Raw genomic sequence first — 55015 nt, forward strand, 5'->3', positions numbered from 1 at the left:
GTGCCCGGCGCCGTCGTCGCCGAGGGCGTCGACGCCGGCGTCCCCGGCCACTACGGCGAGCCGATGCGCGAGCAGCGCGCGCTCGAGCGCGGCACGGCGGTCGTCGACCTCGGCGGCCGGGGCATCGTGACGGTCTCCGGGCCCGACCGGCTGAGCTGGCTGCACTCCATGGCGAGCCAGGCGCTCGATCGACTGGCACCCGGCGGCAGCGCCGAGGCGCTCTTCCTCGACGCCAACGGTCACATCGAGCACGTCGCGCACGTCATCGACGACGGCGAGCGCAGCTGGCTCATCGTCGAGGGCGACGAGGCCGCCGCGCTCGCCGCGTTGCTCGACCGCATGCGCTTCATGCTGCGGGTCGAAGTGGCCGACGTCAGCGCCGAGTTCGCCGTGCTCGGCGCCCTCTCGACCGAGGCGCTCGACGCCGCCGTCGCCGCGGCCGCCCCCGCCGGCGTCGCGCTCGACTGGCACGACCCCTGGGCCGCCGGCAGCCCGGGCGGGCACCGCTACGCGCCCGAGGCCGGGCACCCGGCGGCATCCTGGACCTGGGTCGAGCGCATCGTCCCGCGCACCGCGCTCGAGGATGCCGCGGCCGCGGTCGCCGCGGGCCGGGTCGCCGCGGCAGGATCGCTCGCGGCCGAAGCGCTGCGCATCGCCGCCTGGCGCCCGCGCCGCGCGACCGAGGTCGACGAGAAGGCCATCCCGCACGAGCTCGACTGGCTGCGCAGCGCCGTCGATCTCGGCAAGGGCTGCTACAAGGGGCAGGAGACCGTCGCCAAGGTGCTGAACCTGGGCCGCCCGCCGCGCCGTCTCGTGCTCCTGCACCTCGACGGCAGCGACACGGTGCTGCCGGCGGCGGGCGACGAGATCGTCGCCCTCAAGGTGCGGCCCGAGCCGGCCGAGGGCGAGCAGCCCGAGCGTCGGGTCGTCGGCCGCATCACCTCGAGCGCCATGCACTACGAGCTCGGACCGATCGCCCTCGCCGTCGTGAAGCGGGCCGTGCCGGCCGAACTCGAGCTCATCGTCGAGAGCCACGGCATCGACGTCGCGGCGGCGCAGGTCGAGATCGTGCCCGCCGACGCCCGCTCCGCGGTCGACGTGCCCCGCCTGCCGCGCCTCGGCGTCCGCCCCTAGCCGGCCCGAGCCTGCCCGAGCCGAGCCGGGCTGCCTGCCGGCTGCTGCGCTCGCACCCGCTCAGGACGGCGGCGCGACCGCGGCCCAGTCGAGGGTGAGTTCGCCGAGGCGCCAGCGGCGCACGCCGTCCCGCACGGGCCAGCCCTCGGCCCGCAGCCGGCCGACGACGTCGATCCAGCGCTGCGACGGGCCGTAGACCGAGAGCGGCGCCGCCTGGGCCCAGGCCCGATCGAGGTCCACGAGCAGGCCGTGCACGCGTTCGCCGGGGACGTTCCGGTGGATCAGCGCCTTCGGCAGCCGTTCGGCGACGACGGAGGGGCGCTCGAGGTCCCGCAGGCGCAGGCTGATCGTGAAGCTGCGCGGTCCCTCGGCGGTGATCCCGACCCAGCTGGCGATACGGCCGAGCTCGTCGCACGTGCCCTCGACGAGCAGGCCGCCCGGCGCGAGCCGGTCGGTCATCCGCGCCCAGGCCGACGCGACCTCGCGCTCCTCGTACTGGCGCAGCACGTTGAAGGCGCGGATGACGGCGGGCCGGCGCTGCCCGGTCGGCACCTCGAAGCCGCCGCGCGCGAACGCGACCGGCAGCTCGGGGTCGAACGCCGTGCGGCCGGCTCGCACCTCGGCGAGCTGGTCGTCGGCGGTGCGCACCCGGGCGGGGTCGATCTCGAGGCCGAGCACCTCGACGTCCTGGCGGCGGCGCCGGAGTCGGGCGGCGAGCTCGAAGGCGGTGACTCCGCTCGCGCCGTAGCCGAGGTCGACCACGAAGGGGTCGGCCGCGAGGCGGAGCGACGGCTGCTCGGCGATCCAGCGGTCCACCCGGCGCAGCCGGTTCGTGTTGGTGGTGCCGCGCGTGATGGCGCCCTCGGGACCCGCGGAGGCGCGGCGGGCGGACGGGGGCGGCGGCATTCCTCCAGTCTCGCAGGGCGCGACCCGGTTCGTCGCGGCGCCGAGCGCCGCCGCTAGGCTGGGAGCATGCCTCACACCCTCGTGCTGCTTCGCCACGGCAACAGCGAATGGAACCAGCAGAACCTCTTCACCGGTTGGGTCGATGTCCGGCTCTCCGAGCTCGGCCTCGGCGAGGCCGCCCGCGCCGGCGAGCTGCTCGCTGCCGAGGGCGTGCTGCCCGACGTGCTGCACACCTCGGTGCTGAGCCGGGCCATCCAGACCGCGAACATCGCACTCGACGTGGCCGACCGGCTCTGGATCCCCGTGCGCCGCAGCTGGCGGCTGAACGAGCGGCACTACGGCGCCCTGCAGGGCCTCGACAAGGCCGAGACGCTCGAGAAGTACGGTCCCGAGCAGTTCCAGCTCTGGCGCCGCTCCTTCGACGTGCCGCCGCCGGCGCTCGCCGACGACGCCGAGTACTCGCAGGTCGGCGACCCCCGCTACGCGGAGCTCGCCGACGACGAGCTGCCCCGCACCGAGTGCCTGAAGGACGTCATCGCCCGCATGCTGCCGTACTGGGAGCAGGACATCATCCCCGACCTCGCGGCCGGCAAGACGGTGCTCGTGACCGCGCACGGCAACTCGCTCCGCGCGCTCGTGAAGCACCTCGACGGCATCAGCGACGCCGACATCGCCGAGCTCAACATCCCGACCGGCATCCCGCTCGTGTACGAGCTCGACGACGACTTCCGTCCGACCGGCCCCGGCCGCTACCTCGACCCCGAGGCGGCTGCGGCCGGTGCGGCCGCCGTCGCCGCCCAGGGAAAGAAGTAACGCAGGGCAAGAAGTAGCCCGGCGCCGGGCGGGACCGAGCGCACGACGCAGCGAGGGCCGGTGGATCATCCGATCCACCGGCCCTCGCTGTCTGCGCCGGTGCGACGCTACGGCGCCTCGGGCGCCCAATCGCCGGTCGCGAGGTACTGCACCTTCTTCGCGATCGACACCGCGTGGTCCGCGAAGCGCTCGTGGTAGCGGCTGGCGAGCGTCGCGTCGACGGTGTCGACGGCCTCGCCCTTCCAGGTCTCGCCGAGCACCTTGTCGAACACCTGCAGGTGCAGGGCGTCGATCTCGTCGTCCTCGTTGCGGATCTGCTCGGCGAGCTCGACGTCCTCGGTCGTCAGCAGCTCGGTGAGCTTCTTCGCGATCTCGACGTCGAGCCGGCCCATCTCGGCGAAGGTCGGCCGGAGCGTCTTCGGCACGACCTTGTCGGGGAAGCGGTAGCGCGCGAGCTGCGCGATGTGGGTCGACATGTCGCCCATCCGCTCGAGCGAGGCGCTGATGCGCAGCGCGCTGACGACGATGCGCAGGTCGCGGGCGACCGGCTGCTGACGGGCGAGGATCGTGATCGCGAGCTCGTCGAGGGCGAGCGCCGCCTGGTCGATGCCGTGGTCGTCGGCGATGACCTCCTCCGCGAGCGCCACATCGGACTCGTTGAACGCACGGGTGGCCTTGTCGATCGACTCCGCGACGAGACCGGCGATCTCGACGAGCCGGTCCTGGACCTCGCGCAGCTCCTGCTGGAACACCTCACGCATGACTGTGAATCCTCACACCTCTCTTGCATCGGCACGGACGCGCTGATGCACCGGTTCCGACCGGCGCGGCAATCCTCCCGATCGAAGGTGAACAGCAGGTGCCGTTCTCCTGAACACTGACCAACGTACCGTCGTATTCGGCCCGATCGGCGACGGACGCCCTTCACGCATCGTTAGTGTGGGAGCCATGGACTCCACCTGGGTGGTGGTCGCAGCGCTCGCCCTCGGCCTCTTCCTCGGCGCCGCCTTCATGGTCGTGCTGCACATGGCCGAACGACGCGGGCAGAGCGCGGCGAACGTCGCGACCCCGAGCGTGCCCGAGGGCGTCGATCAGGTGCTCGAGGTGCTCGACTCGGCCGGCGTCGTCGTCGACCCCTCGAACAACGTGCTGCGGGCGTCGCCCGGCGCGCTGGCCATGGGGCTCGTGCGCGGGCAGACGCTCGCCCACCAGGAGCTGCTCGACTTCGCCGGGCGGGTGCGCCGCACGGGGGAGCCGATCGCGGAGGAGCTCGAGCTCGCCCGCGGCCCCTTCGGCGAGCAGACGATGCTCGTGAGCGTCAGGGTGGCCCGGCTCGGCGCGCGCTTCGTGCTCATCGTCGTCGAGGACCGCACCGAGGCGCACCGCCTCGACGAGGTGCGCCGCGACTTCATCGCGAACATCAGCCACGAGCTCAAGACGCCGATCGCCTCGGTCGGCCTCCTCGCGGAGGCGCTCGGCGAGGCCGCCGACGAGCCCGCGCAGGTGCAGCGCTTCGCCGGCCGGCTCGAGGTCGAGGCGCAGCGGCTCGCGCGCATCACCGGCGAGATCATCGAGCTCTCGAAGCTCCAGGCGAAGGATGCCCTGCGGCCCGACACGATCGTCCGGATCGACGAGGTCGTGGCCGCCGCCGTCGACCAGAACCGGGTGGTCGCGCAGGCCAAGGACATCGACGTCGCGGTGCGCGGCGCGAAGCGGGCCGAGGTCTACGGCGACCGCGCCCTCCTCGCGGTGGCCGTGCACAACCTCATCGCGAACGCGATCGCGTACTCCAACGAGGGCGGCCGGGTCGGCGTCGGCGTCTCCACGAAGAAGGGCGCGGTCGAGATCTCCGTGACGGATCAGGGCGTCGGCATGGCCGCCGACGAGCTCGACCGCGTCTTCGAGCGGTTCTACCGCGTCGACCAGGCCCGCAGCCGAAACACCGGCGGGACGGGCCTCGGCCTCAGCATCGTGAAGCACACCGTGCAGAACCACGGCGGCGACGTCCGCGTCTGGTCGCAGCCGGGTCGCGGCTCGACCTTCACGATCCGACTGCCGCTCGCCGCGGCCGTCGAGCCCCAGGACCAGGAGGGCCAGCCGCCCGCCTCCATCGATCCCACCCCCGCATCCCGAGGAGCCGTCACGTGACTCGAATCCTGCTCGTCGAAGACGAGATCGCCCTGTCCGACCCGCTCAGCTTCCTGCTCGAGCGCGAGGGCTACGAGGTGGAGGTCGCCGCCGACGGCCGCGACGCCCTCGAGGCCTTCGACCGCGACGGCGCCGACCTCGTCCTCCTCGACCTCATGCTCCCCGGCCTGCCGGGCACCGAGGTCTGCCGGGAGCTCCGCAACCGTTCGAGCGTGCCGATCATCATGCTCACGGCGAAGGACTCGGAGATCGACATCGTCGTGGGCCTCGAGCTCGGCGCCGACGACTACGTGACGAAGCCCTACTCGACCAGGGAGCTGCTCGCCCGCGTGCGGGCCGTGCTCCGCCGACGGGTGGATGCGGCGGACTTCGACGACGCGGTGCTCGAGGCGGGCCGGGTCCGGATGGACGTCGACCGGCACACCGTCGAGGTCGACGGCGCCGCCGTGCCGATGCCGCTGAAGGAGTTCGAGCTGCTCGAGCTGCTGATGCGCAACGCCGGCCGGGTGCTCACCCGCGGCCAGCTCATCGACCGGGTCTGGGGGTCGGACTACTTCGGCGACACGAAGACGCTCGACGTGCACATCAAGCGCATCCGCTCGAAGATCGAGGTCTCCCCGTCGGAGCCGGTGCAGCTCGTGACCGTGCGCGGCCTCGGCTACCGCTTCGAGGCCTGAGCCGCGGCGGCGGCCCGTCCCGAAGGGGCGGGGCCGCGCGAAAGACCCCGGGTCGCCGCTCGTGCGAGCAGCGACCCGGGGTCTCGTGCGCGGGTGCCTTACGGCACGAGCGACTTGTACTCCGCGAGGGCGCCGTCGAGGACGGGGACGTTGATCTCCTGGCCCTCGGCGCCGCTGTACTGGAAGAACATCGGCATGAGCGAGCCGGGGATCGAGTCGATGCCGTCGAGCAGCACGGGCTCCTGGACCTCGAGGCCCTCGACGTCGTCGACGCCGAACGCGACGGTGCTGCCGGCGGCGATCTTGATCGGCTCGGTGACGGTGCTGCCGTCGCCGAACTCGACGTTCAGCGAGGCATCCTTGTCGCCGCGGTTCACGACCGTCATCACGAGATTGCCCTGCTCGCCGTCGTCGCTCACGACGAGGACGTTGCGGAGGTCGAGCTGGCCGACGTTGACGGAGACGCCGTCGCTCGCGTCGTAGTGCTCGGTGGTCGCCTGGTAGGTGATCATCGAGCAGCCGCTGGCGCCGATGACGATACCGAGAGCGAGAGCGGCGGATGCCGCGAGACGCGCCTTCACAGAACCTCCAAGTCCGAAGCCGTGCGCGCGGATCGGCCGTCGCGCACGCGTGGGAATCGTGTCGAGCATAGCCTACGGAGGTGCATGCCCGTGGAGGGCCGCATACCTTAGCACGATCCCTGATGTGATATCCTGAAAGTTGCCGAAAGGACTATCATTCATGCTTTTTGAGGTTGGCGAGACCGTCGTTTACCCGCACCACGGCGCTGCAACGATCACCGAGGTGAAGAAACGGATCATCAAGGGCGAAGAGAAGCTCTACCTCAAGCTGAACGTCACGCAGGGCGACCTCGTCATCGAGGTCCCCGCCGAGAACGTCGATCTCGTCGGTGTCCGCGACGTCATCGGCAAGGAGGGCCTCGATCGCGTGTTCGAGGTGCTGCGCGCGCCGTTCACCGAGGAGCCGACCAACTGGTCGCGCCGCTACAAGGCGAACCTCGAGAAGCTCGCGTCCGGTGACGTGATCAAGGTGTCCGAGGTCGTGCGCGACCTGTGGCGCCGCGACCAGGACCGCGGCCTCTCGGCCGGCGAGAAGCGCATGCTCGCGAAGGCCCGGCAGATCCTCATCTCGGAGCTCGCGCTCGCCGAGAAGACCGACGAGGAGCAGGCCTCGGTCGTGCTCGACGAGGTCCTCGCCTCCTGAGCCGCGATCGCGCCAGGCGCCGCACGCCCGCCGTCGCGGTGCCCGGTCCTGGCGGTACGCTCGGAGGGTGAGCACCCCCTCCGTCGCCGTCATCGTCGTCGCCGCGGGCAGCGGCACCCGACTCGGCCGGCCCGAGCCGAAGGCCTTCGTGCCCCTCGGCGACGGCACGCTGCTCTCGCACGCCGTGCGCGGCGTGCTCGGCATGCGTGAGCCCGTGCAGCTCGTCGTCGTGGTCCCGGCCGAGCGCGTCGACCAGACGCGCGCCGAGCTGCTGGCGAGCGCGGATGCCTCGGCCGAGCTCGTCGTCGTCGTCGCCGGCGGCGAACTCCGGCAGGACTCCGTCGCCGCGGGGCTCGCCCAGCTCGCCCCCGAGATCGGCGTCGTGCTCGTGCACGACGCGGCGCGGGCGCTCACCCCCTCCCTGCTCTTCGACGAGGTCGCCGCCGCGGTCCGCACCCGGGGCCACGGCGTCGTGCCGGGGCTCCCCGTCGTCGACACCGTGAAGCGCGTCGCCGACGGCCGGGTCGTCGAGACCGTCGACCGCGCCGAGCTCGCGGCGGTGCAGACCCCCCAGGGCTTCCCGCGGGGTGCGCTCGAGCGCGCCTACCGCCTCGCCGGCGGCGAGTTCACCGACGACGCCGCGCTCGCCGCAGCGGCGGGTGTGCAGGTCGACGTCGTGCCCGGCGATGTGCGGGCGTTCAAGATCACGGTGCCCGCCGATCTGCGCCGGGCCGAGCAGCTCGTCGCCGAGGCCGGCGCCGGAGCCGAGGCATCCGTTCGTGAGGGGGGCTCCGCCGCCCAGCCGCACGCCGACGACGCCGAACCGTCGATCCTCCCGCCCGAGCCCGTCGCGGAGCCGCGCGTGCTCGTGCCCCGCGTCGGCACGGGCGTCGACGTGCACGCCTTCGCCGACGACGACACGCCCCTCTGGCTCGCCGGGCTCGAGTGGCCGGGGGAGCGCGGCCTGGCCGGCCACAGCGACGGCGACGCCGCGAGCCACGCGATCTGCGACGCGCTGCTCGCCGCGGCCGGACTCGGCGACGTCGGCCGCATCTTCGGCACCGCCGACCCCGAGCTCGACGGTGCGCACGGCGAGGTGTTCCTCCGCGAGACGGTGCGGCGGGTCCGTGAAGCGGGCTTCGTCGTCGGCAATGTGAGCGTGCAGCTCGTCGGCAACCGGCCGAAGCTCGCGCCCCGCCGCGAGGAGGCCGAGGCGCTCCTCAGCCGCTTCGTGGGGGCCCCGGTCAGCGTCTCCGCGACGACGAGCGACGGCCTCGGCTTCACCGGCCGCGGCGAGGGCGTCGCCGCGATCGCGACCGCGCTGCTGCTGCCCGCCTGAAGTCCCGGGCGGCCCGCCCAGGTTCACGCGCCCGCCCGCCGGTAGGCTGGAGCGGTGACGCTCAGACTCTACGACACGAAGGCCCAGGCGCTGCGCGACTTCGTCCCCCTCCACGAGGGACGCGTCGGCATGTACGTGTGCGGCCCCACCGTGCAGTCGAGCCCGCACATCGGCCACCTGCGCAGCGCGCTCGTCTACGACCAGCTGCGCCGCTGGTTCGCCTACCGCGGCTTCGACGTGACCTTCGTGCGCAACGTCACCGACATCGACGACAAGATCCTCGACGCCGCCCACCGCGAGGGCCAGGGCGGGGCCGGCGAGCAGTGGTGGGCGCTCGCGTACCGCATCGAGCTCGAGTTCACCGCGGGCTACACCGCGCTCGGCATCCTGCCGCCGAGCTACGAGCCGCGCGCCACCGCGAGCGTGCAGCAGATGCAGCAGCTCATCGCCCGCCTGATCGAGCGCGGCCACGCCTACCCGGCCGCCGACGGCTCGGGCGACGTCTACTTCGACACCGCGAGCTGGGCCGACTACGGCTCGCTCACCCGGCAGTCGCGCGAGCATATGGAGGCCGCGGCCGACGCCGACCCCCGGGGCAAGCGCGACCCGCGCGACTTCGCCCTCTGGAAGGGGCGCAAGGCCGACGAGCCGGACTCGGCGGCGTGGGCCTCGCCGTGGGGGGAGGGGCGCCCCGGCTGGCACATCGAGTGCTCGGCGATGGCGGCACGCTACCTCGGCCCCGAGTTCGACGTGCACGGCGGCGGGCTCGACCTGCGCTTCCCGCACCACGAGAACGAGCTCGCCCAGTCGACCGCGGCGGGCGAGGGTTTCGCCCGCTACTGGATGCACAACGGCCTCGTGAACATCGGCGGGCAGAAGATGTCGAAGTCGCTCGGCAACTCGGTCTACGCGGCCGAACTGCTCGCGCTCGCCTCCCCGCTCGCGGTCCGGTACCTGCTCGGTCAGGCGCACTACCGCTCGACGCTCGACTACAGCCCGGAGTCGCTCACCGTCGCCGAGGCGGCGGTCGACCGCATCCGCACCTTCCTCAGCCGGGTCGAGCGCCGCCTCGCCGGCACGCGCTTCGCCGGGGTCGGTGCGCCCGTGGTGCCGGAGGCCTTCGCCGAGGCGATGGACGACGACCTCGGCGTCCCCCAGGCGCTCGCCGTGCTGCACGACACCGTCCGCGCGGGCAACAACGCGCTCGACGCCGAAGAGCTGCACGAGGCCGCCGTCGCGCACGGGCAGGTCGCCGCCATGGTGCAGGTGCTCGGCATCGACCCGCGCGACCCGCACTGGGCGAGCGACGACGCCGGGCCGGCGGCGACCGCACTCGGCGTGCTCGTCGAACGCCTGCTCGACGACCGCCGCGCCGCGCGCGACGCGAAGGACTGGGCGGCCGCCGACCGCATCCGCACCGAGCTCGCCGAGGCGGGCATCACCATCGAAGACAGTCAGACCTCGACCCATTGGAGCCTCTCATGAAGGGCAGCAGCGGAAAGCCGCGCGCCGGAGCCGTCCGCAAGGCCGCGCACTCGAAGCAGGTCGGCACCGGCGGACACGGGCGCAAGGCGCTCGAGGGCAAGGGCCCCACGCCGAAGGCCGAAGACCGGAGCTGGCACGTCGCCGGCAAGCGCAAGGCTGCCCAGGAGCGGTACGAGGCCGCCGGCGGCAAGGGCCGTGCCGGCGGGAAGGGCCGCTCGCAGCGGCCGGGCGCTCCGCGCGGCGCCTCGGGCGCCTCGCAGCGCTCCCGCTCGGGCGACGAGTCCGAGATCGTGACCGGCCGCAACGCGGTCGTCGAGGCGCTCCGCACGAAGGTGCCCGCCACGACGCTCTACCTCGCGCAGCGCGTCGAGATGGACGACCGGGTGCGCGAATCGCTCAAGATGGCGACGAACCGCGGCATCCCGGTGCTCGAGGTCACCCGCCCCGAGCTCGACCGTCTCTCCGGCGACGGGGGCGTGCACCAGGGCATCGCGCTGAAGGTGCCGGCGTACGAGTACGCCCATCCCATCGAGCTGCTCGACGAGGTGCTCGCCGGCGAGGAGACGCCGCTCTTCGTCGCCCTCGACGGCATCACCGACCCGCGCAATCTCGGGGCGATCATCCGCTCGACCGCCGCGTTCGGCGGCCAGGGGGTCATCGTCCCGCAGCGCCGCTCGGTCGGCGTCACCGCCGCCGCCTGGAAGACCTCGGCCGGCGCCGCCGCGCGCATCCCCGTCGCGATGGCCCCGAACCTCACCCAGACGCTGAAGGCCCTGAAGGAGCGCGGTGTGTTCGTGCTGGGCCTCGACGGCGACGGCGACGTGTCGCTCCCCGGCCTCGAGCTCGCCGACCGCCCGGTCGTGATCGTCGTCGGTTCCGAGGGCAAGGGGCTCTCGCGGCTCGTCACCGAGACGTGCGACGCGATCGTCTCGATCCCGATCAGCGCGGCCACGGAGTCGCTGAACGCCGGCATCGCCGTCTCGGTCGCGCTCTACGAGGTCGCCCGGCTCCGCGCCGCCGAGTCGGCCTAGGGTCGCGCGCGGCCGAGCGGCTGTCAAGGGGGCGGCGCGGCAGCGTCGTGCTCCGTAGCGTCGAGGGCATGGAACAGGACGCATACGACCGCATCTCCGAACTCGTGCACGCCGCCGACGTGGCGATGCTCACCACCGTCGGCGAGGGCGGGGCGCTGCACGCGCGGCCCCTCGCTGCGCTGCAGGAGCGCTTCGACGGCACGCTCCGCTTCCTCGTCGAGGACCCGAGCCCGAAGCTCGAGGCGCTCCGCGAGCACCCGCGGGTGAACGTCGCGTACTCGTCGAAGCGCGGCTACCTCTCCGTCGCCGGCGTCGCGCGCGTGGTCGAGGGGGAGGAGGGCGCCGTCGACGAGCTCTGGGGGCCGGCGGCCGAGGCCTGGTTCCCCGGCGGCCGGGAGGACCCGGAGCTCGTCGTGCTCGAGGTGCTGCCCGAGAGCGCGGAGTACTGGGCGCTGACGGAGCCGGGCGTCGTCGCGGCCGCGAAGGCCGTCAAGGCCTTCTTCACGAAGGAGCAGCCCGACGTCGGCGAGAACCGCGTCGTCGAGCTGTGAGGCCCGTCGGGCGGGCCGCCCGGATCAGACGTTGAGCCGCCAGTCGCGCTCGTCGTCCGGGTCGACGGCGGCGATGGATGCCGTGTCCGGCACGACCTCGATCGCGGCCGTGAAGGCATCGGTGGGCGGCCCGATCACGGTCGCCTCGTCGCGGCGGTGGCGCAGCACGGTATTGATGTAGCTCGTCACGGCTTCGGCGAGCGGGATGTCGTGGCCCGCCCGCTGCGCCATGAACCAGCGGTGCTCGAGCAGCTGGTGGAAGACCTCGGCCGGCTCGAGCTTGCCGCGCAGCTCGCTCGGGATCGCGCGCACGACGGGCTCGAACACCCGCATCAGCCACTCGTGGGCGACCATCTCCTCGTCGAGCTCGGTCTTGCCGTAGCTCGCGCGGTAGGAGTCGAGGTCGTTCAGGAGCCGGCGCGCCTGGTTCTCGCCCGTGTCGAGGCCGGTGAGGCGCAGCAGCCGGCGCTGGTGGTGGCCCGCGTCGACGACCTTCGGCTGGATCCGCACGGTCGTGCCGGTCTCATCGGTCTTGATCGCGAGCTCCTCGATGTCGAAGCCGAGGGCGTTCAAGCGCTGCACCCGCTCGTTGATGCGCCAGCGCTCGGCCGCCTCGAAGGACTCGGAGCCCGTGAGCTCGGTCCAGAGGGCGCGGTACGCGTCGACGATGCCGTTCGAGATGCGCACGGGGTCGAGCTCGTCGGCGACCCGGCCGCCCGCCTCGAGGTCGAGCAGCTCGCCCGCGATGTTCACCCGGGCGATCTCGAGGTCGTTCTCGCGCTGCCCGTTCGACAGCCCGCCCTCGTAGAGCTTGCCGGTCTCGGCGTCGACGAGGTACGCGGCGAACGCGCCCGCGTCACGCCGGAAGAGCGTGTTGGAGAGCGAGACGTCTCCCCAGAAGAAGCCGACGATGTGCAGCCGCACGAGCAGCACGGCCAGGGCGTCGACGAGCCGTGTCGCGGTGTCCGGGCGGAGCGTCTGCGAGAACAGCGCCCGATAGGGGAGCGAGAAGCGCAGATGCCGGGTGACGAGCACCGGCTTCAGCTCCTCGCCCTCGGCGTCCGTGCGGTTCGTGATGACGGCGACCGGCTCGACGCAGGGGATCTCGAGCCGCTGCAGCGTGCGCAGCATCTCGTACTCGCCCTTCGCCATCTCGGCGGTGGTCTCCTTGATCGCGACGATGTGCTCGCCGAGGTGCGCGAAGCGCACCAGGTGGCGCGAGATGCCCTTCGGGAGCGCCGCGATGGTGTCGCTCGGCCACGACTCGAGCGGGAGGTCCCACGGCAGGTCGAGCAGGGCCGGGTCGGCCATCGCCGAGGTGATCGAGAGGGAGCCGCTCATGAGCCCATCCTTCCAGGTGCGCGCCGTCCCCGGCCGGTGAGGCCTGGAAACGGCGGATGCCGGTCGGGATCGCTCCCGACCGGCATCCGGTGTTCGTGGGTCGGGCTCAGCCGGCCACGACGCGCGCGCCGAGGCGCTCGCCCGACTCGGCGTCGAAGACGTGCACGTGGTGCGGGGTCGGCGTGAGGTAGACGGTGTCGCCGGCGAAGGGGTGGGCGCGGCCGTCGACGCGGGCGACGATGTCGGTGCGCTTGCCCTCGATCTCCGAGTGGCCGTACAGGTAGCCGTCGGCGCCGAGCTCCTCGACGAGGTCGACCTTCACCTCGAGGCCCTCGCCGGCGGTGGTGGACACCTGGATGTCCTCGGGGCGCACGCCGATCGTGACCTGCGAGCCGCTCGCGTGGCCGAGCACGTCGCGCTCGACCGGGACGACCGCGGTGCCGAAGCGGATGCCGCCGTCGGCGATGTCGGCCTGGAACAGGTTCATCGCGGGCGAGCCGATGAAGCCGGCGACGAAGACGTTGGCGGGCTTCTCGTAGAGGTCGCGCGGGGTGCCGACCTGCTGGAGCAGGCCGTCCTTCAGCACGGCGATGCGGTCGCCCATGGTGAGCGCCTCGGTCTGGTCGTGGGTGACGTAGACCGTGGTGACGCCGAGGCGGCGCTGCAGCGAGGCGATCTGGGTACGCGTCTGCACGCGGAGCTTGGCGTCGAGGTTCGACAGCGGCTCGTCCATGAGGAAGACCTGCGGCTGGCGCACGATCGCGCGGCCCATGGCGACGCGCTGACGCTGACCGCCCGAGAGCGCCTTCGGCTTGCGGCTGAGGTAGGGCTCGAGGTCGAGGAGCTTGGCGGCCTCGAGGACGCGCGCGGCGCGCTCCTCCTTGCCGACGCCGGCGATCTTCAGGGCGAAGCCCATGTTCTCGGCGACGGTCATGTGCGGGTAGAGCGCGTAGTTCTGGAAGACCATGGCGATGTCGCGGTCCTTCGGCGGCACGTCGGTGACGTTGCGGTCGCCGATGAAGATGTTGCCGTCGTTGACCTCTTCGAGGCCGGCGAGCATGCGCAGCGAGGTGGACTTTCCGCAGCCGGACGGGCCGACGAGGACGAGGAACTCGCCGTCGGCGATCTCGAGGTCGAGCTTGTCGACGGCCGGGCGGGTGCCGCCGGGGTACAGGCGGGTGGCCTGGTCGAACGTGACAGATGCCATGATGGTTCTCCTTCACCGGCAGGTACGTGCCGGACGATCCGTAGTGATGGAAGCGCGTCGACGATGACGCCCGCTCAGTATCGCACACCGTCGAGGGTGCGCCGTCCGCCCCCCGAGCGGGGGCGTCCCGCCGGGCTCCGCGCGCGTCCAGCCGCCGTGTGGGTGATTCCCAGGCACCGTTCCTACTATCGTGGGTGCGTTCGCATGCAGACGTGCGCCCCCCACAGCGACCCGGAGTGACCATCGATGAGCAACGGCGGATCGAATCAGCCACGCCCCAACAAGAATGACCGCCGAGAGGCGGCGCGCGAGAAGGCCCGGGCCCTCCGCGAGGAGCAGAAGAAGCGGGAACGCCGCAACAAGATCCTGCTCCAGGGCGGCATCATCGTCGCCGTCGTCGCCATCGCGGCGCTCATCGGCGGGATGATCTTCAACAGCGTGAAGCCGGCGGGCCCCGGCCCGCGCAACATGGCGAGCGACGGCATCGTCTTCACGGGCAGCGACGGCGCCCTGACCCCGAGCGAGACGCCGGCGACCCCCGCCGGCGGCAAGCCCACGCCGACGAAGCAGGACGACTCGGGCGAGGTCGCGAACATCGTGACCTACATCGACTACCTGTGCCCCTACTGCGGCCAGTTCGAGCAGACGAACCGCGAGGCGATCAAGACGATGGTGGAGCAGGGCGCCGCCACGCTCGAGGTGCACCCGATCGCCATCCTCACGAACCGCTCGGCGGGCACCCAGTACTCGCTCCGCGCCGCGAACGCGGCCGCCTGCGTCGCGGACCTCTCGCCCGAGAACTTCCTCGACTTCAACGACGCGCTCTTCGACAACCAGCCCGCCGAGGGCTCGACCGGCCTGAGCAACGACGACATCAAGAAGCTGGCCGAGCAGGCGGGCGTCGGCTCGCTGTCCAAGGTCGAGAAGTGCATCGACGACGTGCAGTTCAAGAGCTGGGTGCAGGACGCCACGAACCGCGCGCTGAGCGGCCCGCTGCCGAACACCACCGAGGTCGAGTCCGTGAAGGGCACCCCGACGGTGCTCGTGAACGGCAAGCAGTACACGGGCTCGCTCTCGGAGCCGACCGAGTTCCAGGCCTTCGTCACGCAGGCGGCGAGCCAGAGCTTCACGAACTCGACGCCGAGCCCCAGCGAGACGCCCACTCCGACGCCCGCGCAGTAGCGCCCGCGTCGAGGCATCCGCCTTCGAACGGCCCGCCCCCGCACTTCGCGGAGGCGGGCCGTTCGGCGTCCGAGCCAGGCGCGGGCGCCGACGAAGCCCGCCGCTAGGATGGGCGTGGCCACTCGCACGCCGGCTTGGCGCAATTGGTAGCGCACCGTACTTGTAATACGGGGGTTGCAGGTTCAAGTCCTGTAGCCGGCACTGAAAAGGCCCGGAGCAGGCGTCCCGCCGTCTCCGGGCGGTCGCGCGACGCGTTCTGCGTGTCCGCCCTGACGTCTTCCTGCGTGTCCGCCCTGAAGTATTGCGTCACTTACGGCGCCGAAACCTCCGTCGATGGAGACTGGATCGTCCCTGATCCGGTTTCTCCCCCGAGAGAGCGATTCGCCCGATGTCGCAGCACCATCCCTATCTCGTCCATGCCTGGCCGGAACACCGCTGGTGGGTGGTCTCCGTGCCGGACCTCGACGCGTTCGCGCAGGTGCAGCGCCGCGAGGAGATCGGGATCGCGGCGAGCGAGCTGATCGCCGAGTGGGCGCCGCGTTCACGCCAGAACGCCGAGTACACCCTCGAGGTGCTGGACGGTCCGCCCGCCGGGTGAGCAGCTCGTCCAAGTGGATCGGCCGAGGCGCCGCCGGGGGCTAGGCTCGTTCTGGTTTCGGCTTCCTCGTTCCCGTGCGCCGGGAGCAGCGGGAATCCGCGGGTACTCGACGGGCAAGGAAAGGGCGGGCACGTGGCCTCCAGCGACCGTTCCCAGCCCGAGGCCGCCGATCTCCCGGCTCGCCCGGCCGCCCACCCGCACCTCGAGCGCGGCCAGTTGCCCGTGCTTCTCGCGCTCGTCATCGCGGTCGCCGCGGGCGCGCTCACCGCGGTGCAATCGCGCATCAACGGCGAGTTCGCCCGCGTGGTCGGCGACCCGTACACGGCCGCGGCGATCTCGTTCGGCAGCGGCCTGCTGATCCTCTCCCTCGCGATGTGCGTCTGGAAACCGGGTCGGGTCGGCCTCGGCCGGGTCCGCGAGGCGCTCGCCGATCGGCGGCTCGCCTGGTGGATGCTGCTCGGCGGGCTCGCCGGCGCGTGGTTCGTGACGACCCAGGGGCTCTCCGCTGCGACGCTTGGCGTGGCGCTGTTCACCGTGGCGATCGTGGCGGGGCAGACGGTCGGAGGCATCCTCTTCGACCTCATCGGGCTGGGGCCCGGCGGCCGTCGTCGGCTGACGCCCACCCGCGTGCTCGGCGCCGTCCTCGCACTCGGGGCGATCGCCTGGGCGGTCTCGGCCCAGCTGGCGCACGACGTGCCGCTCCTGCTGATGCTGCTGCCGTTCACGGCCGGCGTCGGCGTCGGCTGGCAGCAGGCGGTCAACGGGCGCGTCAAGCAGGCCGCGGGGAGCGCCCTGACGGCCACGTTCGGCAACTTCCTCGGCGGAACGATCGCGCTCGTCGTCGCGGCGCTCGTGCACGGCGCCGTCGCGGGGTTCCCGGCGCTCCCCGGCACGTGGTGGCTCTACCTCGGCGGTGCGCTCGGCTGCGTGTTCATCGCGGCGCAGGCGGCCGTCGTCCGCACGATCGGCGTGCTGCTGCTCGCCCTGTGCGGGGTGGCGGGGCAGCTCGCCGCCGCCCTCGCGCTCGACCTCCTCCTGCCGACCGCGGAGCGGCCCCTGGAGCTCGCCACCGTCGGCGGGACCGTGCTGGCGCTCGTCGCGGTGCTGGTCGCGAGCATCCGCTGGTCGCGGCACGCCCACCCGGCGAAGGACGGCGCCGAATAGCGGTTCAGCCGCGCGATTCGAACCGTTCGGCGACGTCGGGATCGCGCCGCTCCGGCCGGGGCTCCTCGGGGCGGCCGCCGACGTACAGCCAGCCGAGCAGCAGCTCGCCGTCGGCGAGCCCGTGGAACTCGGCCACGGCCGTGTCGCGGGTGTAGGGGCCGGAGCGCCACATGACGCCCCAGCCCGCCTCGTCCAGCAGCAGGCTCAGCACATGGGCGACGCCGGAGGCGACGGCCTCCTGCTCCCAGGCGTGCACCTTGAAGTGCGGGCGCGTCGTCGCGACGACCGCGACGAGCAGCGGCGCGCGCAGCGGCTTCGCCGCGACCTTGCCCGGGTCGGCGCCCCGGGCCGCGGCGGCCTCGCCGAGCGCCCGGCCGAGCCCTGCGCGGGCGTCGCCGCGGAGGGCGATCACCCGCCAGGGCGCCAGGGAGCCGTGATCGGCCACGCGGCCCGCGGCCTCGAGCAGCCCGAGCAGTTCGGCGTCGTCGGGTGCGCGCTCGGTCACCTTGGGGGAGGAGCGGCGCCGGAGGGCCGCCTCCCTCGCGGAGCCCACGCTCAGGATTCCGGCGTGAAGTCGAGCGCGATCGAGTTCATGCAGTAGCGATCACCCGTCGGAGTGCCGAAGCCGTCGGGGAAGACGTGCCCCAGGTGGGACCCGCAGCTCGCGCAGCGCACCTCGGTGCGCACCATGCCGAGGCTCGTGTCCTCGATCAGCTCGACCGCCTCCGGGCGGACGGACTCGTAGAAGCTCGGCCATCCGCAGCCGGAGTCGAACTTCGTGCCGCTCTTGAACAGTTCGGCGCCGCACGCCGCGCACTGGTAGACGCCTGCGCGGTGCTCGTCGAGCAGCTCGCCCGTCCACGGGCGCTCGGTCGCCGCCTCGCGCAGCACGGAGTACTGCTCGGCGTCGAGCTCCTGGCGCCACTGCTCGTCGCTCTTGTCGACCCGATAGCTCATTCTCGGAATCCTCTCGATTCGTTCCGCGCCGGGCGGACCCGCGAGCCGGGGGTAGCTCGCGCGATCGCCGCCAGCTCCATCGTGGCAGGCTCGGCGCGCCGGACAAACCCGGCACGGTCATACAACGTGCGCGAGTCCGGGGCTGTTCCCGGCGTTTCGTCGACGGCGGATGCCGAACACACGCCGCGCGCGCGGCATCCTCCCGGCGGCCCGACCCTAGGATGTGCTTCGAGGCGCGCACCGCGCGGCGAGAGCTGGAGGCGAGACGATGGGCGCAAGCGGCACGACGGGCGCGGACGCCGCGCTCGACGACCGCTCCGTGCGCATCCTCGCCTTCGAGGCGCGGGCCTGGCCGGACGCGGATGCCAAGGGCGAGGCCATCCGCACCGAGCTCGGCCTCAGCGGCGCCAGGTACTACCGGCTCCTCAGCGGCATCATCGAGCAGCCCGCCGCGCTGCGTCACGACCCGCTCCTCGTGAACCGCCTCCTGCGCCTGCGCGACGCCCGCGTCGCAGCCCGGGCGCACCGGACTCCCACGCCCGGCCGGACGCTCGACTGAGCGCGGCCCCGACGAACGAACTGGACCCATGGCGCAGAACTTCCCTCGCGATCGCTTCGACAGCCTGCCGAACGGCATCGACCGCGTCGGCGCGCATCGAGCTCCCTCGCGACGCGGTCGAGCGTGGATCGGCTTCGGGATCGCCGCGCTCGCCACGGTGCTGCTCGTCGCCGGCGGCATCATCTGGCTCATGGTGTTCAACGGGCGGCTGAACTTCGCGGAGCCCTCGACGCCGCCGCAGACCGAGCAGCCCGTGGAGACCGCTCCGCCGACGATCGCCCCCGAGGTGCCGGTGCTCGTGCTGAACGGCACGGACGTGTCCGGGCTCGCGAGCACCGCCTCCGACGTCCTGCAGGGCGCCGGGGTGCCGGTGGCCTCCGCGGCGAACGCGAGCGACAGCAGTTTCCAGACGACGACCGTCTACTACGCGAGCCCCGAGCTCGAGGGCGCCGCGCGGGGCGTGCTCGGCGCGCTCGGGGTGGGCGACGTCGGCCTCGACCCCTCCATCGCGGAGACGGGCGGCACGATCACCGTGGTGCTCGGCGCGGACTACGCGGCCGCGGTCGGCGGGTAGCCGGGATCGGGACCATTCCGGGATGCGACGCGGTCTCGCCGCTCGAAGCGGAGAATCGTTGCCATTCCGCGATCTTTTCTCCGCCCCCGGCTCTTGTGCGCCCCGGCGTGCATCTGTGAGCATGCTGAGCCGACGCGCAACTCCGCCGTCGTTCGAATGCGAATCTGGGAGCAAGCATGGCGAACGGGACCGTCAAGTGGTTCAACGCTGAGAAGGGGTACGGCTTCATCACGGTCGACGGGGGTGGGCAGGACGTGTTCGTCCACTACTCCGCGATCGAGATGAGCGGGTACAAGGTGCTCGAGGAGGGCCAGCAGGTCGCCTTCGAGCTCGGCACCGGATCGAAGGGGCCGCAGGCCGAATCGGTCCGCGCCGTCTGAATCACGACCGTTCCAGAACGCGCTCCCGGTCGGCGGGGGCGCGTTCTGTCGTGCGCGCCGGCTGAGGGCCGGGCGAGCGCGCCGCTCGCCTTGCACTCTCGAACGCAGAGTGCCAGAATCGTCTTAGCACTCGTTCGTTTCGAGTGCTAACCACCATTCTTTTGACGTCCGTGAAGGGACGAGAGGAAACTCATGGCAAAGATCATCGCTTTCGACGAGGAAGCCCGTCGTGGGCTCGAGCGCGGCCTGAACACGCTCGCCGACGCGGTCAAGGTCACCCTCGGCCCGCGCGGCCGCAACGTGGTCCTCGAGAAGAAGTGGGGCGCCCCCACGATCACGAACGACGGTGTCTCGATCGCCAAGGAGATCGAGCTCGACGACCCGTACGAGAAGATCGGTGCGGAGCTCGTCAAGGAGGTCGCCAAGAAGACCGACGACGTCGCCGGTGACGGCACGACCACCTCGGTCGTCCTCGCCCAGGCGCTCGTGCGCGAGGGCCTCCGCAACGTCGCCGCCGGCGCCGACCCCATCTCGCTGAAGCGCGGCATCGAGAAGGCCGTCTCGGCCGTCTCGGAGGAGCTCCTCGCCGCTGCGAAGGAGATCGAGACCAAGGACGAGATCGCCGCCACCGCGTCGATCTCCGCCGCCGACCCCCAGATCGGCGAGATCATCGCCGAGGCGATCGACAAGGTCGGCAAGGAGGGCGTCGTCACCGTCGAGGAGTCGAACACCTTCGGCACCGAGCTCGAGCTCACCGAGGGCATGCGCTTCGACAAGGGCTACCTGTCGGCGTACTTCGTCACCGACCCCGAGCGCCAGGAAGCGGTCTTCGAGGACCCGTACATCCTCATCGCGAACAGCAAGGTCTCGAACATCAAGGACCTGCTGCCCATCGTCGACAAGGTGATCCAGACCGGCAAGCAGCTGCTCATCATCGCCGAGGACGTCGACGGCGAGGCGCTCGCGACCCTGATCGTCAACAAGGTCCGCGGCATCTTCAAGTCGGTCGCCGTCAAGGCCCCCGGCTTCGGCGACCGCCGCAAGGCCCAGCTGCAGGACATCGCCATCCTCACCGGTGGCCAGGTCATCAGCGAGGAGCTCGGCCTCAAGCTCGAGAACGTCACGCTCGACCTGCTCGGTCAGGCGCGCAAGGTCGTCATCACCAAGGACGAGACGACCATCGTCGAGGGTGCCGGCGACGCCGAGCAGATCGCCGGTCGCGTCGCGCAGATCCGCCAGGAGATCGAGAACACCGACTCCGACTACGACCGCGAGAAGCTTCAGGAGCGCCTCGCCAAGCTCGCCGGCGGCGTCGCCGTCATCAAGGCGGGCGCGGCGACCGAGGTCGAGCTCAAGGAGCGCAAGCACCGCATCGAGGACGCCGTCCGCAACGCGAAGGCCGCCGTCGAGGAGGGCATCGTCGCCGGTGGTGGCGTCGCCCTCATCCAGGCCGGCAAGGCTGCGTTCGAGAAGCTCGAGCTCGTCGGCGACGAGGCGACCGGTGCGAACATCGTCAAGGTCGCGATCGAGGCGCCGCTCAAGCAGATCGCCCTCAACGCGGGCCTCGAGCCGGGCGTCGTGGCGAACAAGGTGTCGGAGCTCCCCGCGGGTCACGGCCTCAACGCCGCGACCGGCGAGTACGGCGACCTGCTCGCCCAGGGCATCATCGACCCCGCCAAGGTGACCCGTTCGGCGCTGCAGAACGCCGCGTCGATCGCCGGCCTCTTCCTCACCACCGAGGCCGTCGTCGCCGACAAGCCCGAGAAGTCGGCCGCTCCGGTCGCCGACCCGACGGGTGGCATGGACTTCTAGTCCGTACGCGGGCGCTCGCTGCGAGCGCACCGCACCGGGGTGCCAGCACCCCGCAGCGCGCGAAGGGCGCCTCCGTTCCGGAGGCGCCCTTCGTCGTTCCCGCTCATCGGCTCGGCGGTTCGCTCGCCCGCCCGCTCATCGGCTCGGCGGCTCAGCGTAGGAAGAGCCTCGTGTTGGCCTGTTCGGCCTCGGCGTATGCGGTGCCGGCGAGCGCGAGCGCCTGCCGCAGGGCTCCGAGGTTCGCCTCGACCTGCTGCTGGGTGGCGCGCCAGTCGGCGACCGCACCCTGGAAGGCGGCCGATGCCGCCCCGCTCCAGACCGACTGCAGCCCGGCGAGCTGCCCCATCAGGGCCCCCACCTCGCCCTGCAAGCGATCGATCGTGCCCTGCACCACTTGCGTGGCGCCGAGCACCTGGCCGCTGTCGACGGCGTAACTGGTCATCGTGCTCCCTCCGGTCGGACGTCGTCGGCGAGGGTGCCGACGGCGCGTCTGTCGAAGCTAACGGCGCGATTCCGATGTCCGGGCGCCGCTGAGACGAAGGGTGGACGCCCGCGCTGCGACGGGCGCTGTGGAGGAGGAGGCGCGATCGACGGGCGACCGGCCGGCGAGCGTGGCGGGCCGCCGATGCCGACGGCGTCAGCCGGTGCCGAGGGGATCAGCCGACGTCGACGCGCTGCGGTGCCGCGGCGGAGTCGGCGAGCGGCAGCGAGACGCGGAAGGTGGCCCCGCCACCCGGCGTCTCGACCACATCGACGCTGCCGTTGTGCGCGGCCACGATCGAGGAGACGATCGCGAGGCCGAGGCCCGTGCCGCCCGTCTCGCGTGCACGCGAGGTGTCGGCGCGCCAGAAGCGCTGGAAGATCTTCTCCCGGATCTGCGGCGGAATGCCCTCGCCGTGGTCGACGACCTCGAGCATGGCGCGTTCGGCTGCGGCATCCAGGCTCACGCGGATCTCGATCGGCGAATCGTCGGCCGTGAACCGCATGGCGTTGCCCATCAGGTTCGTGATGACCTGGCGCAGCTTGTTCTCCTCGGCCAGCACGATCGCGCGCTGCACCGGCGCGGGAGTGCCGGAGCCCATGGGCACGGGCACGGTCGGTGCGGGATCGACGACCACCTCGCGCTCGGGCGCGGCGGCGTCGAGCTGGCGGCGGCGCTGCGCTTCGCGCGTCTCGCGGGCGGGCTGCTTGGCGGCCGGACGGCGCGGCGGCTGCGAGAGGCGCCGGCCCCGCAGCCGGGCGAGTGTCGCGCCCGCGAAGGCGATGGGACCGGTGGCCCGCATCGGCGGCGAGTCGAGGTCGACCGCGAGCTCGGTGGGCTCCTCGCCCGGGCCGTCCTCGTTGGCCTCCGGGGCGATGACGGTGACGGTGCGCGCGGGCGCGGCGGCCATGGCGTCGAGCGCGGCGTCGCGGGCGAGCGGGACGAGGTCGACTTCGCTCAGCGTGAGGGGCTTCGCCTCGTCGAGGCGGGCGAGCGCGAGCAGATCCTCGACGAGGAGGCCCATGCGGATGGCCTCCTTCTCGATGCGGTCCATCGCCTGCCCGACGTCCTCGGGCGTCTGCAGTGCGCCCATCCGGTAGAGCTCGGCGTAGCCGCGGACGGAGACGAGCGGGGTGCGCAGCTCATGCGAGGCATCCCCGACGAAGCGGCGCATCTGGTCGATCGTGCGGGCCCGGTCGCGGAAGGCCCGGTCGATGCGGTTCAGCATCGTGTTGAGCGAGCGGTTCAAGCGGCCGACCTCGGTGTTCGGGGTCGCGCCGTCGAGCCGCTGGCTGAAGTCGCCGTCGGCGATCGCCGCGGCGGTGCGCTCGACCTCGCGCAGCGGGGTGAACGTCGAGGTCACGAGCATGCGGGTGAGCAGGGCGCCGACGATGACGACGCCGAGCCCGAAGCCGAGGAAGATCGTGAGGTACGCCGCGAGCAGCCGCTCGGTCTCGGCGGTCGAGATCGCGATGACGATCGGCATGAAGCTGCCGTGCGTGTCGATGAGCGCCGTCACCGCGCGGAAGGTCTGATCACCGTGCTGGTCGGGCAGCGGCACCACGACGTAGCCGTTGGCGTTCATCTCGTTGACCTTGGCGATGCTGAGCTGCGAGGGGAACAGCGGCACCTCGTCGCGCGGCCGGCCCTGCCAGTTGTGCGCCAGGAAGTCCCCGGTCTCGGGGTCGTACTTCGCGACGAACACGTCGTCGGACGGCCGCACGTCGAGGCCGTCGGCGCTCGAGTCGCCGTCCTCGCCATAGAAGTAGCGCGAGACCACGTCGCCGGAGGCGATCGTGCGCAGCCGGCTCTCGAGCTGCTGCTCGGCGTAGCTGCGCAGCATCGCGGCCGTGCCGATGCCGGAGACCAGGAGCCCGAGGGTGAGCATCAGCACCGTCACGCCCGTGATCTTCGTGCGCAGCGAGATGCGGTTCCACCGCTCGAAGATCGTCTGGTTCATGGCACGACGAGCCTACGCCGACGCGCCTGGCCGAGCGCTGATCACGGCTTGGAGCTCTTCAGCATGTAGCCGAAGCCGCGCTTGGTCTGGATCAGCGGTTCGGCCGAGTGCTGGTCGAGCTTGCGGCGCAGGTACGAGATGTAGCTCTCGACGATGCCCGCGTCGCCGTTGAAGTCGTACTCCCAGACGTGGTCGAGGATCTGCGCCTTCGAGAGCACGCGGTTCGGGTTCAGCATGAGGTAGCGCAGCAGCTTGAACTCGGTGGGGGACAGCTCGACCGGGACGTCGCCGACGAGCACCTCGTGCGTGTCCTGGTCCATGGTGAGCTCGCCCGTGCGGATGACCGCGTCCTCCTCGGCGTGCATGGTGCGGCGGAGGATCGCCTTGATGCGGGCCACGATCTCGTCGAGCGAGAACGGCTTGGTCACGTAGTCGTCGCCGCCGACGGTGAGGCCGGTGATCTTGTCCTCCGTGTCGTCCTTCGCGGTGAGGAACAGGATGGGCGCGGTGTAGCCCGCGGAGCGCAGGCGCTTGGTGACGCCGAAGCCGTTCATGTCGGGCAGCATGACGTCGAGGATGATGAGGTCGGGCTCTTCTTCGAGCACGGCGGAGATGGTCTGGGCGCCGTTGCCGACCGCCCGGACGGCGAAGCCGGCGAAGCGCAGGCTCGTGGTCAGCAGGTCGCGGATGTTGGGCTCGTCGTCGACGATGAGAATGCGGGGTCCGTCGCTCATGGCGACATTCTCTTAGCGTTCGCTGGAAGCTGCCTGGGAGTCAGTTGCGCGCCTCGCCGACGCCGGACCGCGACGGCGGCGCTCCGGTCCCGGGCTACGATTCGGGTATGGCTGCCCCCTCGACTCGACCGTTCGGCTGGGTCGAGCCCCAGTACCGCCACCCCGTGCGCCGCATCGCCGGGCGCGACGTCGACTACCGGCGCGAGATCCAGATCATGGCGGTCGTGAACCGCACCCCCGACTCGTTCTACGACCGCGGGGCGACCTTCGGGCTCGACGCGGCGGTCGAGGCCGGCCGCCGAGCGATCGCCGCCGGCGCCGCGTGGATCGACATCGGCGGCGCGAAGTTCGGGCCCGGCCCCGCCATCCCCGTCGCCGAGGAGATCGATCGGGTCGTGCCCGTCGTCGAGGCGTTGCGAGACGATGGCGCCGCGCTCTCCGTCGACACGTTCCACGGCGAGGTCGCGTGGGCGGCCATCGCCGCCGGCGCGCACGTGATCAACGACACCACCGGCATCCACGACCCCGCGCTCGCCGAAGCGGTCGCCGCCTCCGACGCGACCCTCGTCATCACGCACAGCCGGGCGGAGCCCCGGCAGTGGTTCCCGAAGCCGGAGTACGCCGACGTGGTGGACGAGGTCCGCGCCTTCCTCGAGCAGCGCGTCGCGCTCGCCGTCTCGCTCGGGGTGCCGGAGGAGCGGATCGTGCTCGACCCGGGGCACGACCTGAACAAGAACACCCGGCACACGCTCGAGCTCACCCGCCGCTTCGGCGAGTTCACGGAGCTCGGCTTCCCGCTCGTCGCCGCGGTGTCGAACAAGGACTTCATCGGCGAGTCCCTCGACCGCCCGCGCGACGGCCGGCTCGCCGGATCGATCGCCGCCGCCGTGTTCTGCGCGGCGCAGGGCGCGCGCATCCTGCGCATGCACAACGTGGCCGAGTCCGTGGACGCGGCGCGGATGGTCGAGGCGATCCTCGGATGGCGCGAGCCCGCCTACCTGAAGCACAACCTCGTCGACGGCCCGAACGAGGAGGCCTCGTGAGCGAGGACCCGGGCGTGACCCGCGCGCAGCTCTTCGACGCCTACGGCCTGCCCGACCGGGCGACGCCGCGGATCAGGATGAACTTCGTGATGAGCCTCGACGGCGCCGTCACCCTCGACGGCCGCAGCGGCGGGCTCGGCGACCCCGCCGACCGGCTCGCGATGGGCGTGCTCCGCACGCTCGCCGACGTCGTGCTCGTCGGGGCCGGCACGGTGCGGGCCGAAGGCTACGGCGGGCTCCGGCTCCGAGCCGAGAACCGGGCGTGGCGCCGCGAGCACGGGCTGCCCGAAGCGCCTCGCATCGCGATCGTGTCCTCGGCGCTCGAGCTCGACCCGGCCGGCGCCGTGTTCGCCGAAGCCGAGGGACGGCCGCTCGTGCTCACCCACGAGGCATCCGACCCCGCTCGTCGTGCAGCGCTCGCCGAGGTCGCCGAGCTCGTGGACTGCGGGGTCGAGCGGGTGGAACCCGCGCTCGTGCGCGACGCGCTCGCCGAGCGAGGGATGCCGCAGGTCCTCTGCGAGGGCGGGCCGCACCTCTTCGGTGCGCTGCTCGACGCCGACCTCGTCGACGAGCTCTGCCTGAGTCTCAGCCCGCTGCTGGTCTCCGGCAGCGCCGGGCGCATCGCGCAGGGCCTCACCCAGCAGACCCGGCGGATGCACCTCGTGCACGCGATCCCAGCGCGGGACCTGCTGCTGCTCAGGTACGCCAGAGCGCGGTAGCCGGGTCAGCCGCGAGCTCGGGCGGCGGCGAGCTCAGGCGGCCGCGTCGAGGGCGTGCGCGTCGAGGATCGTGTACGAGTAGCCCTGTTCGGCGAGGAAGCGCTGCCGGTTCTGCGCGAAGTCCTGGTCGACCGTGTCGCGCGAGACGAGCGTGTAGAAGTTCGCCGAGAGCCCGGACTCCTTCGGGCGGAGCAGACGGCCGAGCCGCTGCGCCTCCTCCTGGCGCGAACCGTAGGAGCCGGAGACCTGGATCGCCACGGTCGCCTCGGGGAGGTCGACGGAGAAGTTCGCGACCTTCGAGACGACGAGCACCGGCGTGCGGCCGTCGCGGAACTCCTGGAACAGGCGCTCGCGCTCGTCGACCGGCGTGGCGCCCGTCAGCTGCGGGGCGCCGAGCGTCTCGGCGAGCTCGTCGATCTGGTCGAGGTACTGCCCGATCACGAGGATGCGCTCGCCCGCGTGCCGCTCGACGAGCTGCTTCACGACGCCGAGCTTCGCCGGCGCGGTCGCGGCGAGCCGGTAGCGCTCGTCGTCGGCGGATGCCGCGTACGCGAGCCGCTCGGACTGCGGCAGGTCGATGCGCACCTCGTAGCAGGCGGCAGGGGAGATGAAGCCCTGCGCCTCGATCTCCTTCCACGGGGCGTCGAAGCGCTTCGGGCCGATGAGGCTGAACACATCGCCCTCGCGGCCGTCCTCGCGCACGAGCGTCGCCGTGAGCCCGAGCCGGCGGCGGGCCTGCAGCTCGGCCGTCAGCTTGAACACGGGCGCCGGAAGCAGGTGCACCTCGTCGTAGACGATGAGGCCCCAGTCGAGGGCGTCGAGCAGCGAGAGATGGGCGTACTCGCCCTTCCGCTTCGCCGTGAGGATCTGATAGGTCGCGATCGTGACCGGCTTGATCTCCTTGGTCTGGCCCGAGTACTCGCCGATCTCCTCGGGGGTGAGGCTCGTGCGGCGCAGCAGCTCGTAGCGCCACTGCCGGGCGGAGACCGTGTTCGTGACGAGGATGAGCGTCGTGGTCTTCGCGGTGGCCATCGCGCCCGCGCCGACGAGCGTCTTGCCCGCGCCGCAGGGGAGCACGACGACGCCGGAGCCGCCGTCGAAGAAGTTGTCGACCGCCTTCTGCTGGTAGTCGCGCAGGTGCCAGCCGTTCTCGGCGAGGTCGATGACGTGCGGGGTGCCCGGCGTGTAGCCGGCGAGATCCTCGGCGGGCCAGCCGAGCTTCACGAGCTCCTGCTTCAGCTGTCCGCGCGCCCACGGTTCGACGAGGAAGCTCGTGTCGTCGATGCGCTCGCCGATGAGCGGCGAGATGCGCTTCGCGCCGACGACCTCGGTGAGCACCGCGAGGTCGTCGCTGCGCAGGCGCAACTCGCCGTCGTCGGTGCGATCGATCACGAGCCGGCCGTAGCGGCCGACGGTCTCGCGCATGTCGACCGACACGGTCTGCGGCACCGGGAACTTCGCGTAGCGCTCGAGCGTGCCGAGCATGTCGTCGGCGGTGTGCCCCGCGGCCCGCGCGTTCCAGAGGCCGAGCCTGGTGATCCGGTAGGTGTGGATGTGCTCGGGGGCGCGCTCGAGCTCCGCGAAGACTGCGAGGTCGTGCCGCGCGTCTTCCGCGAGCGGGTTCGCGACCTCGAGCAGCACGGTGCGGTCGCTCTGCACGATGAGGGGGCCGTCTGACATGACCGTCAAGTCTACGCCCGATCCGGCGACCCGCGGCCGCGTCGCCGGATCCGCCCCCTTCGGCCGCCGCGCAGGCGGGATCGGGCAGTCGGGAACCGGCGCTCAGAACTCGGGCGCCGGGGCGACCGAGGCGATGGCGGAGATCGGCAGGGTGCGCTCGATGTCGGCCTTGCGGTCGCGCGCCCGGAGCCGGCCGTTCGCGACGCTCGCCGGCGCGAGGAGGTAGTCGGCCGTCTGCCCGCCCGGCATCCGCACCGTCACCGTCAGCGTCTCCTTCGCGCGGGCCGCGGCCTCGAGCTGTCGGGCGAGCCACGCCTGCTCGGTCGCGGGGCCGTCGCTCGGGGCGGCGAGCAGCACGTCGAGGAGCTTGCCGATGGGGTCGCCGGCGGGCGCCGGGGGCGGGGTCGGCGCGAGGCGGTGCCGTTGCAGGCGGAGGATGCGCCCGTCCGCATCCTCCGCGGCGACCGGATACCTGGCGTCGGAGAGGGCCCAGAACACGACGTCCGGGGCGAACCTGGAGAGCAGGCGGTGCGGGCCGGTGCGCCGCAGCCCGATCGCGCTGAGCGACTGGTCGACCTCGAGCGTGCCGATCAGCTGCTCGTCCTCGGAGCGCACCGAGCTCTTCGCCGGCGCGTCGCCGTCGTCGGCGACGGAGACCCGCACCGCGCCGAAGCGCGCGGCGGCCTCCGCGACGAGGTACTCGAGGGGCTGCGGGATGCCGGTCAGCGAGAGCGCGCCGAGGAACTCGCGGATCGAGTCCGCCGTCTCGCCGGCCGCGAGGCCGCGATTCACGGACGCGGCCGTGACCCGGTAGCTCGAGGCGAGGTCGCGACCCTCGACGTCGGCGAAGCCGCGCAACCTGGCGTCGAGCGCCGGCTCGAGGGGCCCGGGCGAGACGATCGTGAGGTCGTGCTGCACGTAGACCCGGTCGACCTGCGCCGGGAAGTGCGCGCTGAGCAGCGCGGCGGCCTCGTCGAGTCGCCCGCCGAGCACGAGCCGGCCCGGCTCGACGGGTTCGCCGGCGACCGCGAGGCCGAGCGCCTCCGCTTCGCCCGCGAGCCTGGCGAGGCCCGCATCGAGCCAGTCGCCGCCGACGGGGTAGAGCCAGCGCACATCCTCGCGGAACGCCGCCGCCGACAGCGTCTCGCTGCGCCGCGTCACGAGTTCGCGGAGTGCGGGCGGCACGCGCTCGCGCCAGCACTCGGCGAGGACGGCCCAGCGCTCGGCCGGACCGGAGAGCGACCACGCCGCTCCCGCGTCGGACTCGAGCCAGTACGCGCCGTCGCGCACGACCAGCCCGGCCTCCACCGCGCGGCCGAACAGGCGCGGCACCTCGTCGAGCGCGACGCCCGCGACCTCGGCGAGGCGGCGCGCGTCGGGCAGGGCGAGCCCGCCCTTCGCGAGCTCCCGCGCGGGCTGGGCACCGAGGGCGGCGAGGAGCTCGGCGGTGGCGGCGACCGTCGCGTAGGCCTGCTCGGAGGCGCGCCGGGCGAGCAGCGAGCGGTCGACCTGGTCCACGGCCTGCAGGACCGGAGGCGCGGGGGCGAGCAGCTCCTCGAGACTCGGCAGCTCGTCGCCGAGGCGGGGGACGAGCCGGGTCGCGATCGCGGCGGGGACGTGCAGCGCGCCCGCTGGGCCGCCCTCCGCGTCCACGACGAGCAGGCGCGCCCGCAGACCGCCGAGGAGCGCGGGCAGCCCGCGCCGGAACTCCGCGGAAGCGCCGAGCCCGGCGACGCGTTCGGCGAGCGCCCCCTCGTCGAGCTGGTGATCGGCGCTCGCGAGCGCGGCGAGCACCGCGAGGTGCGGCCGGTCGAGGCGGCCGATGACGTGGTCGAGGGAGTCCTGGTGCAGCAGCGCCTCGGCCAGGTCGAAGAGGTCGGCGATGCCGTCGGTCGAGAACTCGCGGAGGGTGAGCGCGTCGCGCAGCTCGTCGCGGCCCATGCCCCGGAGCTGTGCGGCGAGCTGCAGCATAGGCCCGCTCAGCTCCCGGTTCGCGCCTCGCGCGAGCGGCGCACGGCGTTGACGATGAGCAGGACGACGAGGAGGAGGAAGCCGAGCGGCAGTCCGACGACGGGGACGAAGAAGACGACCGGCCAGATGCCGCGGCTGAAGCCGTCGCCGGCGCCCGCTCCGGAGGCGGTGGCGATCAGCACGGCGAAGATGCACAGCACCGACAGCCCGACCGAGCCGGCGACCATGAAGGCGAGGACGCGCTCGAGGCGGTTCTCGGAGGTGGGACGATCGGTGCTCACCCTCCCAGGATAGCCAGGGCGAGCCGAGTGCGTCGGCCGCAACTAGACTGGGCACCCGAGGGCGACGAGTTCCGGTGCGCCCGCATGGACACGAGCGAGGTCACGCGATGCCCAGCGGCAAGGTCAAGTTCTACGACGAGGAGAAGGGGTTCGGCTTCATCAGTGGTGATGACGGCCAGGAGGTCTTCCTGCACGCCTCCGCCCTCCCCGCCGGGGCCGTGGTCCGGGCTGGTTCGAAGGTCGAGTACGGCATCGCCGACGGCAAGCGCGGCCCGCAGGCCCTCTCGGTGCGCGTCCTCGAGACGCCGCCGAGCCTCGCCCGCATCAACCGCCGTTCGGCCGACGACATGGCGGTCGTGGTGGAAGACCTGGTGAAGTGGCTCGACGCCGCGGGCAGCGACCTGCGCCGCGGACGCTACCCCGACAAGGCGCGCGGCCGGCAGATCGCGACGCTGCTGCGGAAGGTGGCTGACGAGCTGGATGCCTGAGCCCACCGAAGCCGAAACCACGCCGACCGAGACCGACGCCGCCACGGCGCAGGCGGAGCCCGAAGCCGAGCGGACGGAGGCCGACGCCGCGCCCGCCGAGGAGCGGTCGTTCGTCGCCGACGAAGTGCTGCTCGCCTCGGCCGCACTCGCGCAGCGTGCGCTGCTCGAGGTCACTCCTCCCGAGACCGTCGGCTCGGTCGTCGGCCACATCGTCGAGGGCGAGCACGTGCTGTCGCTGCTCTTCGCCGCCGACCTGGCGGGCTACCCCGGGTGGCACTGGAGCGTCACGATCGCCCGCGTCGAGGACGCCGAGCCGACCGTGCTCGAGACCGAGCTCATGCCGGGGGAGCGGGCCCTGCTCGCCCCCGAGTGGGTGCCGTGGTCCGATCGGCTCGCGGAGTACCGGGCCGCGCAGGCCGCCGCGGCCGAAGCCGCCGCGCTGGCCGGCGACGACGCGGAGGCCGAGCTCGACGAGGAATTCGACGACGAGCAGCTCGACGAGGACTCGGACGACGAGGACGACGACGAGGACTCGGACGACGACGGCTTCGATGATCACGACGACGATCACGACGACGCGTTCGACGGCATCGAGATCGATGCGCTCGACGACGAGGCGGATGACGAGGAGTCCGACGACGACGACGAGTCCGACGACGAGGAGTCCGACGACGACGAGTCGTCAGCCGAGGATCACGACGAGCGCGACTGACGCCGCCTGAGCAGCTGCACGGCGACGATGCCGGCGACGCCCAGGCCGGCGCCGATCAGCGTCGTCGGCACCAGCAGCGCGCTCGCGCGCTCGTCGATCGTGCCCCCGAGGGCGAGCACCACCCCGAGCGCGACGAGCCAGCCGATCGTGCCGACGAGCAGCGCCTTCCGCGCATCGGCGCGGGCGGGCTCCGGGTCGGGGCGCCGCTCGTGCTCGGCGAGCCAGAGCCGCATGGTCAGCCCAGCTCCCCGAGCACGTAGTCGATCGCCGAGGTGAGGGCGCGCACGTCGTCGGGCTCGATGGCGGTGAACGTGGCGATGCGCAGCTGGTTCCGGCCGAGCTTGCGGTACGGCTCGGTGTCGACGACGCCGTTCGCCCGCAGCGCCTTCGAGATCGCCGAGGCATCCGTCGACTCGTCGAAGTCGATCGTGACGACCACCTGCGAGCGGTCGGCGGGGTCGGCGACGAAGGGCGTCGCGACCGTCGAAGCGGTGGCCCAGTCGTAGAGCACCGACGACGACTCGCGGGTGCGCGCGTCGGCCCAGGCGAGGCCGCCCGACGCGTTCATCCAGTCGATCTGGTTCTCCATGAGCAGGAGCGTCGCGAGGGCGGGGGTGTTCAGCGTCTGGTTGAGCCGCGAGTTGTCGACCGCGTTCTTGAGGGAGAGGAACTCGGGGATGTACCGGCCCGAAGCGGCGATGCGCTCGACCCGCTCGATCGCGGCGGGGGAGAGGATGGCGAACCACAGTCCGCCGTCGGCCGCGAAGTTCTTCTGCGGGGCGAAGTAGTACACGTCGAACTCGTTCGGGTCGACGGCGATGCCGCCCGCGGCGCTCGTGGCGTCGACGACGGTGAGCGCGCCCGCGTCGCCGGCGACGCGCCGGACCGGGGCCTGCACGCCGGTCGAGGTCTCGTTCTGCGGCCAGGCGTACACGTCGACGCCCGCGATCGCCTCGGTGCGGGCGCTCGTGCCCGGCGCCGCGGTGCGGACGTCGGGCGCCTCGAGCCAGGGAGCCCCGGCGGCCTTCGCGAACTTCGCGCCGAACTCGCCGAAGGAGGCGAGCTGCGCGCGGCGCTCGATGAGCGAGGCGGCGGCGGCGTCCCAGAACGCGGTCGAGCCGCCGTTCCCGAGCACGACCTCGTAGCCCTCGGGGAGCGAGAAGAGCTCCGAGAGGCCCGAGCGGACGCGGCCGACGAGGTCCTTCACCGGGGCCTGGCGGTGCGAGGTGCCGAGGATGGCCGGGCCGAACTCGGCGAGGTGGGCGAGCTGTTCGGGCCGCACCTTCGACGGGCCGCAGCCGAATCGTCCGTCGGCGGGCAGGAGTTCAGCGGGGATCACGAGGCTCGGCATGCGGATGAGTCTATCGATGGCGGCGAGCCCACTAGGCTGGAAGGCGGGCTGTGACGACACGGGGAGGAAGCAGCGTGACCGACCTCATCGACACGACGGAGATGTACCTCCGCACGATCCTCGACCTCGAGGAGGAGAACATCGTGCCGCTGCGCGCCCGAATCTCCGAGCGCCTCGGCCACTCCGGCCCGACGGTCTCGCAGACCGTGGCGCGCATGGAGCGCGACGGGCTCGTCGTCGTGTCCGGCGACCGGCACCTCGAGCTCACGCCCGAGGGGCGCAGCAAGGCCGTGCACGTCATGCGCAAGCACCGCCTCGCCGAGCGGCTCCTCTCCGACGTCATCGGGCTCGAGTGGGAGTACGTCCACGACGAGGCGTGCCGCTGGGAGCACGTGATGAGCGAGCAGGTCGAGCGCCGGCTCATCGAGCTCCTCGGCCAGCCGACCGAGTCGCCCTACGGCAACCCCATCCCCGGCCTCGAAGAGCTCGGCGTCCCCGCGGCGGCCCCGTTCATGAGCGGCGTCCGCAATCTCGTGCAGGCGCTCGGCGACACCACTGAGCCCATTCGCGGCGTCGTCCGCCGTCTGGGCGAACCTGTGCAGTTCGACCCGGAACTGCTCGCCCAGCTCAAGCAGGCCGGCATCATGCCGGGCGCGAAGGCGACGTTCAGCGTCAACGGCGGCTATGTACTCGTGCAGGTCGACGACGTCGAGGGCGGGCTGGAGCTCCCGGTCGAGGTCGCCGCGCACCTCTTCATCGGCGACTGACTCTTCGGCGACTGAGCCGCAGCTGCGCCGCCCGCCGGTCAAGCTTGGGATCGGCTGTGAGTCGGCGCCGTTCGTGATCGGAATGTGACATTCCGTAGGGCCTCGCGTATTCTCGTTCGAGTCCGCCGGCGAGAAGCCAGTCGGTGGAACCGAGATCGAGACGCCCCCGACGTCCACCGCTCGATCCTGAAACCCGTGAAGCGCTCCGGCGCAGCCAGGTGGAACGCCGTTCCCGGCCGTGGGCGACGGAGGTAGTGTTTTGGCTCGTTCCCCCAAGCGACGTCTTCCCGGCGGCCGCGTCAGCAAAGCTGCGACCAAGGCCATCGTGCAGGCGAAGACCAGGGCGGATGATTCCGAGACGGCGATCACGCCCGTCTCGACGATCTCCACCCGACGATTCCGCCGCGGCGGCGTCGCGAACCTGGTCGTCATGTCCATCTCGGCCGGCCTCGTCGGCACGCTGGCGATCCCCGCCTACGCGTTCACGCCCGGCAGCGAGGACCCGGAGTTCGCGACGACCGCGGCGGCCGCGCTCACGAAGGCCGACCCGCAGTCGGTCGACGTCGCCGCCGAGGCATCCGCCGCGCCCGTCTCGCAGGACACGCTGGCCGTGACCACCGGCGCCTCCATCCAGGAGGCCGCCGAAGCTGAGGCCGCCCGCCAGGCCGCGCAGACCGCGATGACCTCGTACGCCGCCTCGTACGACGGCCCTTCGGTCGGCGACTTCCTGGCGAACCCGCCGTACCCGAACTTCGACCTCGCGAGCGTCTACAGCGTCGCGACGCAGTACATCGGCGTGCCCTACGTCTACGGCGGCGCGACGCCGGCGGGCTTCGACTGCTCCGGCTTCGTGATGTACGTCTACGCCCAGTTCGGCGTCTCGATGCCGCACTCCTCCGCCGGTCAGGGCGCGATGGGCACGCCCATCTCCGAGTCGGCCGCGGTGCCCGGCGACCTCGTCATCATGCCCGGCCACGACGGCTTCTACGCGGGCGGCGGAATGATCCTGCACGCGCCCTACGAGGGCGCCTCGGTGCGCGTCCAGCCGATCTGGACGAGCGACTACTCGATCGTCCGCATCGGTATCTGAGATGAACTTCGGGTGACCGCCCGAGGGAAACGGCGCGCCGGAGGCATCCTGCGCGCCGTTTCCTGTCGTACCCTGGAGCCCTGACGAACCGAACCGAACGGGGAGGCCGATGGTGCAGCGCGAGCGCGTCCATGCCAGGAACGCGCGCGCGCAATTCCACCAACGGTCGAGTCAACAGCCGAACGACCTGAGCGCCAACGCGCCGCACGGGCACCGTCCTCTGGACGGTGCCCGTTTTTCGTTCCAGCGACCCCCGCAGGCGACGATTCGCCGTCCCGTATCCCGCGGCCGGAAGCCACCCGGCCCCGTACGAAAGGTGACGTCATGAGCGGCACCCTCATCCTGAACGCGAGCTACGAACCGCTCGCCGTGGTCCCGATGCGACGGGCCATGCTCCTCGTGCTGAACGGCAAGGCCTCGGTCGTCGAGGCGGCCGACGGCTGGCTGCACTCGCGCTCCGCGCGGTACGCCGTGCCGAGCGTCGTGCTGCTGCAGCACTACGTGCGCGTCCCGATGCGGCCGGTGCCGCTCACCAGGCGTGCTGCGCTGCAGCGCTACGGCTACCGCTGCGCCTACTGCCGCGGCTACGGGGACACGCTCGACCACGTGGTGCCGCGGTCGAGGGGCGGCGGGCACAGCTGGGCCAATGTGGTCGTCGCGTGCTTGTTTACTGAACCGTTAACTGCCCGCATCCGGGCAGCACAACGAGCCTGGAATCGGGCCCGTGCCGCGGCCGCCGGAACGGCGGTGCCGGCATGAGCCACACCCTCGTCCTCAACGCCAGCTACGAACCGTTGGCGGTCGTCTCCACCCGCCGCGCCATCCTCCTGCTGCTCGGCGGCAAAGCCTCCACCGTCACCGAAACCACCGCGAAGGTGCGAAGCGCGACCCTCTCACTGAACGCCCCCAGCGTGGTGCTGCTGAACCACTTCGTCCGCGTCCCACGACGCACCGTCCCGCTCACCCGCAAATCCGCGCTGGCCAGATACGGGCACGTCTGCGCCTACTGCGGCCGATACGGCGACACCCTCGACCACGTCGTGCCCCGCTCCCGCGGCGGCGCCCACGACTGGCGCAACGTTTTGATCGCGTGCTTCCGTTGCAACAACCGCAAAGCAGACTTCCTGCTCAGCGAACTCGGCTGGACCTTGCCCTTCGAGCTGAAACCCCCCGACCCGGCCGCCGTTGACGTCATTGCCGGGCGATCGCAGCCCGGATGGGACGAGTACACCCGACCCTGGAACACCGAGCGCATCCCCATAGCTGGTTGATAAGCTAACCACCCAGGGTGTGCGCCCAGCACGGGCGCCGGGTGGCAGCACCAGCGGGGAGGGCTCGATCATGACCGAACCACGCGATCTGCGGAACATCCACCTCAGCAGTCACGGCTGCGTGCAGGAGGACCCACGCATCCCAGAAGGCGTCCGCGTCCTCGACGCCGCCGGCGCCCCGATCACCCCGGTCAACGCGTACCTGCGTGAGCTGTACGGCAACGGGAACGCGGCCACCACCTGCCGCGCCTACGCGTACGCGCTGCTGCGCTGGTGGCGCTTCCTCGACGCCATCGAGGTGCCATGGGACCACGCCGGACCGAGCGAACACATCGACTTCGTCGTTTGGCTGCGCTCCACCGCACCCAGACACGGCAGCCAGGCACACCCCACCGGCCGGCCGGGGTACGCCGCCCGCACCATCAACCTCTCCAACGCGGTGGTCGCCGGGTTCTACGACTTCCACGCCCGCCGCGGCACCGGCCCGATGCTCACCCCGATCCGGCCGAACGCGCCACGCGCGCACGCCCACCACAACCCGATGCACAGCTTCGTCGCCCGCGGACGCCGGCTCGGACAGCAGAAGATCCCCAAAGCCAGCCCGAAAGCGATCCCCGAGCAGGTGTTCAACACGCTGTTCGCCCAGCTGCACTGCCACCGCGACCGCGCACTCATCGGGATCTACGTCAGCTCCGGAGCCCGAGCTGCGGAACTGCTCGGCCTCACCGGCGACGGCATCGACTGGGGCCAGCACCGGATCCGGGTGCACCGCAAAGGCGACGGCCGGGAGCAATGGCTCCCCGTCTCCGGGGACGCGATGGTCTGGCTCAGCCTCTACCTCGGCGCCCGAGCCGCGCACCCGGGCCGGCCCGTCTGGCTGACCCGGCGCGGCACGCCACGACCGTTGAGCTACCACGCCAGCCGGAAAGTGTTCGAACGCGCCCAACACACGCTCGGCACCAGCTACACCCTGCACCAGCTGCGTCACACCGCCGCCTACCGGATGGTGCAAGACCCGAACCTGTCCCTCACCGACGTGGCCTGGGTGCTCGGGCACGCCTCGCTGCACACCACCCAGCTGTACACCGTCCCCGGCCAGACCGAACTATTCGAACGCATGGCCGCCCACTACACCCGACCGCCAACCGCGCCACCGACGCTGCCGGCCGGCTACGACCCGGCCGCCCTCGAGGTGCTGTTCGGAGGCCGTCATGCCTGACCGGTACCCCGAGCCCCGCCCGACCGAGCTCAACCCGAACCCCCGCCAACGCGTCGCCCCGCCACCCCCGCAGGCGCCGCCGGCCACCGCGGCCGCAGCCCCCGACCCCACCAGCTGGCCGGCATCCCGCGACTCCGAAGCCCGGCTGACCGAACGGCTGATGCGCACCATCCCGGCGTCCGCGTCGAAATCCGAGATCTCCGGCCGGCGCGGCGCGCTGCGGATGGTCACCGGCTGGCTCGCCGAATTCCCCGGCGCCAGCTGGCAGGAACGCTGGCTGGCCAGCGGCATCGTCGACCGCGACGACTGGGACCAGCAGATCGTCAGCTGGTACAACACCCGCCACCGCACCCAGTACCTCGCCCCGCACGCCCGGCGCGGCATGGCGTGGCTGCTCGCCCTGGACGCCGTGCGACCAAGCTACGAGTGGATGCACCGCCACCACGAACGCATGCAAGGCGTGCGACGAGCCGTGTTCGATACCCGCGACCCCATCGCCGCGGCACGACTGAACGCGGCGCTGGAAGCACACGGCAAACTCAACTCCCGCATCGCCGCGCAGAAAGCCAGCGCCCTCGCCCAGATCGCCAGGATCCTCGTCCGGACCGGGAAGCAGCAGGTCGCCGACATCACCATCGACGAGCTGCTCGAAGTCCGCAGCACCGCGAAAGGCATCCGCAACAACCTTCCCAGCGGGGCCGCGTACAACGCCATGGCCTGGGCCGGATTCCTGCCCGACGACGCCCCGGCGACGTTCACCAAGACCCGCCGCAGCACCCAGCGCACCGTCGACGAGCTCGTGGACCGCACCGGCATCCAAAACCAGCGGATGCGGAACCTGTTCGTCGACTACCTCCGCGCCCGCGCGGCCGCCCTGGACTACGTGAGCCTGCAGGGGCTGGCCGGGACGCTGGTGCGGAACTTCTGGTGCGATCTGGAACGCCTCGAACCCGGCGTGGACACCCTGGACCTGCCCGCTGAGCTGTTCGCCCGATGGAAGGAATCGCAGCGCACCATCCGGTACGGCACCAAACGGGGCCGACCCCGCACCGACCTCGGCCCGATCCTGCTGGTGGTCCGGGCGTTCTACTACGACCTCGCCGACTGGGCCCAGATCGACCCGGACCGGTACGCCGGCTTTGCCGCACCGAACCCGATCACCCAGGCGGACATCGACGGGTTCCGCAAGTCCGTCCGCCACCAGCGTGCGAAAAGCCACGCCCGCACCCGAGAACGCCTGCCGCTGCTGCCGAAGCTGCTGGACACCATCGCCGCGACCAAACGCTGGCACACCGCCGTCCTCGAGCACACCCGGACCCACCAGATCGGGCAACGCTTCACCGTTGAGGGGATCGAGCTGGCACGCGTCGGCGCGGAATCGCGTGCGTTCGGGGGTCGGCTGCTGAACGGCGTGAAACGAGCCGGCGGGCTGCCCGTCCGCCGGTACGACACCGGTGAGCTGTTCGACGCGGTCCACGCGGAAGGCACCCACTTCTGGCGGTGGGCGGCGATCAACGTGCTCGCCGAAACCGGGATCCGCATCGAGGAACTCGAAGAGCTCACCCACACCGCCCTGGTCCAGTACCGCCTCCCCAGCACCGGGGAGCTGCTGCCGCTGCTGCAGATCGCGCCGTCCAAAACCGATGAGGAACGGGTCATCCCCGTCTCCCCGGAACTGGCCAGCGTGCTGGCGGAGATCATCGGTCGGATCCGACGCGAAACCGGCGCCGAACGGCTCCCGCTGCTGCGCCGGTGGGACCAAGCCGAGAAACGCGAATCCGAGCCGATGCCGTTCCTGTTCCAACGCGTGTTCGACGGGGAACGACGCACCATCAACCGGGCCTGGATCCTCCGCCACCTCGCCAAAGCCACCCACGACGCCGGGTTCATCGGCGACGACGGCGAACCGATCGTGTTCCAGAACCACGACCTGCGACGGATGTTCGCCACCGACGCCGTCAAGTCCGGCCTGCCGATCCATATCGCCGCGGCGCTGCTCGGTCACCAGGACCTGAACACCACGCAACGCTACGCCGCCATCTACGAGGAAGACGTCTACGAGCACCACCGCAGCTTCATCGACGCCCGCCGCGCGCTGCGCCCCGCTGAGGAGTACCGACCACCCAGTCCCGAGGAATGGGAGGAATTCCTCGGCCACTACCAGCAACGCCAAACCGAGTTCGGTCTCTGCGGCCGCGCGTATGGCAGCTCCTGCGTGCACGACGGCGCCTGCCTGCGCTGCGCACTGCTGCGCCCCGACCCGAAGCAAGAAGGCCGCCTGCTGGAACGCATCGCGAACACCGAAGCCCGCATCCAGGAAGCGGAAACCCAGGGCTGGCTCACCGACCTCGAATTCCTGAAGCAGACCCTCGCCGGCGCTCACCGCAAACTCGACGGCATGCGCCAACAACTCGCCGACGGGGCCACCTGGCTCGGGCTGCCCACCATCCGGCCACCCGACGTAATGCCCTAAGCCTTGCTGCCGGGCGGCCTGCTAGCTCAGGTCGTCCGGCAGCAGGTAGTCCACATCATGCTCACCATCCGGGTCGCCGTGCACCACCACCCGGCCCGGCCACAACCGGGCGTCCAGCGCCGTCTCCAACCGTGCCATCGTCAAGAAATCCGCCCACGTCCGCCCCGCCAGCAACGACAACAACGTCGCATGATTGATCCCGGCCGTCCGGGCAACCTCACGCACCCCACGGTCCCCCATCGCCGCACGCAGATTCACCGCGAACCGGCGCGCCATCTCACCCATCGGGTCGTCCGACGGCACGTCCGGCCACGAGCTGGTCAGCTCGTTCGGCTTCGTCCGTCCCGTCTTCGCCACCCCCTGAGGCTATCCGTTCGAGCATGCGCGCAGGGGTTCCGGGGCCGGCCGTCCCAGTCCACACCCACCCGCCCTTCCCTTTCACCCGGACCGGCTGCTACGACTGAGAGGTGCGGATCTCGAAAGACCAGGTCATCGCCGGAGTCCCGGCCGAACACGCCCGAGCCCTCGTCCGGCTCTTCCGGCACGGCGGGTACACCGAACGGGCGGAACAGCTCGTCGGGGCCGCGGCATACGACGTGCTGTCGGCGCTGGCCCAGGACGGCTACCTCGAACACAGCACAGACGGCCGCGACCATCTCTGGGAAACCACGATGGCCGGCAGCGCACTCGCCCAAGCCTCGCTCGCGAAACCCATCACCCGGACCACCGCGGACCGGCTCATCGAACAGCTCCTGCACCGCGCCCGCACCTTCAACGCCGACCCCAGCTACCTCGTCTCCGCGGGCCGCCTCACCGTCTTCGGCAGCTACCTCGACCCGACCATCGAACGACTCGGCGACGTCGACATCGAACTCCACATCTACCGGCGGCCAACCCCTCCCGGCACCGACTTCACCACAGCCGCACGAGACTACGCCACCAACTCCGGCCGCACCTTCAACAGCTACCTCGACTTCCTCTTCTGGCCAGACCGCGAACTCCACCTCGCGCTCCGCAACCGATCCACCGCCCTCAGCATCACCCAACAAGACGTCACCCGATTCACACAGAACACGAAGACCATCTACGACATCGCCGACGACCCCGAAGCCCTCCCGGCAGCCAGAGTCGAAACCGAAATCCGGTGAGCGGGGCGCATCCCAACCGAGTTCACCGCACCCACGCCGGCCCCCCCGACGCCAGACGGCGGGGATGGGCTCGCTGCGACCGGCCCGGGCGGCGTGAGCGGCGGCCTCGTCCTCGCTGCCGCACTCCTCATCGCAGGGGCGATGGTCGCGCGTCGACGGTCAGTACACCGTGCGGGAGGCGATCACTGACCAAACCGGGGACTCGCTAGGCCGACAGTGGTCAGGTAGCAGCCGCACGCGTCGCCGGCGCTGAGACCCGGTCTGACTCCGTGGCCGCCGGGCACCCCGATCAATCGCGGGCGTACGCTGCGGCGATTCGCTGCTCGATGTCGACGTAGGCGTCGTCCGCGACGTCGTAGACGACCTTGTGGATCTCACCACCGGTGAACGCGAACCTTGCCCCGTAGAGCGCGCTGACCGGGTCGCCGCCGTCGTACCCAACAGAGAGACCCTCGCCAGAAAGCGCGTACAACCCGGATTCGGTGCGGATCTCCGCCTCTCCGACCTGCTGATCGTCGATGAACAGCTTGAGCGGTCCGTGCGACTCGCGAAGCTCGCCCTGCCGTTCCTTGACGAACTCGACACCGACGACGTGCCGGCCTGACACGGGAGCGGGGGCGGAGATGCGCTGCTCCGGTGGGATGCCGATGAAGTTGTAGACGAAGTAGAGCGTCCCGTCTTTCACGAACAGCGAATAGCCGCCGAACCGTGACCCCTGTGCGACGATCACTCCCTCGGTCTGTGCGGTGAAGTCGACGTCAGCGAGGATCTTGAACGAGACCGCATGCGTGTTCGCCGCGGAATGCTCCGGGACGGCCGTGGTGCCCGGGTAGTACGTGTACGTGCCGCTCGGCGGGACGTGGACGTGATACTCGAGGCCGAGGCGCACCTCGAGGTCGGGGCCGCTTGCAGCGATGTCACTGAGCGGCAGCACCTTGTTCGCTTCCGCTTCCCGGTACCAGAGCTCGACGAGTTCCTTCACCTTGTCGGGGTGCTGATCGGCCAGGTCGTGAGCTTCGGCGCGGTCTTTGTCGGTGTGGAACAACTGCCAGCGGTCGTTCTCGTAGTCGCCCTTGCCGAGGAACGGTCCGTGCTCGGCGACGACCTTCCATCCCTCGTGCCACAGCCCGCGGGTGCCGAGCATCTCGTAGTACTGGGTGCGCTTCGTAGTGGGGGCGTCCGGAGCGTCGAACGAGTAGTTCATCGGCACACCGGAGAGCGGCGACTGCGGCACGTGGTTGACGACGTCGGGGACCGGCACCCCACACGCTTCCAGGATGGTGGGCACGATGTCGGTGGAGTGGTGGTACTGGTCGCGGGTTTCACCGCTCGCCTGAATACCTGCGGGCCAGTGGATCACGAGCGGGTCGCAGACCCCACCCTGATAGCTGTACCGCTTGAACATGCGATACGGGGTCGAGAACGCGGCCGCCCACCCCGTCGGGTAGTGGTTGTACGTGGCGGGCGTGCCGAGCTGCTCGAGCAGCTTCAGGTTCTCTTCCATCTCGTCGGGCCAGCCGTTGAAGAACTTGTTCTCGTTCACGGACCCGTTCGGGCTGCCCTCTCCGGAAGCGCCGTTGTCTGCCGCGTAGATGATCAGGGTGTTCTCCAGCTGGCCGGACTCCTCGAGGTAATCGATGATCCGCCCCACTTGTGCGTCCGTGTATTCGCTGAACCCGGCGTACACCTCGGCCATGCGACGGAACAGGTTCTTCTCATCCTCGTTCAACGACTCCCACGGGCGCACCGTGTCCGCCTTTGAGAACGTGCCCTCGGCCATCGGGTTCAACGGGGTGAGTTCGGTGCCTTCGGGGAGGATGCCGCGTTCGATCATCCTCGGCAGCACCCACTCCCGGTACGCCTCGTACCCGTCGTCGAACATGCCCTTGTACTTGTCGATGTACTCCTGCGGGGCATGGTGCGGCGCATGGTTCGCCCCCGGGCAGAACCACAGATACCAAGGCTTGTCTGGTTCCGACTGCTTCGAGTCGCGGATGAACGACAGCGCCTTGTCGGCGAGGTCCTTCGAGAGGTGGTACCCGTCCTCGGGGCCGTACGGTTGCTCGATGTAGTGATTGTCCTCGGCGAGGTCCGGGTACCACTGGTTCGTCTCACCGCCGATGAACCCGTAGAACCGGTCGAACCCCTGCGCGAGCGGCCAGTCCTGCTTCGACGCACCCATCGTGAAACCATCGACCGGGACGTTGTGATTCTTACCCACCCAGAACGTCGACCAGCCGGCCTCACGCAGCATGTGCGCGATGGTGCCGTTCTCCGGCGGGATATGCCCCGAGTACCCGGGAAACCCGGTAGCCGCTTCCGAGATCGACGCGAACCCGTTCAGGTGGTGATTCCGGCCGGTGAGGAAAGTCGACCGCGTCGGCGAGCACAACGCGGTCGTATGCCACTGGGTGTACGTCAGCCCTCCCGACGCGAGCCGATCCATAGTCGGCATCTGGATGCGGCCCCCATACGGCGACCACGCCGCCTGACCGGTGTCGTCGTACAGCACAACCAGCACGTTCGGAGCCCCCTCCTTCGCACGGGGATAGAGGAACGCATCCCAATCTGGCTTGGACTCACGAACGTCGAGTTTGATCTCACCCTGGAACTCACGCATCCTTGCCCCCGATCTCGGAAGATGACCCGACGATAGCGCGGCACCACAGATGCAGGGAAGAGCCCTCACCCCTCGGACATGGGCCACATCGCCATCAGAACGTCCGGCCCAACCACGAACGCCGTCGCGCCAGCACGACACCGCACCAACGAACCCATGCGCAACAACACCAACCGCTCTTCGAACACGACGACCAGTGCGAAGCAACCCCGACCATCGACGGCCCTCTCGCCCCATCACACACATCGCGGAACCAGACAGCACCGACGCCCTACCCTGCGACCCACCGAGCCTCGACAACTCGCCGACCCGCCCAGGCCACCCACGAAGCACCCGTCGCTAGACCACCGAATCGCGACGCACTAGTTCAGATAATGCCGGCGCTGCAACCACCGGAAGGCCGACAAGATGCTCGCCGAGATCGGGTGGCGGCTGCCGTTCGAACTGACCGACCCGGCCCCGACGCCGCAGGCCCGCGCCGGACTCTGGTCGACCCGCCACCCGGAGTGGGCGCAGTACCTCGGCTCGGTTCCGCAGCCGACGCTGCTCGCCGGATGACCCGTCTCGGATCCGCGCGGCTGAGCTCCGTGATCGGATCGTGACATCCGATCCGACGTGCCCTATGGTGGAACGAGTCCGGTGCGGTGCACGCCCTCCGGTCGCCCGAGACCACCCCGCCTCCCTCTGCGCGGGATCCGGAGGAACTGCACGTGAACGGTGACACCAAGCGCGACGCGATCGAGCGGCCGCGCGAAGGACGGCGCTCGGCGCCCGCGGCATCCGACTCCCATTCCTCGCCCGCCTCCGACGGCCGGGTCCGTCGACGCAGCCCGCTCCGCGTCCTCGGCGCCGTCGTCGCCGTGCCGGCCCTCGTCGGCACCGTCGCCATCCCCGCGTACGCGATGATGCCGGGCGCCGACGAGTTCGCGAGCAGCGCGAACTACAGCCTCACGCAGAGCGAGGCGCAGGACCTCGTCGTCCCGGGCCTCGTGAACAAGGCCGGCGTCGCCGCCGACAGCTACGAGGTCACGACGAAAGAGGAGATCGACCGCAAGTCGCGCGAGGCCGCTGCCGCGGAGCAGGCCGCCTGGTCGGCCGAACTGGCCTCGCGCGCCGGCAACGGGAACTACGCCGTCTACACGGTGAAGGCCGAGGGCGACGACTACCCGTGGTGGGACCAGCTCCCCGACGACTACGGCGGCGGGTTGTCGCCGCTGCGCTACTACTACCGCGAGTGCGTCGACTTCGTCGCCTGGCGGCTCAACCGCGACGCCGGCGTCACGAGCGCCCCGTGGAAGTGGGACTGGTCGAACCTCGCCTCCGGGAGCGCGTACGCCTGGGCGGATGCGTGGTCTGCGAAGGGCTGGCCCACCTCCTCGACGCCCGTCGTCGGCGCGGTCGCCTGGTTCCCGTACAACCACGTGGCCTACGTGCAGTCGATCAACGGCGACGGCAGCGTGAACATCGAGGAGTACAACCAGAACTCCGACCACTCGTACCACCGGCGCACGATCCCGGCGGGCGAGGCGCTGTACCTCTACCCGCCGGCCTGAGCCAGGCCGGCGCGGCCCCGCCTCAGCGGGGCGCCCGGGCGAGGCAGGCGGGAGCCGGCGTCGGCACGGTGTCGACGAGCTCCTGCGGTACGCCCTCGGCGTCGAGCGCGACGATCGCGATCGAGTCGGAGCCCTGATCGGCGACGAGGGCGAATCGCTCGTCGTGCGTGAGCTCCAGGTCGCGGGGATGGATGCCGCCGGTCGTCACGCTGGCGACGTGCTCGAGCGTGCGCGCCGCACGGTCGAGCCGCAGCCCGGCGAGCGCGTCGGCGTCGCGGTCGCCGACGAGCACGACGCCGCCCCGCGTCAGCCGGATCGCGGAGACGCCGAGGCCACGGGGCGTCACTCCCTCGTCGACCGGGGACCAGCCGAGCTCCGCGCGCGCGTCGAGGTCGAGGACCGAGACCGTGCGGTCGAGCTCGTTCGCGACGAGGGCGAGCCGCCCGCTCACCACGAGGTGGCGCGGGCCGGCCCCGGCGTGCACGGCGATCTCGCCGGCCTCGAGCAGTTCGCCGCGCGCCTCGTCGAGCTCGAGCAGTCGGATGCGGTCGGCCCCGAGATCGGGTCCGAGTGCCGTCGTGCCGTCGAAGACGATCTGGTGCAGGTGCGAGGACTCCTGCCGCTGGGCGTCCGGCCCGCTGCCGGTGAACGCGGCGCGGGCGACCGCGGCGGCGGGCACGGATCCGCCGATCGGGTGGGAGGTGACCGAACCGCCGGAGTAGTTCGCGGCGAGCGCCCACGCCCCGTCGGGGCTGATCGCGAGGTGGCAGGGGTCGCCGTCGGCGGGGCCGAGCTCGGCGAGCGGGGCGAGTCCGCGCCCGTCGGCCTGCACCGACCACGCGGAGACGCCGCCGGGCGCGAGTTCGTGGGCGACGGCGAGGCGATCGCCGCGGAGCGTCAGGAACATGGGGTTGGCGCCGACCGCGATCGGCTCGTCGAGCTGCCAGCCGCCCTGCGCGTCGACCTCGAGGCGGCGGACGCCGCTCGCGGGGCTGCCGAGGCCGCCCGTCGTCGACGCGCCCACCCAGAAGACCGTCGGCTCGCCGCTCATGCTGCTCCATTCCGCGGCGGACCGCTGTCGGGGCGCTGCTGGCGCCGACCGCCAGGCTATCGCGAGCCGGTAGACTCGCTAGGCCGCCCCCGTAGCTCAGAGGATAGAGCGTCGGTTTCCTAAACCGTGCGTCGCAGGTTCGAGTCCTGTCGGGGGCACGGTTCGATTTCTCCGATCGGTCATTCCTGGTCCCACGGGAGCGCGACCAGCGGCAGGATGTAGATCCTGCCGAGCACGGCGACCGGGTGCTTCGTCATGTACTCGGCCGCTTCGTCGATCGAATCCGCAGTGATCACGTCGTAGCCGGCGAACCACTCCTTGAACTCCGGGAACGGGCCGTCGGTGATGAGCGTCCGGCCGTCGCGGACGGCGACGGACTTCGCCCGCTCGGGGCCGGCGACCGGGCCGCCCAGACTGAGCCGGTCGGCGTGCTCGCCCTCGGCCACCCAGCGCTCGAGCATCGCCTGGTCCTCGGACTGGGGCAGCTCGGTGCCGGTGGGGTCGGACATGTGGATGACGAGGTACTGGCTGCTCATGAGCGGTGTCCTTTCGGTGCTGCGAGTTGGTTTCGTCGGCGGATGAGGTGTCTGGTCTCGGCGGTGGTCCCGGCCAGCTCGATCGCGCGGTCGTAGGCCGCTCGGGCCTCGGCGGAGCGGCCGGTCGCGCGCAGCAGTTCCGCCCGGGTGGCGTGGAAGGCGTGGTGGCCGTCGAGCTGTTCGGCCAGCCGCTCGACGATCACGAGGGCGAGTTCGGGTGAGTCGTGCTCGGAGACCGCGATGGCCTTGTTGAGCGTGACGAGCGGATTCGGGTCGATCTCCTCGAGCCGGGAGTAGAGGCTCGCGATGCGCGCCCAGTCCGTGTCACGCGGATGCGGAGCGGTGACGTGGGCGGCGTTGATCTCGGCGAGCAGCCGATACCTGCCCGAGGGCTCGTCGGGCTCACTGGAGGCGAGCAATCGCAGGCCCTCGGCGATGAGCGCTCGGTCCCACGATCCGCGATCCTGCTCGTCGAGCCGCACCAGCTCACCGTCGGCCGAGACGCGGGCCGGAGCGCGGGCGTCCGTGAGCAGCATCACCGCGAGCAGCCCGGCGACCTCGGCATCGTCGGGCCGGAGCTCCTGAGCGAGCCGGGCGAGACGGATGGCCTCCGCGGTGAGCTCGCGCCGGATCACCGGCGTGTCCGGGCCGGAGGCGAGGTACCCCTCGTTGAAGACGAGGTACAGCACCGCGAGGACGGCGTCCAGGCGCTCGGGAAGATCCTCCGCCGCGGGAATGGCGAAGGGGATGCCGGCCGCCTTGATCTTCGCCTTCGCCCGGCTGATCCGCTGACCCATGGTCGTGTCCTGCACCAGGAACGCGTGGGCGATCTCGGCGACGGTGAGCCCGCCGACGACGCGCAGGGTCAGTGCGACGCGCGCGTCGAGCGAGAGCACCGGATGGCAGCAGATGAACAGCAGCCGGAGTCGATCGTCCTCGACGGCGCCGGTCGGGGCGGCGGGTTCCGGATCCTGCATGGCCACCGCCTCCCGGTGCTTCTCGTCCCGACGCGCCTCACGTCGCAGCCGGTCGATCGCCCTGCGGTTGGCCGTCGTGGTCACCCAGCCGGCGGGGTTCGGCGGGATGCCGTGCCTCGGCCACTGCTCGACGGCGATCGCGAACGCCTCCGCGGTCATCTCCTCGGCCAGGTCGAGGTCGTCGAACCGCCGCGCGAGTCCGGCGACGATCCGCGCCCACTCCTCGCGATGCGTGCGCGCGAGCACCGTCGCGACGTCCACTGGGGCGTCCCGAGCTTCGGGCATGGTCACCTCTTCTCGTTCCATCTGCTCCACGAACGGGCCGTTCAGTTTTCGACAGTCTTTCGGAAAAGACGTCGGAGCGCGGTGCGGCCGGCGGCCTTCGGCAGCGGGGCCTCGGCCGCCTCGGCGGCCCGGCGTTCGGCGGCGACGCGACGCCGTTCCGCCTCGACCGCGGCCCGCTGCAGCTCGGCCCGCTGGGAGGCGATCATCAACACCGGATCGATGTGCATGGAGGTGGCCCTTCCCGATCACGCCGGAATCGGTGCATCCCGGCTATCAAGACCACGAACGGGTGCGGCGCGGTTCGACATCGTCGGCCCTCGTCGCCAGGTGCTGGTGCCGCCGGCCGCGCCGGAGCATGATGGGTCGCATGGACCTGCCGGTGATGCCGCCCGTCGCGCCGATGCTCGCGAAGTCGGTCAAGGAGATCCCCGACGTCGGCCACGTGGAGCCGAAGTGGGACGGCTTCCGCACCATCGTCTTCCGCGACGGCGACGAGGTCGAGCTCGGCAGCCGCAACGAGAAGCCGATGACCCGGTACTTCCCCGAGCTCGTCGAGGCGCTCCGGCGGGAGCTGCCGGAGCGGTGCGTGCTCGACGGCGAGATCGTGCTGATGCGCGACGGCCGGCTCGACTTCGAGGCCCTGCAGCAGCGCATCCACCCCGCGGCGAGCCGCGTGCAGCTGCTGGCGGGGGAGACGCCCGCGTCGTTCGTCGCGTTCGACCTGCTCGCGATCGGCGACGAGGACCTCACCGGTGTCGCGTTCGGCGAGCGGCGGCGCCGGCTCGAGGAGGTGCTGGCCGGGGCATCCGATCCGGTGTTCCTCACCCCGGCGACGGCCGATCTCGACGAGGCCCGCGACTGGTTCGAGCGCTTCGAGGGGGCCGGCCTCGACGGCGTCGTCGCGAAGCCGCTCGACGGCGTGTACCAGCCCGACAAGCGCGCGATGTTCAAGATCAAGCACGAGCGCACGGCGGACTGCGTGGTGGCGGGCTACCGCTGGCACAAGAGCGGCGACGTCGTCGGCTCGCTGCTCCTCGGCCTGTACGGCGACGACGGGCGACTGCACCACGTCGGGGTCGTGGCGGCGTTCTCGATGGCGAGGCGCGCCGAGCTCGTCGCGGAGCTGGAACCGCTCGTCGAGACCGATCCGTCGCGGCATCCCTGGGGCGAGTGGGCCGACCAGGCCGCGCACGAGCAGACTCGGATGCCCGGCGCGGTGAGCCGATGGAGCGCCGGCAAGAACCTGTCGTTCGTGCCGCTGCGACCCGAGCGCGTCGTCGAGGTCGCGTACGACCACATGGAGGGCGAGCGGTTCCGGCACACGGCGCAGTTCCGCCGCTGGCGACCCGACCGCGACCCCGCGAGCTGCGACTACGGCCAGTTGGAGGCGCCGGGCGCGCTCGAGCTCGGCGAGATCCTGCCGCTCAGGAGCTGACCGCCCGGCTCAGAGCACGACGCCGATGCCGGCCGAGAGCGCGGTGTGGTGCTCGAACACGAGGTTCGTCTCGGTGAGCGCGACGGCGGGGTTCGCCGAGAGGTTCTTCAGCACGAACTGGCGCACGTGCGCGCTGTCGCGGACGCGCACGTGGATCAGGAAGTCCTCGGTGCCGCCGAGGAAGAACAGCTGCGCCACCTCGGGCTCGCGGCGGAGTTCGTCGGAGATCTGCTCCATGAGGTGACGGGCGCCGGGCCGGATGCGGACGCTGACGAGCGCCTGCAGGGTGAAGCCGAGCGCCACCGGGTCGATCTCGGCGGTGTAGCGCGTGATGACCCCCCGTTCGCGCAGCGAGCGCACGCGGGCGAGGCAGGTGGACGGCGAGATGCCGACCGCTCGGGCCAGGTCGACGTTCGGGATGCGGGCGTTCTCGTGCAGGCGGGCGATGATCGCCCGGTCGAGCTCGTCGAGCACGACGGGCCCCTGGTCGCGGATCTGCGGCGCATCGCTCATGATCGGCCTCGCAATCGTATGAATGCTCTTCTGATCGCGAGTCTATCGAATTCTGTGCGGAGGAGCTTTCGTTCCAGCGAATAAGCGGCGACCATTGAGCGTACCCACCCAACAGCATTCGGAGTCTGAAATGCACATCGGCGTGCCCGCTGAGATCAAAAACAACGAATTCCGCGTCGCCATCACCCCGGCCGGCGTCCACGCCTTCGCGCAGCGCGGCCACCGCGTCGATGTGCAGGCGGGGGCCGGTGTCGGTGCCGGCTACACCGACGAGGACTACCGCGAGGCCGGTGCCACGATCGTCGCGACGGCCGACGAGGCCTGGAGCGCCGAGCTCGTGCTCAAGGTCAAGGAGCCCATCGAGCCGGAGTACGGCTACCTCCGCAGCGACCTCACGCTGTTCACCTACCTCCACCTCGCGGCCGACCGCCCGCTCACCGACGCGATCCTCGCCTCGGGCGTCACGGCGATCGCCTACGAGACCGTGCAGCTCGCCGACCGCTCGCTGCCGCTGCTCACCCCCATGAGCGAGGTCGCCGGCCGACTCGCCCCGCAGGTGGGCGCCGCCTCGCTGCACGCCTCGAAGGGCGGCCGCGGCGTGCTGCTCGCGGGCGTCCCCGGCACGAGCCCCGCGAAGGTCGTCGTCATCGGCGGCGGCGTCGCCGGCGAGCAGGCCGCGGCGACCGCGCTCGGCCTCGGCGCCGACGTCACCGTCTTCGACATCTCGCTGCCGAAGCTGCGCGAGATCGACGCGCGCTACCAGGGGCGCATCAAGACCCTCGCCTCCTCGCCGTACGAGATCGCCCGCCAGGTGAAGGACGCCGACCTCGTCGTCGGCGCCGTGCTGATCCCGGGCGCCGCGGCGCCGAAGGTCGTCACCGACGAGATGGTCGCCACGATGAAGCCGGGCGCCGTGCTCGTCGACATCGCGATCGACCAGGGCGGCTGCTTCGAGGGCTCGCGCCCGACGACCCACGCCGACCCCACCTTCAAGGTGCACGACGCGATCTTCTACTGCGTCGCGAACATGCCCGGCGCGGTCCCCGCGACCTCGGCCCCCGCGCTCACGAACGCGACCCTGCCGTACGCGCTGAAGATCGCCGACCTCGGCTGGGAGGCCGCCCTCGACGCCGACCCGGCGCTCGCCAAGGGCCTCAACGCGACCGCGGGCAAGCTCACCAACGAGCCCGTCGCCGTCGCCCTCGGGATCGAGTACCAGGCGCGCTGAGCCGCGCCGCGCGACCTCGCCCCTCGCAGCCGATCGACCGCCTCGCGCGGTCGCGAGGGGTGACGGAACGTCGCGGCGGGCCGACTCCCAGCGCCCGTCGCGACCGGATGCCCCGACTGCACACGATGCGGTCGGGGCATCCGTCCGTTCAGGACTCGGTTCGCTCGCGGCTCAGTCGTCGCCGAGCACGACGGGCAGCCCGTGCTGATACCAGGCGAGGATGCCGCCCTCGACGTTCACCGCGTCGATGCCCTGCTGCTCCAGATACTGTACGGCCTGCGCACTGCGGCCGCCGACGTGGCACATGACGTAGACCGTGCGATCGCGCGGCACCTCGTCGAGGCGGGCGACGAGTTCGCCGAGCGGGATGTGGTGCGCGCCCTCGACCCGCGCCTGCGCGAGCTCTTCGTGCTCGCGCACATCGATCAGATAGGCGTCGGTCGCGGCGTGGACCTCGGCGGGGGAGCTGGACTGCATGGTGGGCCTCTCGACCTCCGTCACGATACCCGAGCCTCGACAAAGCGCGAGGTTCCGGGCGTCGCTGCGCCGAATCGGGGGAGGAGCGACATAAGGTGGCCCTGTGCAACGGCTGGAACGCGATCAAGGAGACGAGCAACTGCTCGCGCGCGAGACGGATGCCGCGGCCGACGAGCTCACCCCCGACCCCGTTCCCCACGAGGCCGGGCGGCCCACGAGCCTCAGCCTCGGTGATCCCGCCCTCGTCGCGGGCAATGTCGCCGAGCCCACCTGGCGGCGCTGGCAGGACGAACTGCGCGCCGCGGGCGGACGCTCGCCGCTCGTGCGCTTCGAGGACACGCCGCGCACCCGGATCGAGCTCTCGACGACGCACCCGGGAGGCCTGCCGCAGTTCATCACGGGCAAATCGACGCTGCTGTCGAGTCTGATCCGAGACGAACTCGCGCTGCGCAACGCGCGCCTCGCCGCCGCCGAGATCACCCAGAAGGGCATCGAACTGCGCTCGGTGCGCGGCATCGAGTCGGTGCACCTCGCCATCGGGCTCGCCTCGTGGCGGCACAACGGCCAGGAGTACACCGCGCCCGTGCTGCTGCGCCCGCTCGCGATCCGTCGGTACGGGCGGGACTTCGAGCTGAAGCTCAAGGGGCAGCCGTTCCTCAACCCCGCGCTCGCGCGCGAGCTGCACGAGCAGTTCAAGATCACGCTCGACGCCGACGCGTTCGTCGCGCTCGCGATCACCAACGGCGTGTTCAAGCCGCAGCCGGTCATCGACCGCCTGCGCGGCCTGACCTCGCACCTGCCGTGGTTCAGCGTCGCCCCGCGGCTCGTCGTCTCCTCCTTCGCCGAGGTCGGCCCGGCGCTCGCCGCCGACGCGGACGGCACCGCGCACCCGGTCGTCGACGCGATCGCCGGCAACAAGGCCGCCCGCGCCTCGCTCGCGGCGCTGCCGGAGCTGCCGCGCCCCGTCCCGCAGGACGAGCGGCCGCCGTCGACCGACGTGCTCCTGCTCGACGCCGACCAGGAGCAGGAGCAGGTCGTCGCGGCGGTCGCCGCCGGCGCCTCGATCGTCGTGAAGACGCTGCCGGGCACGGGCGGCACGCAGACCATCGTGAACGCGATCGGCGCGCTCGTCGCCGCCGACAAGCGCGTGCTCGTCGCCGGTGCGCGGAAGGCGAGCCTCGACGGCATCGCCCACCGCCTCGGCCAGGTCGGCCTCGGCGGCATGGCGGTCACGACCGCGGGCATCCGGCGCGAGCTCATCCAGTCGATCTCGCGGAACGAGCGCGCCGAGCGACCCCGGGTGAGCGATGTCGACGACGCGCTCGTCCGGTTGCGCAAGGTCCTGCTCGACTACCGTGCCGCGCTCACCAGGCGCGACCCGGAGTTCGGCGCCTCGGTGCTCGAAGCGCTCACGGCGCTCGCCGACCTCGCCGCGCTGCCGGCGGCACCCGACACGACGGCTCGACTCGACCACGCGGCGCTCGTCGCCCTGACGGGCGACCGCAGCCGGGCCGCGCAGGACCTCGCTCGCGCGGCCGCGCTCGGCGAGTTCCGCTACGGGCCCGGCGACTCGCCCTGGTACGGCGCCTCCTTCTCGAACTCCGAGGACGCCGAGCAGTCGCACGCGCTGGCGAAGCGGTTGAGCCGCAGCGAGGTGCCGCGGCTCCTCGAACGCGGACGGGCGCTCATCGCGCAGACCCGCCTGCGGCCGTTCGAGTCCGTGGCCGAGCTCGGGGTCTTCCTCCGGCTGCTCCTCGATGTCCGCGAGACGCTCGACAAGTTCCAGCCCTCGGTCTACGACCGGCCGCTCGGCGAGCTCATCGCCGCGACCGGTTCCCGGCGGGACTCGGAGGGGATGAGCGCCGCCAACCGTCGCAGGCTCCGGCGCCACGCCGGCGAGTTCCTGCGTCCCGGTGTGCACGTGTCGGACCTGAACGCGGCCCTCCGCGGCATCCAGCAGCAGCGCACGCTCTGGCAGCGGTACTCCGAGGCGGGCGCGATCCCCGCGGTGCCGGCCGGCATCGACGACGTCCACGTCGCCTACCGCACGGTGGCCGCCGATCTCTCCTCCCTCGACGGCCCGCTCGGCGTCGCGGGCACGCCGCGGCAGCTCGCGGCTCGCCCGATCCGCGAACTGCAGTCCACGCTCGCCGGGCTCGCCGAGGAGTCGGAGGTGCTGCTGAACCTGCAGGAGCGCACGGCGCTGCTCGGTCGCCTGCGCGACCTCGGGCTCGACCCGCTGCTGCTCGACCTGTCGAAGCGGCACGTCCCCGAGCTGCGGGTCGCGGCGGAGCTCGAGCTCGCCTGGTGGCAGTCGGTGCTCGAGACCATGCTGGCTCGCGAGAAGGCGCTGCTCGGTGCGAACACCTCGGTGCTCGACCGGCTGGAGGCCGACTTCCGCCTCGTCGACGAGGCGCACGCCGCCGCGGCGGGTCCGCTGACCGCGTGGCGCCTCGCCGAGAACTGGAAGGTCGCGCTCGTCGACCACGCCGACGAGGCCGAGCGGCTGAAGAAGCTGCTGCGCAGCGACCGGGTGCGGCCGCAGCTGCTCCAAGCGGAGGCGCCGACGCTGTTCCGCGTGCTGGCGCCGGTCTGGCTCGCCTCGCCGTACGAGGTGCCGGCCATCGACGACACGATCGGCTTCGACGCGGTCGTGCTGGTCGACGCCGGCGCGACGACGATCGCCGAGAACCTCGGGGCGATCCGTCGCGCGAAGCAGATCATCGCCTTCGGCGACCCGGTCACGCAGACGCCGACGCCATTCGAGACGGGCATCTTCGATCGGGACCAGCAGGGGCCGGCCGAGCACGGCGTGGATGCCGCGCACGCGGACTCCGCGCTGGCCCGGCTCGGCGAACTGCTGCCGACCATGACCCTGACGCGCAGTTACCGCGCCGGCGGCGAGGACCTCGCCGAGCTCGTGAACACCTGGTTCTACGGCGGCCGCATCGTCTCGATGCCGTGGGCGGGCAGCTTCCTCGGGCACGGCAGCCTCGGGCTGCACTACGTGCCGGGCAACGGCCTGCCCGACCCCGTGACCGGCACGGTCGAGTCGATCGACACCGAGGTCGCGAAGGTCGTGGAGCTCGTCATGGAGCACGCCGTGAAGCGGCCGCGCGAGTCGCTCATGGTGATCACCGCGAGCCAGCGGCACGCCTCCCGCGTGTACCAGGCGGTGCTCGCCGCGTTCGCGAAGCGCAGCGACCTCTCCGACTTCATCCTGAAGGACCGTGCCGAGCCGTTCACCGTGCTCACCCTCGAGCAGGCCGTCGCGCAGAGCCGCGACCGGGTGATCTTCTCCATCGGGTACGGCCGCACGCCGCACGGACGCCTCCTGTCGAACTTCGGGGCGCTCGGCGAGCCGGGCGGCGACCGGCTCCTCGCCGTCGGGATGACGCGCGCCCGGCGATCGATGGACATCGTGTCGGCGTTCCGACCCGAGCACATCGACGAGGACCGTCAGGCGCACGGCGTGCTCGCGCTCGCGAACGTGCTCGCCCAGACCGAGGAACGGCAGGCCGCCCCGGCCGAGTCCGGGACCGGCGACGCGATGCTCGCCGACCTCGGCGCCCGCCTCGAACGGCGCGGCATCCGGGTGAGCGTCGGTCACCGCGGCAGCCTCGCCCTCGCAGCGGCCCACGCCGGGAAGGCGGTGGTCGTCGAGACGGATGCCTCGCTCGACGGCATGAGCCTGCGCGAGTCGCTGCGACTCCGCCCCGAGGTGCTGCGCCGGCTCGGTTGGCACTACCTCCGCGTGCACAGCTTCGAGCTGTTCAGCAATCCGGATGCCGTGGCCGAGCGCGTCGCGACGCTGCTCGGCAAGCCGAGCCCGCGCCGCGCCGCCGCCCAGCGGTGACGGGCGCGGTCCGA

55 protein-coding genes and 2 tRNA genes (1 of these 57 only partly in view) are annotated in these 55015 nt (G+C 71.5%); 34 read left to right on the forward strand and 23 right to left on the reverse strand.

Features of this window, described 5'->3' with window-relative positions; all coding sequences use genetic code 11:
* On the forward strand, nt 1-1134 hold the 3' portion of the coding sequence (ygfZ, locus tag IEY71_RS03180; RefSeq protein WP_189083837.1) for a CAF17-like 4Fe-4S cluster assembly/insertion protein YgfZ. It extends 21 nt beyond the left edge of the window; only the last 1134 of its 1155 coding nucleotides appear in the window; its start codon lies beyond the left edge, outside the window; its stop codon occupies nt 1132-1134.
* A 60-nt stretch (nt 1135-1194) separates the two neighbouring features.
* On the opposite strand, the gene IEY71_RS03185 is transcribed toward ygfZ, so the two are convergent.
* Entirely contained in the window at nt 1195-2040 is an 846-nt protein-coding gene (locus tag IEY71_RS03185; RefSeq protein WP_189083838.1) for a class I SAM-dependent methyltransferase, read from the reverse strand.
* A gap of 66 nt (nt 2041-2106) precedes the next feature.
* Between IEY71_RS03185 and IEY71_RS03190 the strand changes: the two genes are divergently transcribed.
* Nucleotides 2107-2853 (forward strand): phosphoglyceromutase, encoded by a 747-nt coding sequence (locus tag IEY71_RS03190; RefSeq protein ID WP_189083839.1) that lies wholly within the window; start codon nt 2107-2109, stop codon nt 2851-2853.
* 107 nt (nt 2854-2960) lie between these two features.
* Here the strand turns inward: IEY71_RS03190 and phoU are convergent, their stop codons facing one another.
* Complete coding sequence (gene phoU / locus IEY71_RS03195; RefSeq protein ID WP_189083840.1) at nt 2961-3614, reverse strand: phosphate signaling complex protein PhoU; 654 nt, start codon at nt 3612-3614, stop codon at nt 2961-2963.
* A gap of 187 nt (nt 3615-3801) precedes the next feature.
* Here phoU and IEY71_RS03200 point away from each other — a divergent pair, with 187 nt between their 5' ends.
* Nucleotides 3802-5001 (forward strand): sensor histidine kinase, encoded by a 1200-nt coding sequence (locus tag IEY71_RS03200; RefSeq protein WP_189083841.1) that lies wholly within the window; start codon nt 3802-3804, stop codon nt 4999-5001.
* Nucleotides 4998-5678 (forward strand): response regulator transcription factor, encoded by a 681-nt coding sequence (locus tag IEY71_RS03205; protein WP_189083842.1) that lies wholly within the window; start codon nt 4998-5000, stop codon nt 5676-5678. Before IEY71_RS03200 ends, IEY71_RS03205 begins: the two co-directional genes overlap by 4 nt.
* Nucleotides 5679-5776: 98 nt before the next feature.
* Here the strand turns inward: IEY71_RS03205 and IEY71_RS03210 are convergent, their stop codons facing one another.
* Entirely contained in the window at nt 5777-6259 is a 483-nt protein-coding gene (locus IEY71_RS03210) for a hypothetical protein (RefSeq protein WP_189083843.1), read from the reverse strand.
* A gap of 160 nt (nt 6260-6419) precedes the next feature.
* On the opposite strand from IEY71_RS03210, the gene IEY71_RS03215 reads away from it, so the two are divergent.
* The 5 genes from IEY71_RS03215 to IEY71_RS03235 all read left to right on the forward strand — a co-directional run bounded on the left by IEY71_RS03215 (nt 6420) and on the right by IEY71_RS03235 (nt 11308).
* A complete protein-coding gene (locus tag IEY71_RS03215; RefSeq protein ID WP_189083844.1) occupies nt 6420-6902 on the forward strand; it encodes a CarD family transcriptional regulator in 483 nt (160 codons plus the stop codon).
* A 67-nt stretch (nt 6903-6969) separates the two neighbouring features.
* Complete coding sequence (gene ispD, locus IEY71_RS03220) at nt 6970-8241, forward strand: 2-C-methyl-D-erythritol 4-phosphate cytidylyltransferase (RefSeq protein ID WP_189083845.1); 1272 nt, start codon at nt 6970-6972, stop codon at nt 8239-8241.
* Between the two features lie 54 nt (nt 8242-8295).
* Nucleotides 8296-9726, forward strand: a complete 1431-nt coding sequence (gene cysS / locus IEY71_RS03225; protein WP_189083846.1) for a cysteine--tRNA ligase — start codon at nt 8296-8298, stop codon at nt 9724-9726.
* Entirely contained in the window at nt 9723-10757 is a 1035-nt protein-coding gene (gene rlmB, locus IEY71_RS03230; protein WP_189083847.1) for a 23S rRNA (guanosine(2251)-2'-O)-methyltransferase RlmB, read from the forward strand. The genes cysS and rlmB overlap by 4 nt, the downstream gene beginning before the upstream one ends.
* 68 nt (nt 10758-10825) lie before the next feature.
* A complete protein-coding gene (locus tag IEY71_RS03235; RefSeq protein WP_189083848.1) occupies nt 10826-11308 on the forward strand; it encodes a pyridoxamine 5'-phosphate oxidase family protein in 483 nt (160 codons plus the stop codon).
* Between the two features lie 24 nt (nt 11309-11332).
* Here IEY71_RS03235 and IEY71_RS03240 read toward each other — a convergent pair whose 3' ends face one another.
* Both IEY71_RS03240 and IEY71_RS03245 read right to left on the reverse strand, forming a co-directional pair.
* A complete protein-coding gene (locus IEY71_RS03240; RefSeq protein WP_189083849.1) occupies nt 11333-12649 on the reverse strand; it encodes a DUF4032 domain-containing protein in 1317 nt (438 codons plus the stop codon).
* A gap of 106 nt (nt 12650-12755) precedes the next feature.
* A complete protein-coding gene (locus tag IEY71_RS03245; protein WP_189083850.1) occupies nt 12756-13856 on the reverse strand; it encodes an ABC transporter ATP-binding protein in 1101 nt (366 codons plus the stop codon).
* A gap of 246 nt (nt 13857-14102) precedes the next feature.
* Here IEY71_RS03245 and IEY71_RS03250 point away from each other — a divergent pair, with 246 nt between their 5' ends.
* The 4 genes from IEY71_RS03250 to IEY71_RS03265 all read left to right on the forward strand — a co-directional run bounded on the left by IEY71_RS03250 (nt 14103) and on the right by IEY71_RS03265 (nt 16800).
* The gene (locus IEY71_RS03250) at nt 14103-15038 is read left to right on the forward strand and encodes a DsbA family protein (RefSeq protein ID WP_189083851.1); all 936 of its coding nucleotides are present in this window, start codon (nt 14103-14105) and stop codon (nt 15036-15038) included.
* A 128-nt stretch (nt 15039-15166) separates the two neighbouring features.
* Nucleotides 15167-15239 (forward strand) — tRNA-Thr (locus tag IEY71_RS03255).
* Between the two features lie 187 nt (nt 15240-15426).
* Complete coding sequence (locus IEY71_RS03260) at nt 15427-15636, forward strand: hypothetical protein (RefSeq protein WP_189083852.1); 210 nt, start codon at nt 15427-15429, stop codon at nt 15634-15636.
* A 132-nt stretch (nt 15637-15768) separates the two neighbouring features.
* A complete protein-coding gene (locus tag IEY71_RS03265) occupies nt 15769-16800 on the forward strand; it encodes a DMT family transporter (protein WP_229781504.1) in 1032 nt (343 codons plus the stop codon).
* 4 nt (nt 16801-16804) lie between these two features.
* On the opposite strand, the gene IEY71_RS03270 is transcribed toward IEY71_RS03265, so the two are convergent.
* Nucleotides 16805-17353, reverse strand: a complete 549-nt coding sequence (locus IEY71_RS03270; protein ID WP_189083853.1) for a nitroreductase family protein — start codon at nt 17351-17353, stop codon at nt 16805-16807.
* 2 nt (nt 17354-17355) lie between these two features.
* Nucleotides 17356-17757 (reverse strand): peptide-methionine (R)-S-oxide reductase MsrB, encoded by a 402-nt coding sequence (msrB, locus tag IEY71_RS03275; RefSeq protein ID WP_189083854.1) that lies wholly within the window; start codon nt 17755-17757, stop codon nt 17356-17358.
* 268 nt (nt 17758-18025) lie between these two features.
* Here msrB and IEY71_RS03280 point away from each other — a divergent pair, with 268 nt between their 5' ends.
* The 4 genes from IEY71_RS03280 to groL all read left to right on the forward strand — a co-directional run bounded on the left by IEY71_RS03280 (nt 18026) and on the right by groL (nt 21082).
* Nucleotides 18026-18316, forward strand: coding sequence for a DUF3263 domain-containing protein (locus IEY71_RS03280; protein WP_189083855.1), 291 nt, complete (start codon nt 18026-18028; stop codon nt 18314-18316).
* A 28-nt stretch (nt 18317-18344) separates the two neighbouring features.
* Nucleotides 18345-18890, forward strand: coding sequence for a LytR C-terminal domain-containing protein (locus tag IEY71_RS03285; protein WP_189083856.1), 546 nt, complete (start codon nt 18345-18347; stop codon nt 18888-18890).
* Nucleotides 18891-19066: 176 nt separating this feature from the next.
* On the forward strand, nt 19067-19270 hold the full coding sequence (locus IEY71_RS03290) for a cold-shock protein (RefSeq protein ID WP_189083857.1): 204 nt from the start codon (nt 19067-19069) through the stop codon (nt 19268-19270).
* Nucleotides 19271-19462: 192 nt separating this feature from the next.
* Nucleotides 19463-21082, forward strand: coding sequence for a chaperonin GroEL (gene groL / locus IEY71_RS03295; protein ID WP_189083858.1), 1620 nt, complete (start codon nt 19463-19465; stop codon nt 21080-21082).
* Between the two features lie 151 nt (nt 21083-21233).
* Here groL and IEY71_RS03300 read toward each other — a convergent pair whose 3' ends face one another.
* From IEY71_RS03300 to IEY71_RS03310, 3 genes are all read right to left on the reverse strand, one after another.
* Nucleotides 21234-21524, reverse strand: a complete 291-nt coding sequence (locus tag IEY71_RS03300; protein WP_189083859.1) for a WXG100 family type VII secretion target — start codon at nt 21522-21524, stop codon at nt 21234-21236.
* 214 nt (nt 21525-21738) lie between these two features.
* Nucleotides 21739-23523: a sensor histidine kinase gene (locus IEY71_RS03305; protein ID WP_189083860.1), complete on the reverse strand. Its 1785-nt coding sequence runs from the start codon at nt 23521-23523 to the stop codon at nt 21739-21741.
* Between the two features lie 41 nt (nt 23524-23564).
* Nucleotides 23565-24257: a response regulator transcription factor gene (locus tag IEY71_RS03310; protein ID WP_022894322.1), complete on the reverse strand. Its 693-nt coding sequence runs from the start codon at nt 24255-24257 to the stop codon at nt 23565-23567.
* 107 nt (nt 24258-24364) lie between these two features.
* Between IEY71_RS03310 and folP the strand changes: the two genes are divergently transcribed.
* Together folP and IEY71_RS03320 are read left to right on the forward strand one after the other, a co-directional pair.
* On the forward strand, nt 24365-25300 hold the full coding sequence (folP, locus tag IEY71_RS03315; RefSeq protein ID WP_189083861.1) for a dihydropteroate synthase: 936 nt from the start codon (nt 24365-24367) through the stop codon (nt 25298-25300).
* Entirely contained in the window at nt 25297-26019 is a 723-nt protein-coding gene (locus IEY71_RS03320) for a pyrimidine reductase family protein (RefSeq protein ID WP_189083862.1), read from the forward strand. Before folP ends, IEY71_RS03320 begins: the two co-directional genes overlap by 4 nt.
* A 33-nt stretch (nt 26020-26052) precedes the next feature.
* Here IEY71_RS03320 and IEY71_RS03325 read toward each other — a convergent pair whose 3' ends face one another.
* The 3 genes from IEY71_RS03325 to IEY71_RS03335 all read right to left on the reverse strand — a co-directional run bounded on the left by IEY71_RS03325 (nt 26053) and on the right by IEY71_RS03335 (nt 29951).
* The gene (locus tag IEY71_RS03325; RefSeq protein ID WP_189083863.1) at nt 26053-27699 is read right to left on the reverse strand and encodes a DNA repair helicase XPB; all 1647 of its coding nucleotides are present in this window, start codon (nt 27697-27699) and stop codon (nt 26053-26055) included.
* Between the two features lie 102 nt (nt 27700-27801).
* Nucleotides 27802-29670 carry a helicase-associated domain-containing protein gene (locus tag IEY71_RS03330; protein WP_189083864.1) on the reverse strand — a complete coding sequence of 623 codons (1869 nt, stop codon included), beginning with the start codon at nt 29668-29670 and terminating at the stop codon, nt 27802-27804.
* Nucleotides 29671-29678: 8 nt separating this feature from the next.
* On the reverse strand, nt 29679-29951 hold the full coding sequence (locus IEY71_RS03335) for a hypothetical protein (RefSeq protein ID WP_189083865.1): 273 nt from the start codon (nt 29949-29951) through the stop codon (nt 29679-29681).
* Between the two features lie 107 nt (nt 29952-30058).
* Here IEY71_RS03335 and IEY71_RS03340 point away from each other — a divergent pair, with 107 nt between their 5' ends.
* On the forward strand, nt 30059-30439 hold the full coding sequence (locus IEY71_RS03340; RefSeq protein WP_189083866.1) for a cold-shock protein: 381 nt from the start codon (nt 30059-30061) through the stop codon (nt 30437-30439).
* Nucleotides 30432-31151: a DUF3027 domain-containing protein gene (locus tag IEY71_RS03345; protein WP_189083867.1), complete on the forward strand. Its 720-nt coding sequence runs from the start codon at nt 30432-30434 to the stop codon at nt 31149-31151. The genes IEY71_RS03340 and IEY71_RS03345 overlap by 8 nt, the downstream gene beginning before the upstream one ends.
* On the opposite strand, the gene IEY71_RS03350 is transcribed toward IEY71_RS03345, so the two are convergent.
* Both IEY71_RS03350 and serC read right to left on the reverse strand, forming a co-directional pair.
* Complete coding sequence (locus IEY71_RS03350) at nt 31133-31384, reverse strand: DUF2530 domain-containing protein (RefSeq protein ID WP_189083868.1); 252 nt, start codon at nt 31382-31384, stop codon at nt 31133-31135. The genes IEY71_RS03345 and IEY71_RS03350 overlap by 19 nt on opposite strands.
* Nucleotides 31385-31386: 2 nt before the next feature.
* Complete coding sequence (serC, locus tag IEY71_RS03355) at nt 31387-32502, reverse strand: phosphoserine transaminase (RefSeq protein WP_189083869.1); 1116 nt, start codon at nt 32500-32502, stop codon at nt 31387-31389.
* A gap of 74 nt (nt 32503-32576) precedes the next feature.
* Between serC and IEY71_RS03360 the strand changes: the two genes are divergently transcribed.
* The 6 genes from IEY71_RS03360 to IEY71_RS03385 all read left to right on the forward strand — a co-directional run bounded on the left by IEY71_RS03360 (nt 32577) and on the right by IEY71_RS03385 (nt 39322).
* Entirely contained in the window at nt 32577-33269 is a 693-nt protein-coding gene (locus IEY71_RS03360; RefSeq protein WP_189083870.1) for an iron-dependent transcriptional repressor DtxR, read from the forward strand.
* 259 nt (nt 33270-33528) lie between these two features.
* Nucleotides 33529-34359 carry a C40 family peptidase gene (locus IEY71_RS03365; protein ID WP_229781505.1) on the forward strand — a complete coding sequence of 277 codons (831 nt, stop codon included), beginning with the start codon at nt 33529-33531 and terminating at the stop codon, nt 34357-34359.
* Between the two features lie 324 nt (nt 34360-34683).
* Nucleotides 34684-35118, forward strand: coding sequence for an HNH endonuclease (locus tag IEY71_RS03370; protein ID WP_189083871.1), 435 nt, complete (start codon nt 34684-34686; stop codon nt 35116-35118).
* The gene (locus IEY71_RS03375) at nt 35115-35630 is read left to right on the forward strand and encodes an HNH endonuclease (protein ID WP_189083872.1); all 516 of its coding nucleotides are present in this window, start codon (nt 35115-35117) and stop codon (nt 35628-35630) included. Before IEY71_RS03370 ends, IEY71_RS03375 begins: the two co-directional genes overlap by 4 nt.
* Nucleotides 35631-35700: 70 nt before the next feature.
* Entirely contained in the window at nt 35701-36849 is a 1149-nt protein-coding gene (locus IEY71_RS03380) for a tyrosine-type recombinase/integrase (RefSeq protein WP_189083873.1), read from the forward strand.
* On the forward strand, nt 36842-39322 hold the full coding sequence (locus IEY71_RS03385) for a site-specific integrase (protein WP_189083874.1): 2481 nt from the start codon (nt 36842-36844) through the stop codon (nt 39320-39322). Before IEY71_RS03380 ends, IEY71_RS03385 begins: the two co-directional genes overlap by 8 nt.
* A gap of 21 nt (nt 39323-39343) precedes the next feature.
* On the opposite strand, the gene IEY71_RS03390 is transcribed toward IEY71_RS03385, so the two are convergent.
* Nucleotides 39344-39679, reverse strand: a complete 336-nt coding sequence (locus IEY71_RS03390; protein WP_189083875.1) for a helix-turn-helix domain-containing protein — start codon at nt 39677-39679, stop codon at nt 39344-39346.
* Nucleotides 39680-39789: 110 nt separating this feature from the next.
* Here IEY71_RS03390 and IEY71_RS03395 point away from each other — a divergent pair, with 110 nt between their 5' ends.
* The gene (locus tag IEY71_RS03395; RefSeq protein ID WP_189083876.1) at nt 39790-40470 is read left to right on the forward strand and encodes a hypothetical protein; all 681 of its coding nucleotides are present in this window, start codon (nt 39790-39792) and stop codon (nt 40468-40470) included.
* A 289-nt stretch (nt 40471-40759) separates the two neighbouring features.
* Here the strand turns inward: IEY71_RS03395 and IEY71_RS03400 are convergent, their stop codons facing one another.
* A complete protein-coding gene (locus tag IEY71_RS03400) occupies nt 40760-43090 on the reverse strand; it encodes an arylsulfatase (protein ID WP_189083877.1) in 2331 nt (776 codons plus the stop codon).
* 408 nt (nt 43091-43498) lie between these two features.
* Between IEY71_RS03400 and IEY71_RS03405 the strand changes: the two genes are divergently transcribed.
* Nucleotides 43499-43648: a hypothetical protein gene (locus tag IEY71_RS03405; RefSeq protein ID WP_189083878.1), complete on the forward strand. Its 150-nt coding sequence runs from the start codon at nt 43499-43501 to the stop codon at nt 43646-43648.
* Between the two features lie 152 nt (nt 43649-43800).
* The gene (locus tag IEY71_RS03410; RefSeq protein ID WP_189083879.1) at nt 43801-44643 is read left to right on the forward strand and encodes a CHAP domain-containing protein; all 843 of its coding nucleotides are present in this window, start codon (nt 43801-43803) and stop codon (nt 44641-44643) included.
* Between the two features lie 22 nt (nt 44644-44665).
* Here the strand turns inward: IEY71_RS03410 and IEY71_RS03415 are convergent, their stop codons facing one another.
* A complete protein-coding gene (locus IEY71_RS03415; protein WP_189083880.1) occupies nt 44666-45694 on the reverse strand; it encodes a lactonase family protein in 1029 nt (342 codons plus the stop codon).
* A gap of 85 nt (nt 45695-45779) precedes the next feature.
* On the opposite strand from IEY71_RS03415, the gene IEY71_RS03420 reads away from it, so the two are divergent.
* Nucleotides 45780-45852: transfer RNA gene (locus IEY71_RS03420), tRNA-Arg, on the forward strand.
* A 21-nt stretch (nt 45853-45873) separates the two neighbouring features.
* Here the strand turns inward: IEY71_RS03420 and IEY71_RS03425 are convergent.
* The 3 genes from IEY71_RS03425 to IEY71_RS03435 are packed head-to-tail and all read right to left on the reverse strand — an operon-like array spanning nt 45874 to nt 47719.
* Nucleotides 45874-46230, reverse strand: coding sequence for a YciI family protein (locus IEY71_RS03425; protein WP_189083881.1), 357 nt, complete (start codon nt 46228-46230; stop codon nt 45874-45876).
* Nucleotides 46227-47492, reverse strand: a complete 1266-nt coding sequence (locus tag IEY71_RS03430; protein ID WP_189083882.1) for an RNA polymerase sigma factor — start codon at nt 47490-47492, stop codon at nt 46227-46229. Before IEY71_RS03430 ends, IEY71_RS03425 begins: the two co-directional genes overlap by 4 nt.
* Nucleotides 47493-47533: 41 nt before the next feature.
* Nucleotides 47534-47719 (reverse strand): hypothetical protein, encoded by a 186-nt coding sequence (locus IEY71_RS03435; protein ID WP_189083883.1) that lies wholly within the window; start codon nt 47717-47719, stop codon nt 47534-47536.
* 140 nt (nt 47720-47859) lie between these two features.
* Here IEY71_RS03435 and IEY71_RS03440 point away from each other — a divergent pair, with 140 nt between their 5' ends.
* Entirely contained in the window at nt 47860-48927 is a 1068-nt protein-coding gene (locus IEY71_RS03440; protein ID WP_189083884.1) for an ATP-dependent DNA ligase, read from the forward strand.
* A gap of 9 nt (nt 48928-48936) precedes the next feature.
* Here the strand turns inward: IEY71_RS03440 and IEY71_RS03445 are convergent, their stop codons facing one another.
* Complete coding sequence (locus tag IEY71_RS03445; RefSeq protein WP_189083885.1) at nt 48937-49440, reverse strand: Lrp/AsnC family transcriptional regulator; 504 nt, start codon at nt 49438-49440, stop codon at nt 48937-48939.
* A 130-nt stretch (nt 49441-49570) separates the two neighbouring features.
* Here IEY71_RS03445 and ald point away from each other — a divergent pair, with 130 nt between their 5' ends.
* Nucleotides 49571-50668, forward strand: coding sequence for an alanine dehydrogenase (gene ald / locus IEY71_RS03450; protein WP_189083886.1), 1098 nt, complete (start codon nt 49571-49573; stop codon nt 50666-50668).
* A 171-nt stretch (nt 50669-50839) separates the two neighbouring features.
* Here ald and IEY71_RS03455 read toward each other — a convergent pair whose 3' ends face one another.
* Nucleotides 50840-51145 (reverse strand): rhodanese-like domain-containing protein, encoded by a 306-nt coding sequence (locus IEY71_RS03455; RefSeq protein ID WP_189083887.1) that lies wholly within the window; start codon nt 51143-51145, stop codon nt 50840-50842.
* Between the two features lie 103 nt (nt 51146-51248).
* Here IEY71_RS03455 and IEY71_RS03460 point away from each other — a divergent pair, with 103 nt between their 5' ends.
* Nucleotides 51249-55001: an AAA family ATPase gene (locus tag IEY71_RS03460; protein ID WP_189083888.1), complete on the forward strand. Its 3753-nt coding sequence runs from the start codon at nt 51249-51251 to the stop codon at nt 54999-55001.
* Nucleotides 55002-55015: the final 14 nt, after the last annotated feature.

Source organism: Agromyces mediolanus, from assembly GCF_014648575.1.
Lineage (GTDB): Bacteria > Actinomycetota > Actinomycetes > Actinomycetales > Microbacteriaceae > Agromyces > Agromyces mediolanus.

Bases quoted from the DNA above. Each gene is read 5' to 3' on its own strand.
- IEY71_RS03400 (WP_189083877.1), bottom strand. From the start codon at position 43,090: ATGCGTGAGTTCCAGGGTGAGATCAAACTCGACGTTCGTGAGTCCAAG.
- serC (WP_189083869.1), bottom strand. From the start codon at position 32,502: ATGCCGAGCCTCGTGATCCCCGCTGAACTCCTGCCCGCCGACGGACGA.
- IEY71_RS03345 (WP_189083867.1), top strand. From the start codon at position 30,432: ATGCCTGAGCCCACCGAAGCCGAAACCACGCCGACCGAGACCGACGCC.
- IEY71_RS03310 (WP_022894322.1), bottom strand. From the start codon at position 24,257: ATGAGCGACGGACCCCGCATTCTCATCGTCGACGACGAGCCCAACATC.
- IEY71_RS03250 (WP_189083851.1), top strand. From the start codon at position 14,103: ATGAGCAACGGCGGATCGAATCAGCCACGCCCCAACAAGAATGACCGC.
- IEY71_RS03235 (WP_189083848.1), top strand. From the start codon at position 10,826: ATGGAACAGGACGCATACGACCGCATCTCCGAACTCGTGCACGCCGCC.
- IEY71_RS03370 (WP_189083871.1), top strand. From the start codon at position 34,684: ATGAGCGGCACCCTCATCCTGAACGCGAGCTACGAACCGCTCGCCGTG.
- IEY71_RS03385 (WP_189083874.1), top strand. From the start codon at position 36,842: ATGCCTGACCGGTACCCCGAGCCCCGCCCGACCGAGCTCAACCCGAAC.
- IEY71_RS03330 (WP_189083864.1), bottom strand. From the start codon at position 29,670: ATGCTGCAGCTCGCCGCACAGCTCCGGGGCATGGGCCGCGACGAGCTG.
- IEY71_RS03300 (WP_189083859.1), bottom strand. From the start codon at position 21,524: ATGACCAGTTACGCCGTCGACAGCGGCCAGGTGCTCGGCGCCACGCAA.
- ald (WP_189083886.1), top strand. From the start codon at position 49,571: ATGCACATCGGCGTGCCCGCTGAGATCAAAAACAACGAATTCCGCGTC.
- groL (WP_189083858.1), top strand. From the start codon at position 19,463: ATGGCAAAGATCATCGCTTTCGACGAGGAAGCCCGTCGTGGGCTCGAG.
- IEY71_RS03245 (WP_189083850.1), bottom strand. From the start codon at position 13,856: ATGGCATCTGTCACGTTCGACCAGGCCACCCGCCTGTACCCCGGCGGC.
- IEY71_RS03350 (WP_189083868.1), bottom strand. From the start codon at position 31,384: ATGCGGCTCTGGCTCGCCGAGCACGAGCGGCGCCCCGACCCGGAGCCC.
- IEY71_RS03455 (WP_189083887.1), bottom strand. From the start codon at position 51,145: ATGCAGTCCAGCTCCCCCGCCGAGGTCCACGCCGCGACCGACGCCTAT.
- msrB (WP_189083854.1), bottom strand. From the start codon at position 17,757: ATGAGCTATCGGGTCGACAAGAGCGACGAGCAGTGGCGCCAGGAGCTC.
- IEY71_RS03440 (WP_189083884.1), top strand. From the start codon at position 47,860: ATGGACCTGCCGGTGATGCCGCCCGTCGCGCCGATGCTCGCGAAGTCG.
- IEY71_RS03430 (WP_189083882.1), bottom strand. From the start codon at position 47,492: ATGCCCGAAGCTCGGGACGCCCCAGTGGACGTCGCGACGGTGCTCGCG.
- IEY71_RS03240 (WP_189083849.1), bottom strand. From the start codon at position 12,649: ATGAGCGGCTCCCTCTCGATCACCTCGGCGATGGCCGACCCGGCCCTG.
- IEY71_RS03215 (WP_189083844.1), top strand. From the start codon at position 6,420: ATGCTTTTTGAGGTTGGCGAGACCGTCGTTTACCCGCACCACGGCGCT.
- IEY71_RS03445 (WP_189083885.1), bottom strand. From the start codon at position 49,440: ATGAGCGATGCGCCGCAGATCCGCGACCAGGGGCCCGTCGTGCTCGAC.
- phoU (WP_189083840.1), bottom strand. From the start codon at position 3,614: ATGCGTGAGGTGTTCCAGCAGGAGCTGCGCGAGGTCCAGGACCGGCTC.
- IEY71_RS03260 (WP_189083852.1), top strand. From the start codon at position 15,427: ATGTCGCAGCACCATCCCTATCTCGTCCATGCCTGGCCGGAACACCGC.
- folP (WP_189083861.1), top strand. From the start codon at position 24,365: ATGGCTGCCCCCTCGACTCGACCGTTCGGCTGGGTCGAGCCCCAGTAC.
- IEY71_RS03280 (WP_189083855.1), top strand. From the start codon at position 18,026: ATGGGCGCAAGCGGCACGACGGGCGCGGACGCCGCGCTCGACGACCGC.
- IEY71_RS03405 (WP_189083878.1), top strand. From the start codon at position 43,499: ATGCTCGCCGAGATCGGGTGGCGGCTGCCGTTCGAACTGACCGACCCG.
- IEY71_RS03185 (WP_189083838.1), bottom strand. From the start codon at position 2,040: ATGCCGCCGCCCCCGTCCGCCCGCCGCGCCTCCGCGGGTCCCGAGGGC.
- IEY71_RS03425 (WP_189083881.1), bottom strand. From the start codon at position 46,230: ATGAGCAGCCAGTACCTCGTCATCCACATGTCCGACCCCACCGGCACC.
- IEY71_RS03340 (WP_189083866.1), top strand. From the start codon at position 30,059: ATGCCCAGCGGCAAGGTCAAGTTCTACGACGAGGAGAAGGGGTTCGGC.
- IEY71_RS03290 (WP_189083857.1), top strand. From the start codon at position 19,067: ATGGCGAACGGGACCGTCAAGTGGTTCAACGCTGAGAAGGGGTACGGC.
- rlmB (WP_189083847.1), top strand. From the start codon at position 9,723: ATGAAGGGCAGCAGCGGAAAGCCGCGCGCCGGAGCCGTCCGCAAGGCC.
- IEY71_RS03435 (WP_189083883.1), bottom strand. From the start codon at position 47,719: ATGCACATCGATCCGGTGTTGATGATCGCCTCCCAGCGGGCCGAGCTG.
- IEY71_RS03200 (WP_189083841.1), top strand. From the start codon at position 3,802: ATGGACTCCACCTGGGTGGTGGTCGCAGCGCTCGCCCTCGGCCTCTTC.
- IEY71_RS03375 (WP_189083872.1), top strand. From the start codon at position 35,115: ATGAGCCACACCCTCGTCCTCAACGCCAGCTACGAACCGTTGGCGGTC.
- IEY71_RS03190 (WP_189083839.1), top strand. From the start codon at position 2,107: ATGCCTCACACCCTCGTGCTGCTTCGCCACGGCAACAGCGAATGGAAC.
- IEY71_RS03415 (WP_189083880.1), bottom strand. From the start codon at position 45,694: ATGAGCGGCGAGCCGACGGTCTTCTGGGTGGGCGCGTCGACGACGGGC.
- IEY71_RS03325 (WP_189083863.1), bottom strand. From the start codon at position 27,699: ATGTCAGACGGCCCCCTCATCGTGCAGAGCGACCGCACCGTGCTGCTC.
- IEY71_RS03285 (WP_189083856.1), top strand. From the start codon at position 18,345: ATGGCGCAGAACTTCCCTCGCGATCGCTTCGACAGCCTGCCGAACGGC.
- IEY71_RS03305 (WP_189083860.1), bottom strand. From the start codon at position 23,523: ATGAACCAGACGATCTTCGAGCGGTGGAACCGCATCTCGCTGCGCACG.
- IEY71_RS03380 (WP_189083873.1), top strand. From the start codon at position 35,701: ATGACCGAACCACGCGATCTGCGGAACATCCACCTCAGCAGTCACGGC.